At 67.1% G+C, this 55,990-nt stretch carries 56 protein-coding genes and 1 pseudogene (2 of these 57 running past the window's edge); 38 read left to right on the plus strand and 19 right to left on the minus strand.

What is annotated here, in order from left to right:
- The 3 genes and pseudogenes from dnaK to OMW55_RS03325 all read left to right on the plus strand — a co-directional run.
- A protein-coding gene (gene dnaK / locus OMW55_RS03315) for a molecular chaperone DnaK (protein WP_264880795.1) crosses the window boundary here: on the plus strand, positions 1-75 show its final stretch. 1,872 nt of this gene lie to the left of the window's left edge; only the last 75 of its 1,947 coding nucleotides appear in the window; its start codon lies off the left edge, out of view; its stop codon occupies positions 73-75.
- A 103-nt stretch (positions 76-178) separates the two neighbouring features.
- Complete coding sequence (dnaJ, locus tag OMW55_RS03320) at positions 179-1,300, plus strand: molecular chaperone DnaJ (protein ID WP_264880797.1); 1,122 nt, start codon at positions 179-181, stop codon at positions 1,298-1,300.
- Between the two features lie 138 nt (positions 1,301-1,438).
- Positions 1,439-2,389: pseudogene (locus OMW55_RS03325) on the plus strand (serine hydrolase domain-containing protein); the annotation flags it as partial.
- On the opposite strand, the gene purB reads toward OMW55_RS03325, so the two are convergent.
- From purB to radC, 3 genes are all read right to left on the minus strand, one after another.
- Complete coding sequence (gene purB, locus OMW55_RS03330) at positions 2,386-3,708, minus strand: adenylosuccinate lyase (protein WP_264880799.1); 1,323 nt, start codon at positions 3,706-3,708, stop codon at positions 2,386-2,388. The pseudogene OMW55_RS03325 and the gene purB overlap by 4 nt on opposite strands.
- Positions 3,709-3,750: 42 nt before the next feature.
- On the minus strand, positions 3,751-4,740 hold the full coding sequence (locus tag OMW55_RS03335) for an SDR family oxidoreductase (protein ID WP_264880801.1): 990 nt from the start codon (positions 4,738-4,740) through the stop codon (positions 3,751-3,753).
- 85 nt (positions 4,741-4,825) lie between these two features.
- Complete coding sequence (radC, locus tag OMW55_RS03340) at positions 4,826-5,506, minus strand: RadC family protein (protein WP_264880803.1); 681 nt, start codon at positions 5,504-5,506, stop codon at positions 4,826-4,828.
- Positions 5,507-5,617: 111 nt separating this feature from the next.
- On the opposite strand from radC, the gene OMW55_RS03345 reads away from it, so the two are divergent.
- Genes OMW55_RS03345 through OMW55_RS03355 form a run of 3 tightly spaced genes read left to right on the plus strand, consistent with a single transcriptional unit; the run spans position 5,618 to position 9,467 of the window.
- The gene (locus tag OMW55_RS03345; protein ID WP_264880805.1) at positions 5,618-8,839 is read left to right on the plus strand and encodes a YdbH domain-containing protein; all 3,222 of its coding nucleotides are present in this window, start codon (positions 5,618-5,620) and stop codon (positions 8,837-8,839) included.
- Between the two features lie 5 nt (positions 8,840-8,844).
- Complete coding sequence (locus OMW55_RS03350) at positions 8,845-9,096, plus strand: YnbE family lipoprotein (RefSeq protein ID WP_264880806.1); 252 nt, start codon at positions 8,845-8,847, stop codon at positions 9,094-9,096.
- On the plus strand, positions 9,093-9,467 hold the full coding sequence (locus tag OMW55_RS03355) for a YdbL family protein (RefSeq protein ID WP_264880808.1): 375 nt from the start codon (positions 9,093-9,095) through the stop codon (positions 9,465-9,467). The genes OMW55_RS03350 and OMW55_RS03355 overlap by 4 nt, the downstream gene beginning before the upstream one ends.
- On the opposite strand, the gene OMW55_RS03360 is transcribed toward OMW55_RS03355, so the two are convergent.
- Complete coding sequence (locus OMW55_RS03360; RefSeq protein ID WP_264880809.1) at positions 9,449-10,123, minus strand: DUF4163 domain-containing protein; 675 nt, start codon at positions 10,121-10,123, stop codon at positions 9,449-9,451. The two genes, OMW55_RS03355 and OMW55_RS03360, sit on opposite strands and share 19 nt — an antisense overlap.
- A gap of 173 nt (positions 10,124-10,296) precedes the next feature.
- On the opposite strand from OMW55_RS03360, the gene OMW55_RS03365 reads away from it, so the two are divergent.
- The 5 genes from OMW55_RS03365 to OMW55_RS03385 are packed head-to-tail and all read left to right on the plus strand — an operon-like array spanning position 10,297 to position 12,750.
- Positions 10,297-10,623, plus strand: a complete 327-nt coding sequence (locus tag OMW55_RS03365; protein WP_264880810.1) for an AtpZ/AtpI family protein — start codon at positions 10,297-10,299, stop codon at positions 10,621-10,623.
- Entirely contained in the window at positions 10,624-11,415 is a 792-nt protein-coding gene (locus tag OMW55_RS03370; RefSeq protein WP_264880812.1) for a F0F1 ATP synthase subunit A, read from the plus strand.
- A gap of 34 nt (positions 11,416-11,449) precedes the next feature.
- The gene (locus OMW55_RS03375; RefSeq protein ID WP_129383163.1) at positions 11,450-11,677 is read left to right on the plus strand and encodes a F0F1 ATP synthase subunit C; all 228 of its coding nucleotides are present in this window, start codon (positions 11,450-11,452) and stop codon (positions 11,675-11,677) included.
- A 31-nt stretch (positions 11,678-11,708) separates the two neighbouring features.
- On the plus strand, positions 11,709-12,203 hold the full coding sequence (locus OMW55_RS03380) for a F0F1 ATP synthase subunit B family protein (protein ID WP_264880814.1): 495 nt from the start codon (positions 11,709-11,711) through the stop codon (positions 12,201-12,203).
- Entirely contained in the window at positions 12,196-12,750 is a 555-nt protein-coding gene (locus OMW55_RS03385) for a F0F1 ATP synthase subunit B family protein (protein ID WP_264880816.1), read from the plus strand. Before OMW55_RS03380 ends, OMW55_RS03385 begins: the two co-directional genes overlap by 8 nt.
- A 5-nt stretch (positions 12,751-12,755) precedes the next feature.
- On the opposite strand, the gene OMW55_RS03390 is transcribed toward OMW55_RS03385, so the two are convergent.
- Entirely contained in the window at positions 12,756-13,253 is a 498-nt protein-coding gene (locus OMW55_RS03390; RefSeq protein ID WP_264880818.1) for a CBS domain-containing protein, read from the minus strand.
- Positions 13,254-13,287: 34 nt separating this feature from the next.
- Positions 13,288-15,312 (minus strand): phenylacetic acid degradation bifunctional protein PaaZ, encoded by a 2,025-nt coding sequence (gene paaZ, locus OMW55_RS03395; protein ID WP_264880820.1) that lies wholly within the window; start codon positions 15,310-15,312, stop codon positions 13,288-13,290.
- Between the two features lie 154 nt (positions 15,313-15,466).
- Between paaZ and OMW55_RS03400 the strand changes: the two genes are divergently transcribed.
- Positions 15,467-15,907: a DUF4383 domain-containing protein gene (locus OMW55_RS03400; RefSeq protein WP_264880822.1), complete on the plus strand. Its 441-nt coding sequence runs from the start codon at positions 15,467-15,469 to the stop codon at positions 15,905-15,907.
- Between the two features lie 110 nt (positions 15,908-16,017).
- Positions 16,018-16,329, plus strand: coding sequence for a PilZ domain-containing protein (locus OMW55_RS03405; protein ID WP_264880823.1), 312 nt, complete (start codon positions 16,018-16,020; stop codon positions 16,327-16,329).
- On the opposite strand, the gene paaG is transcribed toward OMW55_RS03405, so the two are convergent.
- Positions 16,326-17,105, minus strand: a complete 780-nt coding sequence (gene paaG, locus OMW55_RS03410; RefSeq protein ID WP_264880825.1) for a 2-(1,2-epoxy-1,2-dihydrophenyl)acetyl-CoA isomerase PaaG — start codon at positions 17,103-17,105, stop codon at positions 16,326-16,328. The two genes, OMW55_RS03405 and paaG, sit on opposite strands and share 4 nt — an antisense overlap.
- 45 nt (positions 17,106-17,150) lie before the next feature.
- Positions 17,151-17,900, minus strand: coding sequence for an SDR family oxidoreductase (locus OMW55_RS03415; protein ID WP_264880827.1), 750 nt, complete (start codon positions 17,898-17,900; stop codon positions 17,151-17,153).
- Positions 17,901-17,980: 80 nt separating this feature from the next.
- Here OMW55_RS03415 and paaA point away from each other — a divergent pair, with 80 nt between their 5' ends.
- From paaA to OMW55_RS03475, 12 genes are all read left to right on the plus strand, one after another.
- The gene (gene paaA, locus OMW55_RS03420) at positions 17,981-18,982 is read left to right on the plus strand and encodes a 1,2-phenylacetyl-CoA epoxidase subunit PaaA (protein WP_264880829.1); all 1,002 of its coding nucleotides are present in this window, start codon (positions 17,981-17,983) and stop codon (positions 18,980-18,982) included.
- A gap of 47 nt (positions 18,983-19,029) precedes the next feature.
- The gene (paaB, locus tag OMW55_RS03425) at positions 19,030-19,311 is read left to right on the plus strand and encodes a 1,2-phenylacetyl-CoA epoxidase subunit PaaB (protein WP_264880831.1); all 282 of its coding nucleotides are present in this window, start codon (positions 19,030-19,032) and stop codon (positions 19,309-19,311) included.
- A complete protein-coding gene (gene paaC / locus OMW55_RS03430; RefSeq protein WP_264880832.1) occupies positions 19,311-20,132 on the plus strand; it encodes a 1,2-phenylacetyl-CoA epoxidase subunit PaaC in 822 nt (273 codons plus the stop codon). Before paaB ends, paaC begins: the two co-directional genes overlap by 1 nt.
- On the plus strand, positions 20,126-21,202 hold the full coding sequence (locus tag OMW55_RS03435) for a ferredoxin--NADP reductase (RefSeq protein ID WP_264880833.1): 1,077 nt from the start codon (positions 20,126-20,128) through the stop codon (positions 21,200-21,202). The genes paaC and OMW55_RS03435 overlap by 7 nt, the downstream gene beginning before the upstream one ends.
- 18 nt (positions 21,203-21,220) lie before the next feature.
- The gene (locus OMW55_RS03440) at positions 21,221-22,414 is read left to right on the plus strand and encodes an amino acid aminotransferase (protein ID WP_264880835.1); all 1,194 of its coding nucleotides are present in this window, start codon (positions 21,221-21,223) and stop codon (positions 22,412-22,414) included.
- Positions 22,407-24,455: an alpha-ketoacid dehydrogenase subunit alpha/beta gene (locus OMW55_RS03445; protein ID WP_264880838.1), complete on the plus strand. Its 2,049-nt coding sequence runs from the start codon at positions 22,407-22,409 to the stop codon at positions 24,453-24,455. The genes OMW55_RS03440 and OMW55_RS03445 overlap by 8 nt, the downstream gene beginning before the upstream one ends.
- Positions 24,455-24,619 (plus strand): hypothetical protein, encoded by a 165-nt coding sequence (locus tag OMW55_RS03450; RefSeq protein WP_264880839.1) that lies wholly within the window; start codon positions 24,455-24,457, stop codon positions 24,617-24,619. Before OMW55_RS03445 ends, OMW55_RS03450 begins: the two co-directional genes overlap by 1 nt.
- 1 nt (position 24,620) lies before the next feature.
- The gene (locus OMW55_RS03455) at positions 24,621-25,841 is read left to right on the plus strand and encodes a dihydrolipoamide acetyltransferase family protein (RefSeq protein WP_264880841.1); all 1,221 of its coding nucleotides are present in this window, start codon (positions 24,621-24,623) and stop codon (positions 25,839-25,841) included.
- A 57-nt stretch (positions 25,842-25,898) separates the two neighbouring features.
- Positions 25,899-26,804, plus strand: coding sequence for an SRPBCC family protein (locus tag OMW55_RS03460; RefSeq protein WP_264880843.1), 906 nt, complete (start codon positions 25,899-25,901; stop codon positions 26,802-26,804).
- Between the two features lie 11 nt (positions 26,805-26,815).
- A complete protein-coding gene (locus OMW55_RS03465) occupies positions 26,816-28,042 on the plus strand; it encodes a zinc-dependent alcohol dehydrogenase (RefSeq protein ID WP_264880845.1) in 1,227 nt (408 codons plus the stop codon).
- Between the two features lie 13 nt (positions 28,043-28,055).
- Entirely contained in the window at positions 28,056-28,832 is a 777-nt protein-coding gene (locus OMW55_RS03470) for an SDR family NAD(P)-dependent oxidoreductase (protein WP_264880846.1), read from the plus strand.
- 113 nt (positions 28,833-28,945) lie between these two features.
- Complete coding sequence (locus OMW55_RS03475; protein WP_264880849.1) at positions 28,946-29,974, plus strand: AI-2E family transporter; 1,029 nt, start codon at positions 28,946-28,948, stop codon at positions 29,972-29,974.
- A gap of 23 nt (positions 29,975-29,997) precedes the next feature.
- Here the strand turns inward: OMW55_RS03475 and OMW55_RS03480 are convergent, their stop codons facing one another.
- Entirely contained in the window at positions 29,998-30,318 is a 321-nt protein-coding gene (locus OMW55_RS03480; protein ID WP_264880850.1) for an HPF/RaiA family ribosome-associated protein, read from the minus strand.
- An 82-nt stretch (positions 30,319-30,400) separates the two neighbouring features.
- Between OMW55_RS03480 and cysD the strand changes: the two genes are divergently transcribed.
- Genes cysD through OMW55_RS03495 form a run of 3 tightly spaced genes read left to right on the plus strand, consistent with a single transcriptional unit; the run spans position 30,401 to position 34,490 of the window.
- Positions 30,401-31,321 carry a sulfate adenylyltransferase subunit CysD gene (cysD, locus tag OMW55_RS03485; protein ID WP_264880851.1) on the plus strand — a complete coding sequence of 307 codons (921 nt, stop codon included), beginning with the start codon at positions 30,401-30,403 and terminating at the stop codon, positions 31,319-31,321.
- The gene (gene cysN / locus OMW55_RS03490) at positions 31,321-33,228 is read left to right on the plus strand and encodes a sulfate adenylyltransferase subunit CysN (protein WP_264880852.1); all 1,908 of its coding nucleotides are present in this window, start codon (positions 31,321-31,323) and stop codon (positions 33,226-33,228) included. Before cysD ends, cysN begins: the two co-directional genes overlap by 1 nt.
- 17 nt (positions 33,229-33,245) lie before the next feature.
- Positions 33,246-34,490, plus strand: coding sequence for an amidohydrolase family protein (locus OMW55_RS03495; RefSeq protein WP_264881990.1), 1,245 nt, complete (start codon positions 33,246-33,248; stop codon positions 34,488-34,490).
- Between the two features lie 3 nt (positions 34,491-34,493).
- Here OMW55_RS03495 and OMW55_RS03500 read toward each other — a convergent pair whose 3' ends face one another.
- Positions 34,494-36,668, minus strand: a complete 2,175-nt coding sequence (locus OMW55_RS03500; protein WP_407822093.1) for a penicillin acylase family protein — start codon at positions 36,666-36,668, stop codon at positions 34,494-34,496.
- A gap of 310 nt (positions 36,669-36,978) precedes the next feature.
- Here OMW55_RS03500 and OMW55_RS03505 point away from each other — a divergent pair, with 310 nt between their 5' ends.
- Genes OMW55_RS03505 through speD form a run of 9 tightly spaced genes read left to right on the plus strand, consistent with a single transcriptional unit; the run spans position 36,979 to position 43,864 of the window.
- Positions 36,979-37,728, plus strand: a complete 750-nt coding sequence (locus tag OMW55_RS03505; protein ID WP_264880855.1) for an SPFH domain-containing protein — start codon at positions 36,979-36,981, stop codon at positions 37,726-37,728.
- Positions 37,671-37,970 carry an SHOCT domain-containing protein gene (locus OMW55_RS03510; protein WP_264880856.1) on the plus strand — a complete coding sequence of 100 codons (300 nt, stop codon included), beginning with the start codon at positions 37,671-37,673 and terminating at the stop codon, positions 37,968-37,970. Before OMW55_RS03505 ends, OMW55_RS03510 begins: the two co-directional genes overlap by 58 nt.
- Position 37,971: 1 nt before the next feature.
- The gene (locus OMW55_RS03515) at positions 37,972-38,628 is read left to right on the plus strand and encodes a DUF4178 domain-containing protein (protein ID WP_264880858.1); all 657 of its coding nucleotides are present in this window, start codon (positions 37,972-37,974) and stop codon (positions 38,626-38,628) included.
- Complete coding sequence (locus OMW55_RS03520; protein ID WP_264880860.1) at positions 38,625-39,977, plus strand: DUF4178 domain-containing protein; 1,353 nt, start codon at positions 38,625-38,627, stop codon at positions 39,975-39,977. Before OMW55_RS03515 ends, OMW55_RS03520 begins: the two co-directional genes overlap by 4 nt.
- Before the next feature lie 16 nt (positions 39,978-39,993).
- A complete protein-coding gene (locus tag OMW55_RS03525) occupies positions 39,994-40,137 on the plus strand; it encodes a hypothetical protein (RefSeq protein ID WP_264880861.1) in 144 nt (47 codons plus the stop codon).
- A 15-nt stretch (positions 40,138-40,152) separates the two neighbouring features.
- The gene (locus OMW55_RS03530; RefSeq protein ID WP_264880864.1) at positions 40,153-40,362 is read left to right on the plus strand and encodes a DUF350 domain-containing protein; all 210 of its coding nucleotides are present in this window, start codon (positions 40,153-40,155) and stop codon (positions 40,360-40,362) included.
- Positions 40,355-41,890, plus strand: a complete 1,536-nt coding sequence (locus OMW55_RS03535; protein WP_264880866.1) for a polyamine aminopropyltransferase — start codon at positions 40,355-40,357, stop codon at positions 41,888-41,890. The genes OMW55_RS03530 and OMW55_RS03535 overlap by 8 nt, the downstream gene beginning before the upstream one ends.
- Complete coding sequence (locus OMW55_RS03540; protein ID WP_264880868.1) at positions 41,880-43,499, plus strand: FAD-dependent oxidoreductase; 1,620 nt, start codon at positions 41,880-41,882, stop codon at positions 43,497-43,499. Before OMW55_RS03535 ends, OMW55_RS03540 begins: the two co-directional genes overlap by 11 nt.
- Positions 43,496-43,864 (plus strand): adenosylmethionine decarboxylase, encoded by a 369-nt coding sequence (gene speD, locus OMW55_RS03545; RefSeq protein WP_264880869.1) that lies wholly within the window; start codon positions 43,496-43,498, stop codon positions 43,862-43,864. Before OMW55_RS03540 ends, speD begins: the two co-directional genes overlap by 4 nt.
- 165 nt (positions 43,865-44,029) lie before the next feature.
- Here speD and OMW55_RS03550 read toward each other — a convergent pair whose 3' ends face one another.
- Together OMW55_RS03550 and OMW55_RS03555 are read right to left on the minus strand one after the other, a co-directional pair.
- Entirely contained in the window at positions 44,030-45,997 is a 1,968-nt protein-coding gene (locus OMW55_RS03550; protein ID WP_264880870.1) for a TonB-dependent receptor family protein, read from the minus strand.
- A gap of 55 nt (positions 45,998-46,052) precedes the next feature.
- Positions 46,053-46,499, minus strand: a complete 447-nt coding sequence (locus OMW55_RS03555; RefSeq protein WP_264880871.1) for a hypothetical protein — start codon at positions 46,497-46,499, stop codon at positions 46,053-46,055.
- 352 nt (positions 46,500-46,851) lie between these two features.
- Here OMW55_RS03555 and OMW55_RS03560 point away from each other — a divergent pair, with 352 nt between their 5' ends.
- On the plus strand, positions 46,852-48,024 hold the full coding sequence (locus OMW55_RS03560; protein WP_264880872.1) for an AAA family ATPase: 1,173 nt from the start codon (positions 46,852-46,854) through the stop codon (positions 48,022-48,024).
- A gap of 926 nt (positions 48,025-48,950) precedes the next feature.
- On the opposite strand, the gene virB11 is transcribed toward OMW55_RS03560, so the two are convergent.
- The 7 genes in view from virB11 to OMW55_RS03595 are tightly spaced (at most 4 nt apart) and all read right to left on the minus strand, a layout consistent with a single transcriptional unit that may run on beyond the window.
- On the minus strand, positions 48,951-49,955 hold the full coding sequence (virB11, locus tag OMW55_RS03565) for a P-type DNA transfer ATPase VirB11 (RefSeq protein ID WP_264881991.1): 1,005 nt from the start codon (positions 49,953-49,955) through the stop codon (positions 48,951-48,953).
- Positions 49,955-51,151 carry a TrbI/VirB10 family protein gene (locus tag OMW55_RS03570; RefSeq protein WP_264880874.1) on the minus strand — a complete coding sequence of 399 codons (1,197 nt, stop codon included), beginning with the start codon at positions 51,149-51,151 and terminating at the stop codon, positions 49,955-49,957. Before OMW55_RS03570 ends, virB11 begins: the two co-directional genes overlap by 1 nt.
- Complete coding sequence (locus OMW55_RS03575; protein ID WP_264880875.1) at positions 51,138-51,908, minus strand: TrbG/VirB9 family P-type conjugative transfer protein; 771 nt, start codon at positions 51,906-51,908, stop codon at positions 51,138-51,140. The genes OMW55_RS03570 and OMW55_RS03575 overlap by 14 nt, the downstream gene beginning before the upstream one ends.
- Complete coding sequence (locus tag OMW55_RS03580) at positions 51,905-53,134, minus strand: type IV secretion system protein (protein ID WP_264880877.1); 1,230 nt, start codon at positions 53,132-53,134, stop codon at positions 51,905-51,907. The genes OMW55_RS03575 and OMW55_RS03580 overlap by 4 nt, the downstream gene beginning before the upstream one ends.
- Positions 53,131-55,545 carry a VirB4 family type IV secretion/conjugal transfer ATPase gene (locus OMW55_RS03585; protein WP_407822094.1) on the minus strand — a complete coding sequence of 805 codons (2,415 nt, stop codon included), beginning with the start codon at positions 55,543-55,545 and terminating at the stop codon, positions 53,131-53,133. Before OMW55_RS03585 ends, OMW55_RS03580 begins: the two co-directional genes overlap by 4 nt.
- Positions 55,542-55,826 carry a type IV secretion system protein VirB3 gene (locus tag OMW55_RS03590; protein WP_264880878.1) on the minus strand — a complete coding sequence of 95 codons (285 nt, stop codon included), beginning with the start codon at positions 55,824-55,826 and terminating at the stop codon, positions 55,542-55,544. The genes OMW55_RS03585 and OMW55_RS03590 overlap by 4 nt, the downstream gene beginning before the upstream one ends.
- Positions 55,827-55,830: 4 nt before the next feature.
- A protein-coding gene (locus OMW55_RS03595; RefSeq protein ID WP_264880881.1) for a TrbC/VirB2 family protein crosses the window boundary here: on the minus strand, positions 55,831-55,990 show its 3' portion. 140 nt of this gene lie beyond the right edge of the window; only the last 160 of its 300 coding nucleotides appear in the window; the start codon falls outside the window, past its right edge; the stop codon is at positions 55,831-55,833.

The raw sequence follows: 55,990 nt of genomic DNA on the forward strand, positions 1-55,990 counted from the left end.
GAGTCCGGCGGCGCCGAGCAGGAAGAAGTGGTCGACGCGGAGTTCTCCGAGGTCGACGACGACAAGAAGGCGTAAGGTGCAGCGAATGGCGACAAGGGCGGCCAATTCCGGGTCACGGAGGCGTAGCCCTTGTCACCGCTCGCTATCGCTTGTCCGGTGCGCGTAAGGGCGATGCGTCGTGGTTGAGACCGACTATTACGAACTCTTGGGGGTCGAACGGACCGCCGATGATCGCACGATCAAGCTGGCCTATCGCAAGATGGCGATGGAATGCCATCCTGACCGGCATGGCGGTTGCACCGAACAGGAAGCCAAATTCAAGGCGCTGAACGAGGCCTATGATTGCCTGAAGGACCCGCAGAAGCGGGCTGCCTACGACCGGTTCGGCAAGGCTGCCTTCCAGAATGGCGCCGGTGGCGGCGATCCGTTCGGGGGCGGCGCCAACTTCGACGGCGGCTTCTCCGATATCTTCTCGTCCATCTTCGGCGAGTTCATGGACCAGCGCGGCGCGCGGCAGAACGCCGCCCGCGGCGCCGACCTGCGCTACGACCTTGAACTGAGCCTCGAGGAGGCCTTCACCGGCAAGCAGGCGTCGATCGAGATTGAGACCCTGCAGGCCTGCGAACCGTGCGGGGGCGATGGCTCTCGCGGCGAGAGCAAGCCGCAGCGCTGCGGCACTTGCGGAGGCGCGGGCAAGGTGCGGGCGCAGCAGGGCTTCTTCGTGGTCGAGCGCGGGTGCCCGACCTGTTACGGCCACGGGGTCACCATCGCCGACCCCTGCCCACAGTGCGATGGCGAGGGCCGCACGCTGAAGCGCCGGCAGCTGTCGATCAACGTGCCTTCCGGCGTGGACGAAGGCACCCGCATCCGGGTGTCGGGCGAAGGCGAAGCCGGCGTCCGCGGCGCGGGACCGGGCGACCTCTACCTGTTCGTGCACCTGAAGCGGCACCCGCTGTTCAGCCGCGAGGGCACGACCCTGGTCGCGGAATGCCCGATCAGCTTCACCACGGCAGCGCTGGGCGGCTCGATCACCGTGCCGGGGATTGACGGGGCCGAGATCGAAATCAAGATCCCGGCCGGCATCCAGTCGGGCGACACGCTGCGCCAGCGCGGGGCGGGGATGAGCGTGCTCAACGGCCGCGGCCGGGGCGACCTCATCAGCCGCATCCTGGTCGAAACCCCGACCAAGCTCACGGCCAAGCAGAAGGAATTGCTCTGCCAGTTTCGCGAGACCGAGACTGGCGAGGAATGCCCGGCGAGCAAGGGTTTCTTCTCGCGCATCAAGAGCGCGATGGGCTAGGTCCCTCTCCTTAAGGGGGGCCTCTCGAATGATTACACGCCGGAGCTTCGTCGGCGGCGCCGTGGCGGCGTCGCTCGGTTCGATGGTCGCTGCTCGCGTGCCCGGCTCCGACGCCGTCCGCGATGCCGTCAATTCGCCGCCGAGCACGACTTCAGCGGGCTCGTGGCGCTTGGGCGCGGCGGACTGGTGGCGTGGCACCACCCGTCCGGCCTGGCCGACCGTGCGGCGCGCCAGCCGATCACGTCGGCCACGACCTTCCGCATCGGCTCAGTGTCTAAGTGGTTGACCAGCGTTGCCGTCCTGCGCCTGGCCGAGCGGAGGCGCCTATCGCTTGATGCGCCGATCCGCACCTGGTTGCCGGAGCTGACCGGCGAGTTCGGGGATGTGGCGCTGGTCCGGCTGCTGTCGAACAGCAGCGGGATTCCCGATCTTGTCACGCAGGCGATCGGCGACGATCCTGGCCTTCGCTCCTCTACCGCCGGCTCGGCCGAGATCCTTCGGCGGTTCGCGAGCGGCAAGCTGATCTTCGCGCCGGGCAGCAGGTTCGACTACGCCTTCCACAACTGGGTGCTGGTCCATGCGATTGTGGAGCGGACCACGGGGCAGCCGTTCGAACGGGCGCTGGAGCAGCTGGTGTTCGCTCCGGCTGGATTGCGCCGTGCGGGCTTCGTCGACAACCTCACGCCGAACGCGCCGGGTCTCGCGCTGGCCTATTCAGCGGATGGGCGGGAGAAGATCAGCCCGGTGCCCCCGTTCGGTGGCGCGAGCGGCAACATTCATCTGGACGCAGCCGGCCTGATCCGTGCCGGGCATGCGATCTTCGCCACGGACGAGTTGCTCTCGCGCGAATCGCGGGCGAACCTGACCCGGGTGCTGATGCCTGCCGATGAATATGCACTCGGCGGGCGGGTGCATGAGATCGGCGGTCGCCGGGTAGCGTGGGAAACCGGCAAGGTGCAGGGTTACCGAACGCACCTTGCGCACGACCTGGGGCAGAGCCGGTCGGTGGTGGTGCTCAACAATACGGACATGGAGCAGTCCGTCATCTCCGCCTTCGTGGAGCGGCTGATCGGCCTTAGCTGGAGCTAAGCGCGGCCGAACACGCGGCGGAAGATCGTGTCGATGTGCTTGAAATGGTAATGGAGGTCGAAGCTCGCTTCGAGCTGCTCGGGGCTTAGCGCCGCGGCGACGTCCGTGTCGGCCTTTAGCAGGTCGAGCAGCGACAGGCGGCCGTCCGACTCCCAGACCTTCATGGCGTTCCGCTGGACCAGTGCATAGGAGTCCTCGCGGCTGAGGCCGGCTTGGGTCAGCGCCAGCAGCACGCGCTGCGAGTGGACCAGGCCGCCCATGCGGTCGAGGTTCTTCTGCATGCGCTCGGGGTAGACGAGCAGCTTGTCGATGACGCCGGTCAGCCTCGCCAGCGCGAAGTCCAGCGTGATAGTTGCGTCGGGGCCGATGAAGCGTTCGACGGACGAGTGGCTGATGTCGCGCTCGTGCCAGAGAGCGACGTTCTCCAGCGCGGGGACGACGGCGCTGCGGACCAGGCGGGCCAGACCGGTCAGGTTCTCGGTCAGGACCGGGTTGCGCTTGTGGGGCATGGCCGAGCTGCCCTTCTGCCCGGGCGAGAAATACTCCTCGGCCTCCAGCACTTCGGTGCGCTGGAGATGGCGGACCTCGGTCGCCAGCCGCTCGATCGATGAGGCGATCACGCCGAGCGTAGCGAAGAACATGGCGTGCCGGTCGCGCGGGATGACCTGGGTCGAGGTCGGCTCCGGCGTGAGGCCGAGGCGCGCCGCCACATGCTCTTCAACCCGCGGGTCGATGTTGGCGAAGGTGCCGACCGCGCCGGAGATGGCGCAGGTGGCGATGTCGGCGCGGGCGGCTTCGAGCCGGGCCTTGTTGCGGGCGAACTCGGCATGTGCCTGGGCGAGCTTCAATCCGAAGGTGACCGGTTCGGCATGGATGCCGTGGCTGCGGCCAATGGTCGGCGTCAGCTTGTGCTCGAACGCGCGCCGCTCGAGCACCTTTAGCAGTTCATCCAGGTCGGCGAGCAGGATGTCCGCCGCCTGGGTCAGCTGCACGGCCAGCGCGGTGTCCAGCACGTCCGAGCTGGTCATGCCCTGGTGAAGATAGCGCTTCTCCGGCCCCAGCCGCTCACCGATCCAGGTCAGGAAGGCGATCACGTCATGCTTGGTGACCGCCTCGATCGCGTCGATGGCCGGCACGTCGACCGGATTGATGAGCCCGCGGCGGTGCGCCTCGACGATCCTGGCGGCGTCCTCGGCCGGGATCATCCCGATCTCGCCCATCGCCTCGGCGGCGAAGACCTCGATGTCCCACCAGATGCGGAAGCGGTTCTCGGACTGCCAGATGGCAGTCATGGCGGGACGGGAATAGCGTGGGACCATGGCCGCGGCCGGTAGCAGCCGCGGCCAGAAGCGGCAATTCGGTTACGGGTTGCCGGACCCGCCGTGGGCGCCGAACACAGTGCCGGTGGAGTAGCTGCTCTCGTCGGAGGCGAGGGTGACGTACAGCGAGGCCAGCTCGGCCGGCTGGCCGGCGCGGCCGAGCGGCGTATCCTGCCCGAACTCACCCATCTTGCCCGGCAGCTGCCCGCCGGCGACCTGTAGCGGCGTCCAGATCGGCCCTGGCGCGACGCCGTTCACGCGGATGCCGCGCTTGGCCATCTGCTTGGCGAGCCCCTTGGTGAAGATCAGCAGCGCGCCCTTGGTCGAGGCATAGTCGAGCAGCTCTTCGCCCGGATCATAGGAGTTCACCGACAGCGTGTTGATGATGACGGCGCCCGGCTTGAGCAGCGGGATGGCGGCCTTGCTGATGCGGAAGGTTGCATAGATATTTGTCTTGAAGGTGCGGTCGAATTGCTCGTCCGTGACGTCGAGAATGCTTTCCTCGCTCTGCTGGTAGGCGGCGTTGTTGACGACGATGTCGAGCCCGCCGAGCTGTTGCGCGGCCTGGCGTGGCAAGTTCTCGCAGAAGGCGCGCTCCTGCAGGTCCCCGGGAATCGCCACGGCCTTGCGGCCGGCCTGGCGGATCAGGTCGACGACCTCACGCGCGTCGGGCTCCTCCGTCGGGAAGTAGTTGATGGCGACGTCGGCACCCTCGCGAGCGAAGGCGATGGCGGCCGCCCGGCCGATGCCGCTGTCGCCCCCGGTTAGCAGCGCCTTGCGTCCGGCCAATCGGCCCGAGCCCTTGTAGCTGCGTTCGCCATGGTCAGGTCGCGGGTTCATGTCGCGGGCCAGCGCCGGCCAGGGCTGGCGCTGCTCGGGGAATGGCTCTGAACGGTACTTGGTCTGAGGGTCGGTCAAGGGCACGGGGCGGCCTCCGGCGGAGCGGGTCTGGGCCAAGGCTGGGGCGGCCGTGACCAGCGTTCCAACGGCGGCGGCGCCAAGGACGTCGCGGCGGGTGGTAGGAAAGGTCATGGCGGGGCACTCGGCGGGCGGAAGCTATCTGAACCGCCCGGCGGCACCCCGGTTCAAATCGTTTCGGCCCCCCCGCCGCTAGAGATTACAACAGGCCCTGGGCACGCAGGCTGACGCGGCCGCGGGCGCCGACGATCACATGGTCGTGCACGGTAACTTTCATGTGTCGTCCGGCGTCCACCAGGTCGCGGGTCAGGCGGATGTCGGCCTGACTTGGGGTCGGGTCGCCGCTCGGGTGATTGTGGACGATGATGATGGCGCTGGCGCCGAGCGTGATGGCGCGGGCCATCACCTCGCGCACATGGACCGCTGCCTCGTCAACCGAGCCACGCCACATCGCCTCGTTCGACAAGAGCATGTTCTTGCCATTGAGGAACAACACCCGGACCTGCTCGACCAATTCGTGGGCCATGGTGGCATGGAGGTAATCGCCAAGCGCGTCCCAGCTGGACAGCACGGGGCGTTCCTCCATCTTTGTTTCAAGCAGGCGTTCGGCCGTTGCCCGGGCGATCGCCAACGCGCCGACGACCGGTTCGGACAGGCCCTCGCGAAGCAGGACCTCGGGCGGGGTGCCGAGCAGCCGGCCTATCCCGCCGTAGGTCGCAAGCAGCTCCTTCGCCTTCTTCTTCGTGTCGACCCGGGGCAGCCCAGTTGTCAGCAGATATTCAACCAGCTCGTGGTCAAGCAGCGTGTCGCCGCCTCCCTGCAGCAGGCGTTCGCGGAGGCGGCCGCGGTGGCCTTGAGTGTCGTCCGGCTTGTCGCCCATGTGCCACAGGTTAGGCGGGAAGCTCCTGACTGTGCAATGAAGATCGTGCCGCTCGCGGAACGGGTGGCGGGCAGCAAGGTTCTTGAGCGACGAATGAGTGAAGCGGACTGAATGAGCGAACGTCCGGACCAGCAGGAGCGGCCGGAGGAGGTGGTGGTCGTCCGGCGTCGCCGTTGGCCGCGCCTGCTCGGCTTTGCCTTGCTTGGACTGCTTGGGTTGCTGCTGATCGCGGTTGGGGTAGTGTGGACGCAGCGGCGTCCGATTGCGTCCGACATCCTGCGGCGGGAGATGACCCGGCGTGGCGTTCAGGCGAGCTACAAGCTCGACCGCGTTGGTCTTCGGACGCAGCAGATCAGCAACCTCGTCATCGGTGATCCGCGCAGGCCGGACCTGACCGCCCGACTGGCGCAGGTACAGATGCGAATCCGGCTGAACGGTCGGGTGGAGATCTTCCGCGTGGTGGCGCGCGGGGTCCGGCTGAACGGGCGGTTCGTCAACGGCAAGGTCAGCTGGGGCCAGATCGACAAGCTGCTGCCACCGCCGTCGGGCAAGCCCTTCCAGCTACCGGACATTTCTGTGGACGTGGCGGATACGTCGATTGCGCTGGCGACCCCGTTCGGGCCGCTTGGTATAGCTCTGGAGGGCTCTGGTAACCTGACCGGCGGCTTTCGCGGACGGTTGGCGGCGGCAAGCCCGGGGCTCGATCCGGGACGTTGCACGCTGGACGGGATGCGCGCAACGGTGGCGGTGGCGGTGAACGCGCGCCGGCCGAAGGTCAGCGGCCCACTGTCGGCTACGCGCCTGTCGTGCCCGGCCAGCAACCTGGCGGTCGGCCAGCCGCGCTTCGACCTGGACGTGGCGTTCACAGAGGCGCTTGACCGGTTCATTGGCAAGTCGCGGATGAGCGCGTCCGGCATCACTGCCGGAGTCAACGCGCTGGCCGGGATCAACGGGGAAGTGAGCTTCGCGGGAAACCCGACCCGGGCGCTCGGCAAGGTGCGGCTGGCGGCGAGTGGCGCGCGGCTTGCGCAGATCACCGCTGACCGGACCCGCCTCAACGGCAGCTATCTGCTGAACGCGTCCAAAGGCGAGATCACCCTCGTGTCGGACTATGCGGCGCAAGGCGTCGCGCTGGCGCCTGCCATCACTGCCGGGCTGACCGGAGCGTTGAACGGGGCCAAGGAAACGCCAGTCGAACCGCTGGCGGCCGCCCTACGGCAGGCAGTGGGCGATGCTACCCGCAGCATGGCGGCGCAAGGATCGCTGCGGCTGGTCAATTTCGCTGGCGGGGGCGCGGTACGGGTCGAGACCGCCAATGTTCGAAGTGCCAGCGGCGCGCGCATCCAGGTCGGCGGCGGTGACGGGATCACTTATTACTGGCCGAGCGGGCGGTTGCGGATCGACGGCAACATCGCGACGGAAGGCGGCGGCCTGCCGACGGCGCGGGTGGCGCTGAGTCAGCCTCGCAACGGTGCGCCCGTGAGTGGCCGGGCGGAGATCGCACCTTACGCCGCGGGTGGCGCCCGGCTGGCGCTGGCGCCGATCCGCTTTGCGGCGCAGCGCAATGGCGGCACTGCGATCGACACGGTGGTCGTACTAGACGGGCCGCTCTCGGGCGGCGCGGTGCGCGGCCTTCGGGTACCGGTTAACGGCAGCTTCGGGCCAAACGGTGCCCTGGAGTTCGGACGAGGCTGCACGCCGGTGAGCTTCGCATCGCTGCAGCTCGGCGCACTGCAGCTTGGGCGCAACAGCATCCCCGTATGCGCGCTGGGCCGGGCGATCATCACCCGGCAGAGCAATGGCGAGATCGCCCTCCGAGCATTCGCCAATCGGCTGGCGCTAGCCGGTCGCCTCGGGAACTCGCCGTTCGCCCTGCAAGCGGCACGCGTGGCGATGACGGGGTCGCAGAACTTCGACCTCGATCAGCTGGCACTACGCATGGGTGATCCCGCCGCACCCATCCGGCTGAATGCCGCCGACCTCAAGGGTAGTTTCGGGGGCAGCGGGATCAGCGGCACCTTCGCGGGCGCAGACGGCGTGATCGGCCGAGTACCGATCCGCATGACGGAGATGGGTGGCAATTGGCTGTTCTATAAGAGCCGCCTGACGGTGAACGGCGCGCTGACCGCCAACGACATTGGGGCTGACCCGCCGCGCTTCTACGCACTGCACAGCAACGATGTGCGGTTCACCCTGGCCGACAACCTGATCACGGCTACTGGCACCCTGCGGCACCCGGGAACGGGCACGGCGGTGGCGGACGTCAACATCCGTCACCAGCTCTCGAACGGCGTTGGCGGGGCGCGGCTGGACGTGCCCGGCATCCGCTTCGCCGTCGGCGGGCTGCAGCCCGAGCAGCTGACCCGCTTGTCGGAAGGGGTGGTCGCGCTGGTCAACGGCACGGTCACGGGGCAGGGCCGAATCAACTGGAGCGGCAGCGGGCCGGTGACCTCGACCGGCGAGTTCTCGACCGACAACATGGACCTCGCGGCCGCCTTTGGCCCGGTGACTGGGCTCAAGGGCACGATCCGCTTCTCCGACCTGCTCGGGCTAGAGACCGCGCCCGGTCAGACCCTGTCGATCGCGCAGCTCAACCCGGGCATCGTGGTGGAGAATGGTACGGTCCGCTACCAGTTGCTGTCGGGCCAGTTGATCAAGATCGAGGAAGGGCGCTGGCCCTTCATGGGCGGCGAGCTGATCCTCCAGGAGACGGTGCTCAACGTCGGCCGGCCGAGCCCCAAGCGGCTGACCTTCCGCGTGGTCGGGCTTGATGCCAACCAGTTCGTGCAGAGCTTCGGGTTCAAGGAGATCGGCGCCGAGGGCGTGTTCGACGGCGTGCTGCCGATGATCTTCGATGAGAATGGCGGCCGGATCGTCGGCGGGCGGCTCGATTCGCGACTGCCCGGCGGGCGGCTGACCTACAATGGGGTGATCAACAAGGCGAACCTCGGCACGGCCGGCAACCTCGCGTTCGAGGCGCTCCGCGACCTGCGTTTCCGGTCGATGATCATCCGCCTGGACGGCGACTTGGCCGGGGAGTTCGGCACCAGGCTGACGATCGATGGCGTGGCGCTGGCGGGCACCACGCGGACCCAGCGGTTCATCCGCGGCGTGTTCAACGTGCCGCTCAAGTTCAATGTCAGCATTCGTGGGCCGTTCCGCGCGCTGATCGCCACCGCCAAGTCGATGCGCGACCCGCGATCGCTCATCTCCACCACCTTCGAGATCCCGCTCGACGGCGTGCCGGGAATCACCTCCGAGGTGCGCCGGCGGGAAGAAGACACCACCCAAACCCAGACCCCCGTCGACGAGACGGTCACCCCAGCGAGGTAGCGCCCATGAACTTGTCCCCAAGCCTGCTCGCGGCGGCCGTGCTGATCCCGGCCTGCACGGGCTGCATCAGCGTGAAGACGCCGGAGAAACCGATCGAGATCAATCTCAACGTCGCCATCCGTCAGGAAGTGCTGGTGCGGATGCAGCGCGACGTGGAGACGCTGATCAACCAGAACCCGGACGCGTTCCCGCAGGGGCAGCAGCCCGGCACACCCTCCACGACCACGCCGCCGCGAACGCCGGGTAGCAGTCGATGAGGCTGGCCGTGCTTGGGGCGGCCCTGGTGGCGGCGCCGCTGGCCGCTCAGGTCGGCCCGGCCGCGCTGCTGGAGGCGCGGGCGCAGGGCGTGGTCGGCGAGCGCTACGATGGTTATCTGGGCTATGCGCGCGAGCCGGGAAGCAATGCCGCGCGGGTCCAGACAGAGGCGGTGAACATCCGCCGCCGCGCGCTTTATTCGAGCTTCGCCAGCCGGCGCGGCGTCAGCCCGCAGGAAGTTGGGATCACGGCGGGCTGCACGCTGCTGGGGCGGGTGCAAGCGGGCGAGAGCTATATGCTGAGCGACGGAATGTGGCGGCGCCGCGCCGCGGGCGAGGAGGCGCCGGTACCGGACTATTGCACGGGCGGTTGAGGCTCGAACGACGATCGATATTCGGGCTTGAGCCGCGCCAGCATGGCGGCGGTGAGTGGCAGGCCAATCTCGTAGCTGCCCTCCGCATAGGGTCCGGCCACATAGGGGTCGGCGATGACCAGCACGCGGTCGAAGCGGCCGTTCTTGTTGCTGTCGGCCAGGACGAGGCTAACGTCTTTGAGGGGCGGGCAGTCGCCGAACAGGTCGGAGCGCTTCACAGGCTCCTGACGCCGCTTGGTGCGCTCGCGATCGAGTAGGGTGCAGAAGGGCTGGCGGATGGCGCCGTCCCACCAGCCGGAGCGCTGCAGCAGCGTGTTCAGCGTCACCTCGCGGGCGAGCCGGCGGTCCCACAGGAGCGACTTGATACCGGTGTTGCCGTGCGCGCCGCCCGTGAAGCTGTAGGTCAGCGAGGACAGCGACAGCAATCGCGTGCCCGCACCGGCGGTGGTCCAGCTCCGGTCGAAGGCATAAGGGAGCCGCGGATCCTGCCGCGCCATGACCGCGTAGCGGCGGCGCTGCTGCGCTGCATCGGTTCGAAACCGGCGGTCCAGGGCAGTCACGGCCGCGGCCTCTGTCGACCACTTGTACGAGAAGTCGAGGTACTTGTCCTTGCTCGCAATGGTGGTTGCGACGGCGGCGGCGAGCAGAAGCAGCATGACCTTCTTGTACCGGGCGATCGGTTCGGCAGCCAGTCCGCACGGTTGACCTGTGCGCCCTCGCTGCTAAAGGGGCGGCGCCTTGGCGGGCTTGTCGGCCGCCATGTTCCTTGCCTTACGCGACGTTTGCGCGACTTTTGCCGCGCCGCCGCGCACATGAGGGAGACGGGGTCATGGTGGAAGAGGAGCCCGGACAGGATCCGAAGTCGTCACCGGACGCGCGGCTGGACCGCCTCGAGGAGAGGTTGTCCAAGGTGCAGCGGCAGGAGGACGCCAGGATCGGCAAGGCACAGCCGGCGGACGCCAACGAGCAGCTTGGCCAGCGGGTGCTGGCGACGCTGATCGGAGGCATCGTCGGAGGCACGCTGATCGGGTGGGCGCTAGATCGCCTGCTGGGCACGTGGCCTTTGCTCTTCATCTCGCTGATGGTGCTCGGCACCGCCAGCGGGTTCTGGAGCATCATCAAGATGTCGAACGCGAACGGGAAGAAGGACCGCTAAGTGGCCGCCGAATCGGGCAAGATCGATCCGATGCACCAGTTCCAGGTCGAACCGCTGTTCGGCCATGACTGGACCATCGCGGGCCACTCGATCGCGTTCACCAACAGTTCGCTATGGATGCTGCTGACGCTGGCGGTCATTTGGCTGTTCATGCTGGGTGGCATGAAGCGGGAGCTCGTCCCCGGCCGCTGGCAAGTCGCCGTCGAGGGCGTCACCAACTTCGTCACGGACATGCTGGAAACGAACGTTGGCCCCAAGGGCCGCAAGTTTGTGCCCTATGTCTTCTCGCTGTTCATGTTCATCCTGGTGGCGAACGTGCTCGGCCTGCTGCCGTTCGGGATCATCCCCGGGGTGCATCCCTTCACCGTCACCAGCCACCTAACCGTCACGGCGGTGCTGGCGATCGTGTCCTTCTCGATCGTGCTGATCGTCGGCTTCGCCAAGCATGGCCTCCACTTCTTCAGCCTGTTCGTGCCGCACGGCGCGCCCTGGTGGATGATGCCGATCCTGATCCCGGTCGAATTCGTCTCCTTCATGGTGCGTCCGTTCAGCCTGGCGCTGCGACTGTTTGTGGCGATGACCGCCGGCCACATCCTGCTGAAGGTGCTGGCCGGGTTCGTGATCAACGGCCTGAACGCCGAAGCGCTGTGGGTCGCGCCGGTTGTCAGCCTTCCGTCGCTCATCCTGATGATCGGTATCAGCGCGCTGGAGCTGCTGGTTGCCGCCATCCAGGCCTACGTTTTCGCACTGCTGACGTCGCTGTACCTGAACGACGCCATCAACCTCCACTAATCACAACAAGACAAAGCAAAGGGAGTTTTTCAACATGGACGCAGAAGCCGCAAAGCTGCTCGGTGCCGGTCTGGCCGCCATCGGCGTGGGCATGGCCGCGCTGGGCGTGGGTAACGTGTTCGGCTCGTTCCTCGAGTCCGCGCTGCGTAACCCGGCCGCCGCCGACAGCCAGCAGGGTCGCCTGTTCATCGGCTTCGCCGCCGCCGAGCTGCTCGGCCTGCTGGCGTTCGTCGTGGCGATGATCCTGCTGTTCGTCGCCTAACTTTCTGACTGACACTCCTTAGGGGTCGGCCATGCCGCAGATCGCCCAAATCGGCGAAATCTACGCATCGCAGCTGTTCTGGCTGGCGATCATCTTCGGCGCGATCTTCCTGATCGTGGGTCTCGGCATGGTGCCGAAGATCCAGGGTACGGTGGACGCGCGCGATGCCCGGATCGCCGCCGACCTCAAGGAAGCGGCTTCGGCCCGCGAGAATGCGGACCGGCTGGAGGCGGGTTATCGCGAGGCGATGGACCGTAGCCGGGCCGACGCAGCGCGGCTTGCCGCCGAGGCCAAGGCAGAGGCTGCGCGGGCCACGGAGGCCCGGGTGGCCGAAGCGGACCGGTTTTCCGCCGGCAAGCTGGAGCTGGCCAGCAAGCGCATTGCCGAGGCGCGCAGCTCAGCCCAGGCCGAGATCGAAGCAGTCGCCGCTGAGGCGGCCGCCGCAATGGTGCAGCGGGTCGCTGGCCTGAGCGTCGACGAGAGCACCGCCCGTACCGCCGTTCAGCAGGAGCTCGTCCGTGGCTAATCCGCCGATCACCGAGAGCACCCACACCGAGGTGCAGGCGGGCTCCGAGCATCACGTCGACCCCAGCGCGCTGGGGTTCGATGCGACCATGCTGGTCGGGCTGGCCATGCTGGTGGTCGTGCTGCTGATGCTGTGGAAGAAGGTGCCCGGCGCCATTGGCAAGTCGCTGGACGCCAAGATCGCGACCATCCGCGCTCAGCTGGACGAAGCCGCCGAGCTGCGCCGTGAGGCGGAGGCGCTGAAGGCCGAGTACGAAGGCCGCTCGCGGGCTGCCGAGGGTGAGGCGGCGGCGATGGTCGAGCGTGCGCGGCACGAGGCCGAGGCCATTCGCGCCAAGGCCGAGACCGATGCCGCGGCGCTGGTCGAGCGGCGCACCCGGATGGCGGAAGACAAGATTGCCGCCGAGGAGCGCGCCGCGTTGCAGCAACTGCGTGCCACCGCCGCAGACGCTGCCAGCCGTGCTGCCGCCCGGATTATCGCCGAGCGGCACGACGGCGCGGCCGATAAGGCGGTCATCGACCAGGCGATTGCCGGCCTCGGCCGCTAAACCACTTAACTCGGCTGCGGGTTCACGCTGCCGCTTTCACCACCCTGCATCGCGGAGCCGCCCTCAGCGCTCTGATTGTGCTCTCCGCCCGGATCGGTCACTCCGCCGAGCGCCACGCTGGCGGCTTCGCCCTGATCGGAGCGGGAGACGTCAGCCAGGCTGACAATGCCCACCAGGCGCTCGCCGTCGTCGACGATGGCGATGCGGCGGACCTGCTCGTCGCTCATGAGGATGGCGACGGACTCGAGGTCATCGTCCTGGCGCGCTGTCACGGCACCTTCGGTCATCAGCTCGCGCACCGGTGTTTCGGGGCCGCGACCCTGGGCGACGCCGCGCACGGCGATGTCACGGTCGGTTATCATCCCGACCACCCGCTCGCCTTCGGTCACTGGAATGGCGCCGGCGTCGGCCCGGAGCATGAAGCCCGCGGCTTCCTGCGCGGTCGACTCAGGGCTGACGGTCTGGACATCGCGGCTCATCACTTCGCTGATCTTCTGCGGCATGGGATCCTCCTGGAGAGGACCTCCAACGCCTGGATCAGGGCACATTCTCCGTGAGAAGATCGTAGGTCGCGACAACTTCGTCTTTCTGGTTGAAGATCTCGACGGCCCAGCGGACGACGCCGGTCTCCTCGCTCTTGAGGCTCTTGGAGCGGACGGTCAGCTCCACGCGCATCGAATCGCCTGGGTAGAGCGGGGTCAGGAACCTGAGGTTCTCGAGCCCGGTGTTGGCGAGGACGGGGCCGGGCGCGGGGTCGACGAAGAGGCCCGCCGCGAAGCTCAGGATCAGGTAGCCATGGGCGACCCGGCCTTCGAAGATCGGCGAGGCCTTGGCCGCTTCCTCGTCCATGTGGGCGTAGAAGGTGTCGCCGGTGAAGTGAGCGAAGTGCTCGATGTCCTCCACTGACACAACGCGGCTGGCGGTCCGAAGCGTGTCGCCGATGGTCAACTCGCTCATTCGCTTGCGGAAGGGGTGGGTCTCGACGACGTGCTTGGGGCCGCCAGGGATGTACTGGTCGGTGATGGCGGCGATCATCGCGGGCGAGCCCTGGAGCGCGGTGCGCTGCATGTAGTGGGTGACGCCGCGGATGCCGCCCATCTCCTCGCCGCCGCCGGCACGGCCGGGGCCGCCGTGGGTAAGGACGGGCAGGGGCGAGCCGTGGCCCGTCGAGTCCTTGGCGTTGGTGCGGTCCAGCACCAGCATGCGGCCGTGGAAGCTGGCGGCGCCGAGAATGAACTCACGCGCAGCTTGCGGGGAGTAAGTGAACATCGAGAGGACCAAGCTGCCGCGGCCGCGGTTGGCGAGGCGGACGGCGTCGTCGAGGTCGCGGTAGGGCATCACGGTGCTGACCGGGCCGAACGGCTCCACGTCATGCGCGGCTTCGCAGGCCCAGGGATCGTCGGTGCGGAGTAGCAGCGGCGACAGGAACGCGCCGCCGTCCGGGCCGAGGCTGGCGTCGGGGTCGCCGGCCGCGACGCGGGCTCCGGCGGCGACGATCCGGCTGACGGCTTCGCGCACGCTGTCGCGCTGGGCGCGGCTGACGAGGGCGCCCATGCGGGTATCCTCGGCGCGCGGATCACCTACCTTCGTAGCAGCGAGCCGGTCGCGGATTGCGGCCTCGACCGCGTCGATGTGATCGGCCGGAGCAAGCGCGCGGCGGATGGCGGTGCACTTCTGGCCGGCCTTGACCGTCATTTCGTTGACGACTTCGCGAACGAACAGGTCGAACTCGGGCGTGCCAGGCGCAGCGTCGGGGCCGAGGACGGAGGCGTTGAGGCTGTCCTGTTCGGCAATGAACTTGACGCTCTCGCGCTGGATCGCGGGGTGGGTGCGGAGCTTGAGTGCGGTCGCGGCCGAGCCGGTAAAGCTGACCACGTCCTGGCCGGACAGGTGGTCGAACAGGTCGCCGACGCCGCCAACGATCAGCTGCACCGCGCCCGGTGGCAGGATGCCCGCTTCGATCATCACCTTGAACGCGGCTTCGGTCAGCCAAGCGGTCGCGCTGGCCGGCTTCACAATTGCGGGCACGCCGGCAAGCAGGGTAGGCGCGAGCTTCTCCAGCATGCCCCAGACCGGGAAGTTAAAGGCGTTGATGTGGACCGCGACGCCCTGCAGCGAGCTGAAGACGTGCTGACCGACGAATAGGCCCGACTTGGAGAGCGGCTCGATCTGCCCGTCCAGCAGGACGTGAGCGTCGGGCAGCTCGCGCCGGCCCTTGGACGAGAAGGACAGCAGGGTGCCCGCGCCGCCCTCGATGTCGATCCAGCCGTCCTTGCGGGTGCAGCCGGTCGCGTAGTTGAGCTCGTACAGCTCTTCCTTGCGGGCGAGGATGGCGAGCCCAAGCGCCTTCAGCATGCGAGCGCGTTCGTGAAAGGTCATGCGGCGCAGGGCGGGGCCGCCGACCTCGCGGGCGTAGGTCGCCATGGCTCCGAAATCGAGCCCGCCGGAACCAGTAAGCGCCACGGGCGAGCCGTCGATCGCGGACGGCAGCTCGGTCAGGCTGGCGGCATCGCCGGGAGTCCAGGAGTCGCGAGCATAGTTGAGCAGCTGGGGAGTCTTCATTGGTCCATCCATAGGTCGAGCGGCCGGACGGGCAAGCGGAGCCGTCACTAGCGAGCGGCGTTGTGCCAACCAATCGTCATGAGTCCACGAGCGCGCAACGATGCGGGCCGACACGGGTTCATGGCAATGCTGAGCCCGTTGGTGGAGAGTGGCCATGAGCACCCGCAACTTCGCGCTGATCTGGGGGATTGTTTTCCTGTTGATCGCGGCCACCGGGTTCATTCCCGGCCTGTTGCAGCCGCCCGGTTCGGGGCACCCCGACATGGCGGTGGATACCTTGTACGGGGATGCGCTGGGGCTGTTCCCCGTGAACGTCATCCATTCAGCACTGCATCTGTTGTACGGCGTCTGGGGCGTGGTGGCGGCGCGTAGCTGGGCTGGTGCACGCACCTACGCCCGGGTGGTGGCGGTGAGCTATGGCGCACTGGTGATCCTGGGGCTGATCCCGGGGATCAACACGCTGTTCGGGCTGGTGCCGATCTTTGGCCACGATGTGTGGCTGCATGGGTTGCTGGCGATCCCGGCGGCCTACTTCGGCTTCATGCATCGGGACAGGACCGGGCATGGGCACTCCGCAGACTTTGAGCAGCGCTGAGTTTCACCTTTTCTTGCAACTGGTAACCCGGCGCTAACCCTCGCGGCGTAAGCGAGCCATGGGCAGGGGAGCGCTGGAACGATGCGCTTCGATCGGGGTGACTACGACAGATGCGCAAGCGGCAAAGCATCAGGTGCAGCCTCAAGGGCGAAATCATCCTGCGCCGGTCGGCGGTCGCCCATTACCTCGTCGAGGTGCGCGACGTGTCGCGGCATGGCTGCCGCGTGGCCGTTGCCGACGTGCCCAAGCTGGACGAGCAGGTGATGATCCGGTTCGAAGGGCTGGAGCCGCTCCCGGCGACGGTCTGCTGGGTGCGCGCCTTTGACGTCGGAGTGGAGTTTGCCAGGCCGATCCATCCCGCCGTGTTCGACCACCTGACGCGCCAGTTCGGCGCGAGGTGCCCGGACGCGAGTTCGTACTAGCGTCCGGTGAACGTGGGGGAGCGCTTTTCAAGAAAGGCCGCGACTCCTTCCCGGTAGTCCGCGGTGAAGCCGAGGCGGCGCATCTCGTCGCGCTGAAGGTCGAGTTCCTGGTCGAGCGTGCGCTGCGAGCTGGTGCGGACGAGGTTCTTGATCGCGGCGAGGCCGAGCGGCGGGAGGCTGGCAAGCTTCTGCGCAAGCTTGTCGGTCTCGGCGTCCAGCGCGTCGTCGTCGACGCACTTCCAGATCAGGCCCCATGCGGCCGCCTGTTCGGCGGAGAGCGGCTCGCCGGTGAGGGCGAGGCCGAGGGCGCGGGCCTGGCCGACGAGGCGGGGGAGGTGCCAGCTGCCGCCGCTGTCGGGGATGAGGCCGAGCGCGGAGAAACTCTGGATGAACTTGGCGGAGCGGGCGGCGACGACCAGGTCGCAGGCCAGCGCAATGTTGGCGCCGGCGCCCGCCGCAACGCCGTTCACGCGGGCGATCACCGGCTGAGGGATGGTCGCCAGGCGGCGGACCAGCGGATTCCAGCTCTCCTCGACCGTCTCGCCGAGATCGACCGCCTCGCCCGGCGCAACGGCGCGATCGTTGAGGTCCTGACCCGCGCAGAAGCCGCGACCGGCCCCGGTGAGGACGATGACCCGCGCGTCGGCCGCCTGGTGCAGGGCGTCCGACAGCTCGCCGTGCATCTGGCGGGTGAAGCTGTTCAGCCGCTCGGGGCGGTTGAGGGTGATCCGGGCCACGTGGCCGGAATGATCGAGAAGAATGGTCTGGTAGGTCATGTCGCCATCAAGCGGGCTCGCCGACGCGCGGTCAAGCGCCGGGGGTCAGCGCGGCATGTTGGCCAGTATCTCCGCTTTCTCCTCAACCGTGCCGTCGCGCTCCGCGAAACGGAAGCCCTTGACCCGCTCGACCAGGATTTCTGACGGGGTCGGCTGCTGGGCGAACAGGCTGATCACCTCGTCGACGAATTCCGCCAGTGGCATGTAGCCGGGCCGCGTGGCCTGGCCAGGAGTGAGGTCGGTCTGCACGCCGGGCGGCACCAGTTCGATCACCTCTACCTTCCCCTTCAACCGGTTGCGGAGCGAGACGGTGTAGCTGTGCAGCGCAGCCTTGGTCGCCGAGTAGGTGGCGAACAGTGGCTGCGGCACGGTCGCGAGGCCCGAAGTGACGTTGACGATCACCGAGTCGGGCTGGGCCGAGAGATAATCGATCAGCGCGTCGATCAGGCGAATGGGGCCGAGCAGGTTGGTGGTGACGGTCGCCTCGGCGTCGCTGAGGTCGCGCCGGGACCGAGGGTCCTCCTGACGCATGATGCCGGCATTGTTGACCAGGACATTGAGCGCCGGAAAGCGATCAAGCAGGGTGGTGACGAAGGCGTCGGTCGCCGCACCGTCGGAGGCATCGAACTGGACCGGGTGGATGGACGGATTGCCCTGGGCGGTCTCCTCCAGCGCGTCGAGGCGGCGGCCGGCGATGATCACCGTGTTGCCGGCCTCTGCCCAGCGACGGGCGAGTTCGCGGCCGATGCCGCTGCCGCCACCGGTGAGGAGGATGGTGTTGCCGCTGGTCTTCATGGGTTCGCTCCCGGTCGATGGTCCGGGTCGACACATAGGGGCGCCTTCGTGCGTTTGAACCGGCGGCCCTGAAGCACTAAATGGAAATCATGTACACGACCGAACTCAGCAAGCCCGGCGCCACCGTGCAGCCGATCGCGCCACAGGAAGACCCGGAGCTGCTCGCGGCGTTCGAGGCGCGGGTCGCGGCGGACGAGTTCATCGAGCCCAAGGACTGGATGCCGGAGGCTTATCGCAAGACGCTGACGCGGCAGATCAGCCAGCATGCGCACAGCGAGATCGTCGGCATGCTGCCGGAGGGCAACTGGATCACGCGGGCGCCGAGCCTGCGGCGCAAGGCCATCCTGCTTGCCAAGGTGCAGGACGAGGCAGGCCATGGCCTGTACCTCTACTGCGCGGCCGAGACGCTGGGCACCAGCCGGGAAGAGATGATCGAGGCGCTGCATTCGGGCAAGGCGAAGTACTCGACCATCTTCAACTATCCGACTTTGACTTGGGCGGACATCGCGGCGATCGGCTGGCTGGTCGACGGCGCGGCGATCATGAATCAGGTGCCCCTGCAGCGGACCAGCTACGGGCCCTATGCACGGGCGATGGTCCGGGTGTGCAAGGAGGAGAGCTTCCACCAGCGCCAGGGCTATGAGGCGATGACGGAGCTGGCGAACGGCACGCCCGAGCAGAAGCGGATGGCGCAGGACGCGTTCAACCGCTGGTGGTGGCCTTCGCTGATGATGTTCGGGCCGCCGGACGAGAACTCGCCCAACACGGCGCAGTCCTTGCGGTGGCGGATCAAGCGCGAGACGAATGACGAGCTGCGGCAAAAGTTCGTCGACATCACCGTGCCGCAGGCGGAGTTCCTGGGGCTGACCGTGCCCGATCCCGAGCTCAAGTGGAACGAAGCCAAGGGCGGCTACGACTTCGGCGAGATCGACTGGGAGGAGTTCTACGCGGTGGTGCGAAGCGAGGGCCCGGTCGCGAGGGAGCGGATCACCGCCCGGCGCGAGGCTTGGACCCAGAACGCCTGGGTGCGCGAGGCCGCCGCGGCGCACGAGGCCAAGCGGCGGAGCCGGGCGGCGGCTTGAGCCACCGGCGGTTCGTGCCTATCGGTCGCGGCGGGTAGGAGAAAGCCGTGTCCGATTGGCCGTTGTGGGAAGTGTTCGTGCGGGCGAAGGGCGGGCTTGCCCATCGCCACGTCGGGTCGGTCCATGCGCCCGATGCCGAGCTGGCGCTGCGCCATGCGCGCGACACCTACACCCGGCGGCAGGAAGGCGTGAGCCTTTGGATCGTGCGTTCGGCCGACATCGTCGCCAGTGACCCCGACCAGGCCGGTGAGCTGTTCGAGCCGGCGGCCGACAAGGTCTACCGTCACCCGACCTTCTACGAGATCCCCGACGAAGTGAAGCATATCTGATGCCGTCGCTTCCCCCGATCAGGCCCGAGGACGAGGCGGTCGCCGAGAAGCTGCGGCCGGCGGGCGCGTTCGATGCGCCTAGCGACGCGCACGATCCGGTGCGTGCGGGTTACCTGCTGCGGTTGGGTGACGATGCGCTGATCCTCGGGCAGCGCCTGAGCGAGTGGTGCGGGCATGCGCCGAGCGTCGAGGTGGACCTGAGCCTGGCCAACCTGTCGCTGGACTTGATCGGGCAGGCGACCCTGTTCCTGGCCGAAGCGGGCGACGCGGACCGGCTGGCGTTCAAGCGCGACGTGCTGGACTTCCGCAATTGCTGGCTCGTGGAGCAGCCGAACGGCGACTTCGCGCGGACCATGGTCCGGCAGCTGCTGTTCTCAACCTGGCAGCACATGTTGTACCAGCGGCTGACGGCGAGCTCGGACGCGGCGGTCGCGGGCATCGCCGCCAAGGGCGTTAAGGAAGTGGCCTACCATCGCGAACTGGCGGCCGAGTGGGTCGTGCGGCTGGGCGACGGAACGGACGAGAGCCGGGCCCGGACGGTGGACGGGCTGGACTGGTGCTGGCGGTTCGTACCGGAACTGTTCGAGGTGGACGAGGAACTGGCGGCAGCGGTCCAGGCGGGTATCGCGGCGGATCCGCGGAGCTTCGAGGAGGAATATAGGGCGGCGGTCGGTGCGGTGTTGGCCGACGCCACGCTGCCGTTGCCCAAGGACCAGCGCGCGATCGTGGGCGGTCGGCGCGGGCACCATAGCGAGCATCTGGGGCACCTGCTGGCGATCATGCAGTATCTGCCGCGCACCTATCCGGACGCGAAATGGTGACCAAGGACTTCCACACGCTCAAGGTCGCGGAAGTGGTAGCGGAGACGGACGAGGCCCGCTCCATCCGCTTCGCCGTGCCGCCGGAGCTTGCGGACCTGTACCGTTTCCGAGCGGGCCAGCATCTGACGCTGCGGACGGTGATCGGCGGCGAGGACGTGCGGCGTAACTACTCGCTGTGCACGGCGCCGGACGACGGCGAGCTCAAGGTCACGGTGAAGCAGATCGCCGGCGGGGCGTTCAGCAACTGGGTGGCGCGGGAGTTGAAGGCTGGCGACGAGCTTGACGTCATGCCGCCGCACGGGTCGTTCACCATCGACTTCGGCGCGTCCGACGGGCGGCGATTCGTGGCGTTTGCGGGCGGATCGGGTATCACTCCGATCATGAGCCTGGTGCGCACCGCGCTGAAGGCCGAACCGAATGGCCGGTTCACCCTGTTCTACGGCAACCGGGATGCGAACTCGATCATCTTCCTGGAGCAGCTGGCGGCGCTGAAGGACCGGTACCTGGGTCGGTTCGAGCTGTTCCATCTGCTGTCGGACGAGGAGGGCGACGTCGAGCTGCTCAACGGCATGCTCGACCGGGCGACGTGTGAACGCGTTATCGAGGCGTTCGTGACTGAGCCGCAAGATGTTGACGCCTGGTTCGTCTGCGGACCCGGGCCGATGATGGAGGCGGCCGAGGCGGCGATGCTCAGCCGCGGGGTCGACGCCGACCGGATCCACATCGAGCGGTTCACGGCCGGGCGGCCGTCCGCGGCGTTGGCGGCGGAGATGGCGCAGCTGCAGCAGGCCGCCTCGGGCCTGCAGATGAGCGTCACCATTGACGGGCGGACCCGGCGGGTGCCGTTCGACGGCAGCAACATCCTGGATGCGGCGCGGGCCAGCGGGTTGCCGGCGCCGTTCGCCTGCAAGGCGGGCGTGTGCGCCACCTGCCGCGCGCGAGTAACTGCGGGTGAGGTCAGCATGGCCGCGCGCTATGGCCTGACCGACGAGGAGATCGACGCCGGTTACGTGCTGACCTGCCAGTCGGTGCCCAAAGGCGAGGGCGTGGCGGTGGATTACGACGCGTAACGGCGCTACGGCGGCCCCATGCTCACCACACCCACGCCCAAGGGCATCGCCGATCTGGAACCGGTCGTCAGCGACTCGCTGCTGGCCCTCATCGGACTGATCGCCGCCGATCCCCGGACCGACAAGATCGACGTGGGGGTTGGCGTATTCCGGGACGGGGCGGGCACGACACCTATCCCGGCCAGCGTCAAGGAAGCCGAGCGCCGGCTTGTCGCGAACCAGGAGACCAAGGCGTACCTGGGCGGGTGGGGCGACCGGGGCTTCACCGCGGCGCTGCGGCCGATCGTGCTGGGCGGCCACGCTGGCGACGCGCGGATCGCGGGCGTGCAGACGCCGGGTGGATGCGGCGCGCTGTTCCTCGCGACGCGGCTGATCAAGCTGGCGAGGCCCGAGGCGCGGGTGCTGGTGGGAACGCCGACCTGGCCGAACCATCCGCCGCTGCTGAAAGGCGCAGGGCTGGAGACGGTCGAGTACCGCCATTATGACTTCGAGGCACGACGCATCGATTTCGAGGCGCTGCGACGGGCGGCCGAGCAGGCCAACGTCGGCGACGTGCTGCTGCTGCACGGCTGCTGCCACAACCCGACCGGTGCGGACCTTGGCGAGGAGCAGTGGCGGGAAGTGGCCGCCATTGCCAGCGAGCGGCGGCTGACCCCGCTGATCGACCTTGCCTACCAAGGGTTTGGGCGCGGGCTGGACGAGGATGCCTATGGCGTCCGGGTGATGCTGGACGCGTGCGACGAGGTGCTGATCGCGCAGAGCTGCGACAAGAATTTCGGCGTTTATCGCGACCGGGTCGGCAGCATGTGGCTGAAAACCGGCAGCGAGCAGGCGACGGCTAATGCCATGGCGCACGTGCTGCAGATCGCGCGCGAGGCCTGGTCGATGCCACCTGACCATGGCGCGGCGACGGCGCGGATCGTGCTGGAGGACTCAGGCCTGCGCCAGCAGTGGCTGGGCGAAGTGGCGGCGATGCGCGACCGGATCAACGCGGTGCGCCGGCGCATCGCGGACAGCGATCCGCGGCTAGCTTACATCGCCAACGAGTTCGGCATGTTCTCCATGATGCCGCTGTCCAAGGCGCAGGTGGTGGGGCTGCGGGAGAAGCACGGCATCTACATGGCGGACAGCGGCCGGTTCAACGTGGTCGGCATGGCGGACGCGGACATCGACCGGTTCTGCGCGGCGGTGGTCGAGGCGCTCGATGGCTGACGCGGACCCCGCCTTTTGCGGGACGGAGGTCGACTGGCGCGAGGTGGCGCGGCTGGTGCTGACCAGCCGGGAGATGGACCGGATCGAGGAGGAAGAGCTCGTTCCGGCGAAGAAGGTGCTCTATCAGTTCAGCGCGCGCGGGCATGACCTGGCGCAGGTGCTGCTGGGATTGAAGCTACGCGATGGCGATGCCGCGTGCGGCTACTATCGCAGCCGTCCGCTGTTGCTGGCATTGGGCGTGCCGCTGGCCGATGCGCTGGGGTCCGGCATGGGCCGGGCCGGTGGCTATTCGGGCGGCCGGGATATCGGCGTGGTGTTCAACTACCCCAATCCGGGCGGTGCGCATGCCCTGCCGATGAGCGGCGGCGTTGGCGCGCAATATACGCCGGCGGCGGGCTGGGCGCAGGCGATCAAGTACAAGGCCGAGGTGCTGAAGGGCGAGGGCCTGGGCAACATCGCGTTGGTGCTGGGCGGGGATGCGAGCTGCGCGACCGGCGGCTTCTGGTCGGCGCTGACCATCGCGACGACCCAGCAATTGCCGCTGCTGATGTATGTCGAGGACAATGGCTACGGCATTTCCGTGCCGTCGACCTACCAGACGCCGGGTCAGGACATCGCCGCCAACCTGGCGAGCTTCAAGGGGCTGACGATCTTCAATGGCGACGGCACCAACCCGGTCGAGGCAGCGCGGCTGATCGACCAGGCGGTGGCGCATGTGCGGTCCGGTCGGCCGGCGCTGCTGCGGCTGACGGTGCCGCGGCTGGAGGGGCACAGCTACCAGGACACGCAGACCTACAAGTCGGAAGAGGTGATCGCCGCCGAGTGGGCGCGCGATCCGCTGCCGAAGCTCAAGGCGCATTGCGCCGAGCGGCAGATCGGCGACGCGGACTGGAGCGAGATCGAGCAGCGGGTCGAGTGGGAAGTCGGGCAGGCTCGGGGCGAAGCGGAAGCTCGTCCGGTGTTGCCGGTCGAGCAGGTCGCGGACGATGTGTTCTTCTCGGGCCGGCATTCGGTGGTGGGCGGACGTGCCGGGCTGGAGCTGGACGGCACGCATGACCAACCCCGGCCGGAGGGGCAGCGGATCAACATGGTCACCGCCATCCGCCGGGTGCTTGAAGGGGAGCTCAGCGCTAATCCACGCATGTGCGTTTTCGGCGAGGACGTCGGGCCCAAGGGCGGCGTTCATGCAGTGACGCTGGGGCTGCAGGAGCGGTTCGGCGTCAGCCGTGTGTTCGATACCTCGCTGAACGAGGAAGGGATCGTCGGGCGCGCGGCGGGGATGGCGATGGCCGGGCTGCTGCCAGTGCCGGAGATCCAGTTCCGCAAATATGCCGAGCCGGCGACCGAGCAGATCAACGATATCGGGACCATGCGCTGGCGCACGGCCAACCGCTTCGCGGCGCCGATGGTGCTGCGCGTGCCGGGCGGCTTCTTCAAGTGCGGCGACCCCTGGCACAGCCAGACCAACGAAGTGCAGTTCGTGCACAATCCGGGCTGGCTCGTGGCGGTGCCGAGCAACGCCGAGGACGCCGTCGGGCTGCTGCGGAGTGCGCTGCGCGGGAATGATCCGGTGCTGTTCTTCGAACATCGGGCGATGCTGGACGACAGCTGGGCGCGGCGGCCGTGGCCGGGCGACGATTACGTGCTGCCGTTCGGACGGGCGAAGAAGACGCGGGACGGCGAGCGCATCACGATCGTGACCTGGGGCGCGATGGTGCCGCGGTGCGAGGCGGCGGCGGAAGGCGTGAGCGCGGACGTGATCGACCTGCGCACGCTGATGCCGTGGGATCGGGACATGGTGCTGGACAGCGTGCGGCGCACCCGGCGTTGCCTGATCGTGCACGAGGACCTGCGAACCGGCGGGTTCGGCGCGGAGATTGCGGCGGTGGTGGCGGACGAAGCGTTCCTGGACCTGGATGCGCCGGTCGCGCGGGTGACCATGCCGGACATCCCGAGCCCGCATCATCCGAGCCTGCTGGAAGCGGCGGTGCCGAGCGTCGAACGGATTCGGGCCGAGATCGACCGACTTGTGGGTTTCTGATGCAATGGTGGCGCGCGAATGCCGGCTGGGCGACACTCGGTCTGACGTTGGCGCTCTGCATTGCCGGTTTGGCATTCGGTGTGTCGGCGATGGAAGTGCTGGGCGTGTTCCTGTTCGGCCTGGTGCTCACCACGGTGAACAGCCTGAAGCGGAAGGGCGAGTGAGTTGATCGAAGTCCGGGTTCCTGACGAGCAGGAAGGCACCAAGGCCGTTGTCCGCGCGTGGCTGAAGCAGGTGGGCGAGACCGTCGCGGAGAACGACCCGCTGGTGGAGCTCGAGACCGACAAGGTGACCCAGGAGGTGCCGGCGCCGGCGGCAGGGGTGCTGAGCGAGATACTGCTCGACACGGATGCGGAAGCGGTGCCCGGGGCGCTGCTGGGGCGGATCAGCGCTGGCGCGGAGAGCGGCGGTCTTGAAGAGGCGTCGAACGCCGGGACGGAAGAGCGCCCTTCGAGTGCGCCGCTTGTAGCGGCTCCGCTCAGGACCAGCGACGGTGGCCAGCGCGAGACGCGGCTGTCGCCATCGGTGCGGCGCGCTTTGCTGCAGCATGACATCGACCCGAGCCGCATCAAGGGCACGGGGCGCGATGGGCGGATCACCCGCGAAGACGTGGACCGGGCGGTCGGCGCGGCGACGGTCAGCCATGTCGACACGGGCGACAAGCCGATCGCGCAGCCGCGGGTGAGCGAGGCAAACTGGACGGACGTGCCGCACGACCGCATGCGCCGGACGATTGCGGAGAACATGGTGCGGGCGGTGCAGGACGCGCCGCACGTCACCGCGCTGTTCGAGGCGGATTTCAGCGCCATCACCGCGCACAAGCGGGCGCTGGCCGCGCGCGGCGTGAAGCTGAGCTACACTGCTTACCTGGTGAAGGCGGCGGCAGAGGCAATGGCGGCGGCGCCAGCGATCAACGGGCGGTGGGAAGCGGACCGCATCGCGATTGCGCCGACGGTGGACATCGGGGTCGGCACGGCGCTGGGCGAGAAGGGCCTGGTGGTGCCGGTGGTGCGCGATTGCGGCCGGTTGAGCGTGGAGGAGATCGGCGCGCGGCTGGACGACCTGACCGGGCGGGCACGCGACGGGCGGCTCGAGCGATCGGACGTGGCCGGCGGTAGCTTCACGATCTCCAACCATGGCGTGTCGGGCTCGCTGCTGGCGGCGCCGATCATTCTGCACCAGGGGCAGGCGGCGATCCTTGGCGTGGGCAAGTTGCAGAAGCGCGTGGTGGTGCGCGAAGTCGATGGAGCGGACGTGATCGCGATCCGGCCGATGGCGTACGTGACGCTGACCATCGATCACCGGGTGGTCGACGGGCACCAGACGAACGCTTGGCTTACCCGCTTCGTCGACGTGCTGGAAAGCTGGCCGAACACAGCCCCGTAACGACCGGAACGCCCCTCCTGCCTACCCGTTGGATGGCCGGAATAGGAGAGGCGTTCGATGGCCCAGGAGATCAAAGACAACGACGAGCGCGACGACGCCGTGGTTGAGAACAACCGCCGCGAGGTCGAGCGTGCGGCTAGCCAAGGCCCAGACGAAATCAGCGATCGCGAGATAGAAGCGCGTGCCAAGCGGGCGCTGGATGGCGACCGGGAGCAAGGCATACGCCGCTCTGCGGCTCGGGATCACGACGACCGCAAGTACCATGACCGCGGGGACCGCAATGGCGGCGGATCGAACCGCGCGCTGATCGGGCTTGGGCTTGGCCTGGCGACTGCCGGCGCGGCGGCGTTCTTCTTCGCCAAGAGCCGCGAGGACGATATCGGCGACGGGCCGCTGTTGAGCGACGCGCCGGACCATGTGCTGCGCGGCAAGGCGTTGCAGAAGGCGCGCAACACGGAGCCGGGCACGGCACTGGTCGGGCGCACGGTCACGGTGAACAAGCCCAAGCAGGAGTTGTACGCGGTCTGGCGCGACTTCACCCGCTTCCCCGAGTTCATGGATAACGTCCGCCAGATCACCAAGATCGACGAGCAACGGTCGGAGTGGCTGATCGAAGCGCCGGCGGGCGCGACGGTCCAGGTGAGGACACGGATCGTCGAGGACGAGCCCGGCAACACCATCGCCTGGGTCAGCGAACCCGACAGCCAGATCGAGACCGCCGGCCGGGTCGAGTTTGCCGACGCGCCCCCGGGCCGCGGGACGTACGTCCGGCTGGTGATGCGCTACACGCCGCCAGCGGGAACGTTGGGCCGGATGGTCGCCAAGGTGATGCAGCGCGAGCCGCAGGTGCAGGCGCGCCGGGACCTCAATCGCTTCAAGTCGCTGATGGAAACCGGCGAAATCGCCACCAACGCGTCCCCGTCGGGCCGCAAGTCGGAATCGCCCACCGAGGCCCGAGTCTAGGAGTTCAGACAATGCGTGCACTTACCTGGCACGGACGTCACGACGTTCGCGTGGACACCGTTCCCGATCCCGAAATCGTCAACCCGCGCGACGCCATCATCAAGGTGACGTCCACCGCCATCTGCGGGTCCGACCTCCACCTGTATGACGCCTACATCCCGACGCTCAGGGCCGGCGACGTGCTCGGCCACGAGTTCATGGGCGAGGTGGTCGAGGTCGGCTCCAAGTCGACGCTGAAGAAGGGACAGCGCGTGGTGGTGCCGTTCACCATCAGCTGCGGCCAGTGCTTCTTCTGCGAGAAGCAGCAGTTCAGCGCCTGCGACAACAGCAATCCGGCCGAGACCTCCGACGCTTCCGAAGCGCTGATGGGCCACTCCATGGGCGCGGCGTTCGGCTATGCCCACCTGACGGGCGGTTATGCCGGCGGGCAGGCGGAATATGTCCGCGTGCCCTACAGCGACGTCGGCCCGCTGGTTGTGCCGGACGGCCTCGAGGACGACCAGGTCCTGTTCCTATCGGACATCCTGCCGACCGGCTACCAAGGTGCCTTCAATGCCGACATCGAGCCGGGCGACACGGTAGCGGTGTGGGGCTGCGGTCCGGTCGGGCTGTTCGCCATCCAGAGTGCCTTTTTGCTCGGCGCGCATCGGGTGATCGCGATCGACCATTACCCGAACCGCTTGAAGCTGGCTAAGGAGAAGGGCGCCGACATCCTCGACTACCGCGAGGTTAACGTGCTCGACGCGCTCAAAGAGATGACCGGCGGCATCGGGCCCGACGCGGTGATCGACTGTGTCGGCATGGAGAGCCACGGCATGGCAATCGACAACGTCGTCGACACTGTGAAGGCGCATACGTTCCTCGGCACCGACCGGCCGCATGCGTTGCGGCAGATGATCATCGCCTGCCGCAAGGGTGGCAAGGTGTCGATCCCAGGCGTGTACGGCGGCTTTGTCGACAAGTTCCCGATCGGCGCGCTGATGGAGAAGGGCCTCCAGGTGAAGAGCGGTCAGACTCACATGCAGCGATGGATGAAGCCGCTTCTGGAGCACATCCAGAAGGGTGAGATCGATACAACCTGGTTCATTTCGCACCATGCACCGCTGGAACAGGCGGCGGAGATGTACCGTCACTGGCACGACGAACAGAACACCTACACCAAGATCGTGCTGAAGCCGGAGATGGCGAAGTCGGCGCAGAGCACGCCCAGCGCGGCGCGCGTGATCGAACCGGCTTAAGGAGACCAGAAACGTGGCAAACAAACTAGCCGTGGTGACCGGCGCTTCGTCAGGCATCGGTCTGGAACTCGCCAAATTGGCGGCGGGCGAGGGCTATGACCTCATCGTCGCCGCCGATACGCCGTTCGTGGATGCGGCGGCGGGCCTCAAGGACCTGGGCGTGAACGTCGAGCAGATCGAAGCGGATCTGGCGACCGAGCAGGGCGTCAAGCAGCTGGTGCAGAAGATCGGCGACCGGCAGGTCGACGCGCTGGCGGCAAACGCCGGGCACGGCCTGGGCCACGCCTTTCTCGACCAGCAGCCGCGCGACTGGATGCACGTCATCGAGACCAACATCACGGGCACGTTGCTGCTGATCCAGCCGCTGGCGAAGAAGATGGTGGCGCGCGGCGAGGGCAAGATCCTGATCACCGGCTCTATCGCCGGGCACCTCGCGGGCTCGTTCCAGGCGGTCTACAACGGGACCAAGGCGTTCGTCGACAGCTTCGCGGCGGCGCTCAACAACGAGCTCAAGGACACGGGCGTGACCGTCACCTGTCTGAAGCCGGGGGCCACCGAGACCGAGTTCTTCGAGCGGGCTGACCTGGAGGACACCAAGGTCGGCCAGGCCAAGAAGGACGACCCGGCCGACGTTGCCAAGACCGGCTGGGAAGCGATGAAGGACGGCAAGGAAAGCGTCGTCTACGGCCTGAAGAACAAGGCGCAGGTATGGGCCGCAGGCATCCTGCCGGAAAGCGCGACGGCCGTGTTGCACCGCCAGCAGGCGGAGCCAGGCAGCGGCAAGGATTAAGCAAGGTCGGCCGGCGGTCCACGCGAGCGCCGGCCGTCTGCTCAACAATCTAATCGTTTCCCTAGCGGAACGGATGCTGGTCCGGGCCGTTCGCTGCCCATGGATCCTGCCCGATGACCGAAGCCGTGTTCGTCCGCCGCACCCTGATCGTCATCGGGCTGATCGCACTCACCATGCTCGCATGGATGATGCGGGACGTGCTGCTGATGGTGTTCGGCGCCGTGGTAATCGCTACCCTGTTCCGGTCGCTGGCAAAGCAGTTCGAACGGCTGCGGATCCCCGCGGGATTGGCACTGGCGCTGTCGGTGCTGACAGTGTTCGCCGTAGTGGGTATCGGCATTGCCCTGTTCGGCGCGCAGGTGGTGGCTCAGGCCGAGGGCCTTAGCCAAGCGGTGCCCAAGGCATGGGCCTCATTGCAGCAACGGCTAGCGGGATACGGGCTGAGCGGCGTCGGCAAGATGAACCCGTCAGGCATGTTCGGCAGCCTGTCGTCCAACCTGGGCACCTTTGTCATGTCGTTGGGCGGCGGCATCGCCGACACCTTGCTGATCGTGGTCGGCGGCATATTCATCGCCGCGTCACCGCGTTTCTACGGGGCGGGCGCGCTGAAAATGGTGCCGGCCGAGCGGCGGCAGCTGATGAGCGATGCGATGAGCGACAGCGGCCGGGCGCTGCAGCTGTGGCTCAAGGCACAGCTGGTGGCGATGCTGGTGATCGGCGTGCTGACGGGACTTGGGCTATGGCTGCTGGGCGTACCGAGCGCGCTGGCGCTGGGGTTGCTGGCCGGACTGCTCGAGTTCGTTCCGTTCGCGGGACCGATCCTGTCAGCCATTCCGGCGGTACTGATCGCGCTGGCGCTGGATCCGCAGCTCGCGCTGTGGACGGTGCTGCTGTACGTCGGCATCCAGCACATCGAGGGCTACGCGCTGCAGCCGATCATCCAGTCGTGGGCGGTAGAAATCCCGGGCGCGGTGCTGCTGTTCGCGCTGCTAGCCTTTGGCGGCCTGTTTGGCCCACTTGGCATCATTTTCGCGGCACCGCTGACCGTCGTCGTGTTCGTGATGGTGAAGCGGCTGTACGTCCGCGAGGCGCTGGATACGGCGACGCCGATCCCGGGCGAGGACAAACCGGCCGACGCCTGAGCGCGGCCGGCTCGCCCGGCTGCTTAGTGACCCTTGCGGTCCGTACGCTTGCCGATCTGCTTGTCGAAAGCGCGCAGGACCTTGTCGGCGGCGCCGGCGGCCGCGGCCTCGATCGTGGGTCCTTCGTGATTGGCGGCGACAGCGGGCATGTGCTCGGGCCGAATCTCGATCGAGCAGCGCTTGTCACCGTCGCCCTTGCTGTTGCCGGGGTCGCCGACGTGGACCTCAACCCGGGTCAGCTGGCTGGCGATGCGGTCGAGACGTTGCAGGACGACCTCCTCTACGCGGTCGGCAAGGTCGGGGCTGCCGTCGATCTGGTTGTCCTTGTTGAACTGGAACAGCATGGGCGTTCTCCCTTGTTGGCTTCACTGGGCTGAACGCGCCTGGTGCCTTGTCGGAGGCACGATCGGTCGGCAATGTGGGGGAATGAGTGATCGGCAGGACAAAGCGCGGCTGACCCATCTGCAGCGGTTGGAGGCCGAGAGCATCCACATCATGCGCGAGGTGGTGGCCGAGGCCGAGAAGCCGGTGATGCTCTATTCGGTGGGCAAGGATTCCGCCGTCATGCTGCACCTTGCCAGGAAGGCGTTCTTTCCCGCGCCGCCGCCGTTCCCGCTGCTGCATGTCGACACGACTTGGAAGTTCAAGGCGATGTACGAGCTGCGCAACCGGGTCGCGCGCGAGGCGGGAATGGAACTCATCGTTCACCAAAACCCCGAGGCGAAGGAGCGGGGCATCAACCCGTTCGACCATGGCGCGCTGCATACGGACATGTGGAAGACGGAAGGGTTGCGCCAGGCGCTAGATGAGCACGGGTTCGACGCTGCGTTCGGCGGTGCGCGGCGGGACGAGGAGAAGAGCCGGGCCAAGGAGCGGGTATTCTCCTTCCGCTCGGCCAATCACCGGTGGGATCCGAAGAACCAGCGGCCGGAGCTGTGGCGGCTGTACAATGCGCGCAAGAACAAGGGGGAGAGCATGCGCGTCTTCCCCATCTCGAACTGGACCGAGCTGGATGTATGGCAATACATTCTGCAGGAGGGGATCGAGATCGTGCCGCTCTACTTCGCGGCCGCGCGGCCGACGGTGGAGCGCGACGGCTTGCTGTTGATGGTCGACGACGAGCGGTTCCGGCTGGAGCCGGGCGAGGTGCCGGTGGAGCGCTCGATCCGCTTCCGCACGCTCGGCTGCTATCCGCTGACCGGAGCCGTGGAAAGCGAGGCCCGGACACTGCCCGAGGTCATTCAGGAGATGCTGCTGACCACCACGTCGGAGCGGCAGGGGCGCGCGATCGACAAGGACGCTGGCGGCGCGGGCATGGAGAAGAAGAAGCAGGAGGGCTACTTCTGATGGGCGCTCCGGATTCCGCTTACCAGTCCGATGCGCTCATCGCGGAGGACATCGAGCGCTACCTCGAACTGCACGGGCGCAAGACCATGCTGCGGTTCATTACCTGCGGCAGCGTCGATGACGGCAAGTCCACGCTGATCGGGCGGCTGCTGTACGATTCCAAGATGATCTTCGAGGATCAGCTGGCGGAGCTGCACGCGGATTCGAAGCGGGTCGGCACGCAAGGGCAGGAGATCGATTTCGCCCTGCTCGTCGACGGGCTCGCGGCGGAGCGCGAGCAGGGGATCACGATCGACGTCGCCTATCGTTTCTTCGCGACGGAAAAGCGCAAGTTCATCGTCGCCGATACGCCAGGGCACGAGCAATATACGAGGAACATGGTCACCGGCGCGTCGACCGCGGACCTGGCGGTGATCCTGGTCGACGCGCGCAAGGGGGTGCTGACCCAGACGCGGCGGCACAGCTACCTCGCGCACCTGCTGGGCATCCGGAACATGGTGCTGGCGGTGAACAAGATGGACCTGGTCGGCTACGACCGGGCGGTCTTCGACGCGATCGTCACCGACTATCGCGAGTTCGCGGCAGGCATCGGCATTGAGGAGTTCGTCGCCCTGCCGATCTCCGGCTTCAAGGGCGATAACATCACAGCCCCGTCGCCGAACATGCCGTGGCATAACGGAACGACGCTGATGGCGCACCTGGAGAGCGTCGAGGTTGACACGGATCGAATGGCCAAGCGGCCGTTCCGGATGGCGGTGCAATGGGTGAACCGGCCCAACCTCGACTTCCGCGGGTTCGCCGGACTGATCGGGTCAGGCACGGTGCGGCCGGGGGACGCGGTCCGGGTCCTGCCGTCGGGGCGGACCAGCCGGGTCAAAGCGATCGTCACGGCAGATGGCGAGCTGGCGCAAGCAGTTGCGGGACAGTCGATCACGCTGACCCTGACGGACGAAGTGGATTGTTCACGCGGTGACGTAATCGCCCGGGCCGACGCGCCCCCGCAGGTAGCGGACCAGTTCGAGGCGACAATCGTCTGGATGGATGAGCAAGAGCTGTTGCCGGGCCGGTCCTACTGGCTGAAGATCGGAACGCAGACCGTGTCGGCAGTGGTCCAGCAGCTGAAATTCCAGGTCAACGTGAACAGCATGGAGCAGCTGGCGGCCAAGACCCTGGAGCTCAATGCGATTGGCGTGGGGACGGTTGCGACCGATCGACCAATCACCTTCGAACCCTACGCCGACAATCCCGACCTCGGCGGCTTCATCCTGATCGACAAGATCAGCAATGCGACGGTTGGTGCGGGCCTGCTGCACTTCGCGCTGCGGCGGGCGGAGAACATCCATTGGCAGCCGCTGGAGGTCAGCCGCGAACACCATGCGCGGCTCAAGAACCAGCGTCCCGCGGTGCTGTGGCTCACCGGCCTGTCCGGCGCGGGCAAGTCGACCATCGCCAACGTCGTTTCCCGCAAGCTGGCGCGAATGAACCGGCATACCTTCCTGCTTGATGGCGACAATGTCCGGCACGGTTTGAATCGCGACCTTGGCTTCACCGACGCCGACCGGGTGGAGAACATCCGCCGAGTTGGCGAGGTGGCCAAGCTGATGACGGACGCGGGGCTGATCGTGATCACCGCCTTCATCTCGCCGTTCCGCGCGGAGCGGGAGATGGTGCGCCAGATGATGCAGCCTGGCGAGTTCCTGGAGATACACATCGACACATCGCTGGCTGAAGCGGAGGCCCGCGACGTTAAGGGGCTCTACAAGAAAGCACGGAGCGGCGAGCTGAAGAACTTCACCGGGATCGATTCACCCTATGAGCCGCCGGAGAACCCCGAGCTGCGGATCGACACCGCGGCCATGAGTGTCGAGGAGGCGGCGGACGCGATCATCGCAAGGCTGATCCCGTGAAGCGATTGCTGGCGGCTATGATCGGGGCCCTGGCGGTTCCGGCTGGGGCAGCCGAGCCGGGCGCGGTGCTGTTGAAGCCGGATCGGGTGTTCGATGGCGTGACCCCGACAAGCCACGCCAGCTGGCAGGTGCTGGTGCGCGACGGCCGGATCGAAGCGGTCGGGCCGGGGCTGGCGGTACCGGCGAATGCGCGAGTGGTGGAGCTGCCTGGAACGACGCTGATGCCCGGCATGATCGAGGGCCACGGTCACCTGTTCCTGCACCCCTACAACGAGGCGAAGTGGGACGCGCAGGTGCTGAACGAGCCGCTGGCGCTGCGCACGGCGCGGGCAGTGGTGAGCGCGCGCGACACGCTGCTCGCGGGCTTCACAACCGAGCGTGACCTTGGCACGGAGGGAGCCGGCTTCGCGGACGTCGGACTGCGGCAGGCGATCGACGCCGGCATTGTGCCCGGACCTCACCTGCTGGTCGCAACCAAGGCGATTGTGGCGCGCGGTGCGTACGGGCCCAAGGGCTTCGAGCCCGGCGTTGCCATTCCGCAGGGCGCGGAAGAGGCCAGCGGGGTCGACGAGGTGGTGCGCGCCGTTCGCAGCCAGATTGCGGCCGGTGCGGATGTCGTAAAGCTCTATGGCGACTATCGCTGGCGGGCAGGGGAGGACAGCCGGCCGACCTTCTCGCTGGCCGAGCTGAAGGCGGCCGTGGAAGCGGCGCATGACGCTGGGCGGCCGGTAGCCGTGCATACGTCGACGCCGGAAGGAATGCGGCGGGCCGTCGCGGCCGGCGCGGACACGATCGAACATGGCTATGGCGGCACGGCTGCGATCTTCGCCAGCATGCGCAAGGCGAGCGTAGCCTATTGCCCCACGCTAGCCGCAGCCGACGCGGTGGCGCGCTACGCCGGCTGGAACGGCGCGGAGCCGGCGCCGGCGTCCGTGACGCTCAGCCGGGCGGCCTTCCGGCTGGCGCGGCAGGCGGGCGTGACCATCTGCGCTGGCGGCGACGCCGGAGTGTTCCGCCATGGCGACAATGCGCGCGAAGTCGAGTTGATGGTGTCAGCCGGGATGCCGGCGGGCGAAGCAGCCATGGCGGTGACCAGCGTCAACGCGCGTGCGTTGCACCTCAACGATCGGGGTGCGATCCGGCCAGGGCTGCACGCCGACTTGGTGGCGGTGAGCGGCGATCCGATTCGCGACGTGTCGGCGCTGCGACAAGTGCGCATGGTCATAAAGGACGGGGCGGTGATCGGCGAGGCCACCCGCTGAGCCTCACTGGCCGGGGCGATAGGTCCGCTCCGTATGATCCTTCAGCTGCCCGGGGGTGAGATAGACCGGGCGCAATGCGCCGTCGGCATAGCGCTGCGCCTGGTCGTTGAAGTGCGGCGACGATGGGTCTCCGCTCTCGCCGCCGGCCGTCACCGCGACCGCGCGCGGCTGCGGCCCGAATTCGACGACCGCCACGAAGCTGTTGCCGGATGTGCCGTACCAGTTGCGCGTCCCGGGCTTGGGTGCGGAGCCGAAGGAAGCGAGCGAGCCCCAGATTGCGGACGCGAATGAGACGGGGATGCTGGGCGCGGCGTCGCTGAACGGGTGGACGATCGCCGGCGAGAGGCGCTGGAAGCGGTTGATCCGGCCCCAGGGCACGCGCCAGTCACCGAACTCGCGGCGCAATCGGGCGACGGCATCGGCTAGGGCGTCGAGCTTCTGCGCGGGGGTAGTGCCCGAGACGAGGCGGGTGAGGGAACGATTGCGCGGCTCGCCTTCGATCGTCGGAAGCTTCGGCTGCAGCGCCTCGCCCCAGAACATCGCTAGCGACTGCGCCTCTGAGTCCGCGCTCCAGTGGTAATCCCACGAACGCAGGACCGTGATCGGAGCGGCGAGGGCTCGGCGGCGCTTGTCGCGACGGGGCAGCGTGTCGTACGCGGCGACCAATGATGGGATGAGCTCGGCAAAGCCCGGCTGATAGCTGTCGTAGGCGGCGGCGCGGAGCTTCTCCAAGGTCCAGCCGTGGCTGCCGGTCAGCAGCAGCTGCGCGTGGACGCCGCGATAGTTCTCGCCGAAACTGTCCATGTAGCGCGGAAAACGGCGCGGATCGGGGCTGGAGGAGCCGGCGGCCCGATATGGCCAGGCGTTGGTGTTCTGGACCCAGCCAGTGGCCGGGTTGATGGCGTTGGGCAGGCTAGCGACCGGGTGCAGGCCGCGCCAATCGCTCCGAGGGTCGCTGCCGTCGACCAGGCCAGTGTAGTCGAGGCTGTCATCGCGCACCGGGACAAACTGGGGATGGAGGTAAGCGATGTCGCCGCGGTCCGTTGCCAGCAATGTGTTGTTGGAGCTGTTCGCCTGCAGCCGCGCGACCTTGAGGAAGTCGGCCAAAGTGGCGGACTTGGTGCGAAGGTAGCTCTGCTTCAGTGCGGGAACGGGCTTGTCCATCATCGCAAATGCGACCCAGCGGTCGCCGGCGCTACGAACGATCGGACCACGATGCGTGCGCCATGTAGTGAAGGTGCGGGCGACAAGGGTGCCGTCCGGCTGGCGGTAGCGGAGGGTGACTGGACGCGCAGCGAGAGGTCGCCATTGCGCGCCAAACCGGTACAGCGGGCGAGCGCCGGTGTGTACCTCCATCGCGAACTCGTCGACGCTATCGACACCGCTGGACGTATGCATCCACCCCAGATGCCGATTGAATCCCTGGTAGATGAAGAATTGTCCCCAGGTCGATGCGCCGTAGGCATCGAGGCCGGCGTCGCTGGTGACCTGCTGCTCGGAGCGGAAGAAGAAGCTGGTATGCGGGTTGATAAGGAGGAGCGCGCGGCCGTTTGCGGTGAGCGCGGGAGCGATGGCGATGCCGTTGGACCCGCGGGGTTCTCGATCAGGCAGCGTGGCGACCTGAGCAGGTGCGGCGTTGCGGCCACCGCCGTAGAAGGCGGCAAGCGCCTTGAGGTCGATGCGCTCGATATCGCCGCCGATGCTGCCCTCGGTAAAGCTCAGCGCCATCCACGGTTCGAAGCGGGTGAGAACGCGCGGGCGGACGGCGGGGTGGGTGGCAAGGTAGTAGTTGAGGCCGGCCGCCCAGCCGTTCATAAGTTGCTTTAACCACAGCGGGCTGGCTGCGTAGTGCGCCTGGAGTTCGGGCTCGCTCACGAACAGGCGGGCGCGCAGGTCCTGCCAGAGCGCCTTTTCGCCCTCTGCCTCGGCGGTTCGTCCGAGGGCGGTCAAATAGTTCGCCTCGATGCGCGGGAAGTCGTCCTCGGCCTGCGCGTAGATCATCCCAAACACCGCGTCGGCGTCGCTGCGGCCATGGACATGCGCAATGCCCCAGTCGTCACGGGTGATGGTGACCCGGGCCGCCTGCCGCTGCCAACGACCTACTTCGGGCGGGGCGGCAGCGGTCAGGATCAGAAGAAGCGGGGCTAGAGGCGGGGTCAGGTGACGCATCATGAACATGCTGACACCCGGGCCGGGGCAACTGCAAGGGCAAGGTGAGGCAGGACGGCAGAATGTACATGATCACGGAGTGCCATCGCGGCAGGCTCACCGTCCGCGTCACCGCTGGTTGGCGCCTTCCGCATGTGGATTCGGCTCTCAAGAACTCTGTTGCCCAGCAACACGCTGGAACGGACGTTCGTCTTTGGCGGCGTGCCCCAGCGGCATGATTTACGGCTTTGGTGCGCGAGCGAGGATGGAGTGTCTTGCTCGGACCGACCTTCCGGTTAAAACCAACGTACGCCCGTTACTTGGGCGAGGTGAGGGTGGCATGGTCCTTAACTTCCTGCGCAAGCAGTTCATCGACGTCATTCAGTGGCAGGAGCAGCCTGGCGAACTCGCCTGGCGCGTCGATTTCCCGGATCAGGAAATCCAGAACGGAGCCCAGCTCACCGTTCGCGAAGGTCAGGCCGCAGCCTTCTTCGACGAAGGCCGACTGGTGCAGTTCTTCAAGCCCGGGCTACACACGTTGGACACCGCCAACTTCCCGTTCATCACAAACCTGCGGAATTGGGACAAGGCCTTTGAAAGTCCGCACAAATCGGACATCATCTTCTTTTCCTTGAAGGAGCAGACCGGCCTAAAGTGGGGAACCGCCCAGCCGGTCACCGTCCGTGATCCTGAATTCGGGGCGCTCCGGATCCGTGCGTTCGGAAGCTATTCCATCGCTGTCACCGACGTGGAGGAGTTCGCTTTCGGCCTGCTCGGCACGCTGCCCGGGCTAAACGTCGACACTCTCGAGCCCACCCTCCGCGGCGCGATCCAGACGGCGTTGGCCAATGGCATCGCGACAAGCGGCGTTCCCTTCCTCGACCTTGCCGCCAACCAGCAGAAGCTGTCGGAGACACTTCGGTCGGCGGTGGAGGAAAGCTTCAAGCGATGGGGCCTCAGCTGCCTCAGCTTCTCGTCGAGAGCCTGTCCCTGCCGGACGAGGTGCAGCGCCACCTCGACAAGGGCAGCTCCATGCGAGTCATCGGCGACCTCGATCGTTACGCCAAGTTCCAGTCGGCCGAGGCGCTAGAGAAAGCGGCCGGCCAGGAAGGTGGGCTCGCCGGCCTTGGCGCCGGGATGGGGGCAGCTGCGGCCATCGGCGGGACCATGGCACAGGGCCTCGGCCAAGCGTCTGGCGCAGCTTCGCCGCACGCGAATGGAGGCGATCCTTTCGAGATGATCGAGAAGCTGCACCGGCTGCTGCAGGCGGGTGCCCTCAGCCAGGAAGAATTCGACTCCAAGAAGGCCGAGTTGCTGGCGCGCTTGAAGTAGGATGACGTCCTTCACCTGCCCGGCCTGCGGTGCCGAGGTGCCGGTGCGTTCTGCTGCCATGCCTTACGTGGTGTGCGGCCACTGCCGCTCCGTGCTCCTGCGCGACGGGCAGGCGCTCAGCGACATTGGCAAGTCGGCGATGTTGCCGTTCGATGTCTCCCCAATTCAGCTCGGGACCAGCGGCGCGATCGATGGAGTGCGGTTTGACGTGGTTGGTCGGGTCCGCTGGGGCTGGGAAGACGGCTCCTGGAACGAATGGCTGCTGACATGCACGGACGGCCAGGCTCGTTGGCTAGGGGAGGCGATGGGCCAATTCATGCTGCTGTCGGAGCGCAAGGACCTTGTTTCAGACCCGCTACTGGTCGGGTTCGGCCAGGGCCAGCCGATCCGCGTGGGCGACAGGGTAGCCGAATTCATCGCCACCGATGTCAAGCAGGTCCGCTGCCTTGGCGGCGAGGGCGACTTGCCGTTTCCGACCCCCGCCGACTGGATGATGACCAGCGTCGACTTCCGGGACTCCCGGGGTCGCTCACTGAGTGTCCAGCGGGATGCTGATGGAGTGAGCGCTTACGCGGGCCGCTATGTCCGGCTTGAGGAGCTGCGGCCCCACAACCTGCGCCGCATCGAAGGCTGGACATTGCCGGCAGGGCTCCGGTGACGGCGGCACGAGTTATCAATTGTCCGAACTGCGGAGGCTCGATCGCGCTCAAGGCCGCGGGCTATTCGATCTCGGTTGCCTGCCAATATTGCGGGTCGGAACTGGACGTCGCCAATCCCGACGTACTCCTGATCACCGAGTACCATCGAGCCGCTGCCGCCAGCGACCTCCCGCTTGGTGCCCGTGGCACGGTCAAGGGCATCGAGCGGGAAGTGGTCGGCTGGCTGCAGCGCTCGGACGGCGAGGCGCGGTGGAGCGAGTATCTCCTGTTCAACCCGTATGCCGGCTATTGCTGGTTGATCCACGCTGACGGCGAATGGTCGCTCGGCACGATGCTGACGGCCGAGCCGGTGGCGCTCGGCGAAGAAACTGTCGAGCATGAGGGCGAGTGCTTTCACCGGGAATATGATCCGGTGCCGACCCGGACGGATGCGGTGGTGGGCGAATTCTACTGGCGGGTTCGTGCCGGGGATACGGTGGAAGCGACCGTCTACTCGGATGGCAACGCTTCCTTGTCGTGGGAACGCAGCGCGGACGAGGTGAACTGGACGCTGCTCGAGCCGCTGCCGAGCTGTGGCGCGGTGCCGGCCGCCTTTGTGGCCGGACAGGCACCGCGCGGCCCCTCCGGCCCTCCTGGCGGACCGCCCCAGTTCGGGCGCAAGCAGGGCAGCGTCCCGCGCGCTTCGTCGGTGCCTGCGACGGACCTTACGCCCGTGGCTCGAAGAAGCGATGCCGGTGATCTGTCGGCGATGCTCGGCATGGCGGTCGCTACCTGCTTCTTGATTGCCCTCGTCGCCATGATGTTTGGTGCCGGCGGCCGCCCCGTGTCGCAGGGCCTGACGATCTACACGGGCCAGCCGGCCCAGACCGCCACCCTTGCCACGCTCACCCTCAATCGGCCTTACCAGGCGGTGACGGTGACCGCCCGGGGCGACGCCTTCGTGAACAAGTGGGTCGACCTTGATTATAGACTGGTCGATCGTCGCACCCAGCGTTCGATCGATGCCTACGGCCTGATGGAATATTACGCGGGGCGCGATAGTGACGGACCTTGGACGGAAGGCAGCCATCAGCGGGTGACCAAGTTTGCCGCCGTGCCGGCGGGCACCTACGATCTCATGGTTGAGGCGTCGGCGCAGAATTGGTCGAATCCCAGCGTCACGTCCTATGGCTGGGGGAGCGCCAGCGGCGCAACCGGTGAGTCGGAGTCAGTCGCGCTCCGATTCGAGGTCAAGCCGGGTGGCGTGTTCCTCGGCAACATACTGCTTTTCGTGCTGCTGACCTTCGCTCCCATCACGATCTGGATCGTTCGCCGTGTACATGCCGCGGCAGGTGGGTACCGGTCGTGACGGGAAACACCCACCCATGAGCCCGCGCGTGTTCCTGTTTGGCCTTTGGTGCCTGCTCCTGCTGCTCGCGTCCGCTGCCGCCAACTACTACGCTTGGTCGCCGTTCGCCGACGGAAGCCGCCGCAGCGGTGCAACCATCTACGGCCCCACCCACAAGTAAGGAGCTCCTGAGGCCATGCTGTCCGCAACCACCATCCTCGCCACCCTGTTCTACGCTGCCATCGGCATCCTGACGTTCGTGCTGAGCTTTGTGCTCGTCGACCGGCTTACCCCCGGCGAACTCTGGCGCGAGATCATTGAGCGGCAGAACATGGCGGTGGCCATTCTCGCCGGCGCGGTCGCCATCGGAATCTCGACGATCATCGCCGCGGCGGTTCATGGCTGACGCGACAGGCGAGAAAGCGGCGGCTACGCCGCAACTCGCCCTCATCCTGCTGTTCTCTGTCTTCGTCGTCGCGACCTGCGGCCTCGTCTACGAACTGCTTGCCGGCACCCTCGCCAGCTATCTGCTGGGCGATAGCGTAACCCAATTCTCGACGGTGATCGGCACCTACCTGTTCGCCATGGGTATTGGCAGCTGGTTGTCACGCTACATCCGCGAGCAAGAACTGCTGGCGTTCGTCCGGGTCGAGTTGCTGCTCGCACTGATCGGGGGCTGGCTTCCAGCTGCCCTGTTCATCCTCTTTCCCCTGGCCAGCGACTTCCGGGTCGCGCTTTATGGGCTGGTGCTGCTGATCGGCGTGTTCGTGGGGCTGGAAATCCCGCTGCTCATCCGCATCCTTCGTCATCGGTTTGCGCTCCGCGAGTTGGTGTCGACGGTGCTGACCTATGATTATGTCGGGGCGCTGATCGCCTCACTTCTGTTCCCACTGGTCCTCGTCCCGAAGCTCGGCCTTATCCGCACCGGCTTTTTGTTCGGCTTGCTAAACGTGGCGGTCGCCATCGCGCTACTCCTCGCGCTTCGCCCCGAGCGCCGGCTGCGCGCCGAGCTGCTTGCCGCGCTGCTGATCGCCGCAACGCTGCTCGCGGGCATGGCGTGGGCGGAACGCATCCAGCGGTGGTCGGAGGTGGCCTTCTACAGCGAGCCGGTGATCTACGCCCGGTCGACGCCTTACCAGCGCATCGTCCTGACCAGGCGAGGCGGCGATCTTCGGCTTTACTTGAACGGTAACCTCCAATTCTCCTCGCGTGACGAGTACCGCTACCACGAAGCCTTGGTCTGGCCGGTTCTTGCGCGGGTCGCGCGGCCCGACCGGGTGCTGATCCTCGGCGGGGGCGACGGGCTGGCCGCCCGCGAGGTCCTGCGCGACGCCGCTGTGAGAAGCGTCACCCTCGTCGACCTCGATCCCGAGATGACCAGTCTGTTCCGGGAAACGCCCCAGCTGAAATCCCTCAACAAGGGTTCGCTTCATTCCCCGCGACTTAAGCTGATCAACGCGGATGCATTCCGCTGGGTTCGCCAGGAGCGCGGCAGTTACGACGCCATCCTGATCGACTTCCCGGATCCGACGGAGTTCGCGCTCGGAAAACTATACACCGAAAGCTTCTATCGCGAGGTCGCGCGGCTGCTCAAACCGACAGGAGTGATGACGGTCCAGAGCACGTCGCCGCTGGTCGCGCCCCGAAGCTACTGGACCGTCGCGACGACGCTTGAAGCAGCGGGGCTGAAGGCGCGCGGCTATCACGCCTACGTGCCGAGTTTTGGGGAATGGGGCTTCACTCTTGCGGCGCATGTTCAGATTGGCGCAGCTGTTCGGCTCCCCGGTCGCCTGCGCTTCCTGACTCCGGCAAGCGAACGAGCGCTGTTCGACTTTCCGCCCGACATGGCCCGGCGAGCAACGCCGGTGAACCGGCTCGACAACCAGGCGCTGGTTCGGTCCTTCGCTGAGGAATGGTCGCATTATGAAGGCTGAGCTCAGCCGCCGCGATCTGCTCGCCGCGGCCGGCGTCGGTGCGGGCGCGCTTGCCGTTGGAGCGTGCGCGACCGATGCCCGACCGATACCGGGAACGCTTGGGGGAAGCGACTTCCGGCGCGGCCATCGCGTACGCACGGGGCAGCTGCCGGAGCCGCAGGGTAAGTTAGAAGAGCTGCCTCTGCTCATCGCGGGCGGCGGAGTCGCAGGGCTTGCTGCTGCGTGGCGCCTGGTGGAAGCCGGGTTCCGCCAGTTCCGGCTCATCGAGCTGGAGGACGAGACGGGCGGCAACGCCCGGGGCGGCCGAAATCAAGTGTCCGCCTATCCGCTGGGCGCGCACTACCTTCCGGTTCCGAACCGCGAGGCCGGTGCCCTCCGCCACATGCTCAGACAATTCGGGATGATTACCGGCGAGCAGGATGGCGCGCCGGTTTACGATCCTTACCAATTGTGTGCCGACCTCGAGGAACGCCTGTTCTGGCGCGGCGAATGGCAGGAAGGCCTTTACCCGGTTGCAGGCCTGAGCGCAGTTGATCGCGCCGACCGCGATGCCTTTCGCAGAACCATGTCGGACTACTCCCGCGCAACGGGTAAGGATGGGCGTCCAGCGTTCGCCGTGCCGAGCGCTTATTCTTCCCGCGATCCCGAGTTTCTCGCGCTTGATCGCCTGAGCTTCTCGCAGTGGCTCGAGCAGCGTGGCTGGCGGTCGCCGCCACTGCGCGCCTACGTCCGCTACTGCTGCCGGGACGATTATGGGACCGAGCCGGAGGGGGTGTCGGCCTGGGCCGGAATTCATTACTTCGCAGCGCGGCGAGGCTGGGCAGCGAACGGCGACGGCGACCGGGAACTCACCTGGCCCGAGGGCAACCAGCGCCTGGTGCGATTGATGGCGCAACAAGTCGCCGGGCAGGTTGCGACCGCAAAGAGCTTGGTTCGCGCGACCGCGGACAACGACGGCGTGATCGCTGATGTTCTCGACCACCGGTCCGAGACGACGCACCGCGTCCGCACGAAAGCAGCGATCTTGGCGATGCCGCGCTTCGTTGCCGCCCGCGTAGCGCCCGCAAGGGTGCCGGCGGACGCCTCCGGCTATGCTCCTTGGATTGTCGCCAACGTCACAGTGGCACGACCGCCGGCGGGAAAGGGAACGCCGCTGGCTTGGGATAATGTCTCAACCGCCAGCAACTCGCTTGGCTATGTCGTTGCTACCCACCAGTCGGACAGTGCATCCGGCGGGCCCACCGTGCTCACATGGTACCTTCCGCTGTCGATGGAGACTCCGGCGGCGGCTCGTCACCTGTTGCTCCAAAGGCCGCTGGAAAGCTGGCAGGCTCTGGTCCGCGACGATCTGCTTCAGCTGCACCCCGAACTTGCCGGTGCGATCACCCGCATCGACGTCTGGCGCTGGGGTCACGCCATGATCCGTCCTGCTCCTGGCCTGATGGCGCAGGCCGCCGATCGGCTTGAGGACGCGGTCCGACCGCCCTTGCTGCTCGCCCACTCGGATCTCTCCGGGCTCTCCCTGTTCGAGGAAGCCCATTATGCTGGGGTCGCCGCGGCCGAGGCGGCGCTGCGCCATCTTGGACACCCGGTGGAGAGCCTGCTGTGAGCGGGCATGTGCCTTGGAACAGCGTTCACCTGATTGCAGACCTGACCGGTTGCGAGGGGCTCTGCGACGCCGGGCTGATCGAGACTGTGCTGCGCAAGGCGGCGGCCGCCGCTGGCGCGACCGTGCTGGACGTGAAGCTGCATGGCTTCGGCGAGGGTCAGGGCGTTACCGGTGTCGCGCTCTTGGCGGAGTCGCACATATCCATCCACAGCTGGCCGGAAGAGGACTTCGCGGCGGTGGATATCTTCGTCTGCGGGAGCCGCTGCGATCCTCATGCAGCGCTCAACGTGATCGTCGATGGCCTACGGGCGCAGTCAAGCCAGGCGCAGATCGTAAGGCGGGGCGTGCGAGGCCATTGCTCCTGAGCGATTGCGCAGCGCGCAAGAAGGAGCCCTTCTGCTCTTCGCCTCGCCAAACCTTGTGTCTGGCTTGCTCAGATTGTGCCCGCCCAGCACGGCCAACCAGGCAAGGAAGGTTGGACCATTGAGGGCGCGGAAGTGCCAGCGCGAGAAGCAATCATTGGTCGGTGCTCATGGGGTGCCTCCACCAAAGCGCGAACGCACACCGACTGAAAAGGCGCGGCGCTCGGCGGGATAGAAGATGGCACTGGTCGGGCTCCATGCGATCACCGCGCTGACATCACCCGCCGCCTTCTTGTTGGTGAGGTTTCGAAGATCGGCGAAGAGCTCGGTGCGGCGGTCGACGGCCATGGAACCGATCAGGCCGAGCATGGCATAGCCGCTGGTTCGGAACGTATTACGATAATCCGCCCATGCGCCCTGCGGCACCCACTCGACGGATGGCGCAATGCTCCAAGCCTCGGCTCCGAACCGCACTTCGGTGCGCAACAGGTGCTTGGGAATGACAGGCAGGCGATTGTCGCCGTATAACCGATCGCGCTCGAAGCGGAAGTCGTTGAATTGGTACGTGGCGCGGAGCCGTGCCCAGGGAGCAAGCGGGGCTTGCAGTCCGGCCTCGATCCCCTGATGCAAGGTCCTGTCCGCATTGAAGGTGGAGGCTGGGATATCGCTGCTGACGGTGAACTGCAGCAGCTCGTTGCGGACCTTCGCCCGGTAGAAGCTCACGTCCAGCTGCACCTTACCGATCGACCCACGAGCACCGATCTCACCGGTCCACGCATGCTGCGCCTTGACAGGCACGAAGGCCGCGACCTGCGCCAGCTCGATAAAGCCCGGCAGTTCGTGGCTGCGGCTGACGTTGGCATAGAACTGCATGCGGTCGCTTGCGTCCCAGAGCAGGCCCAAGCGGGGGGAGAACTGATCGAAGCTCGCCGACCCTGTAATCGCTACTGGGAAAGTCTGCTCCTGACGGCGCTTGCCGCTGGTGTAGACTCCGCCGGCAATCGCAGTGATGCCTGCCGCAACCCCTAGCCGCGCCTCGCCGTAGACGTCGATGGTGCGTGCGGTCTGGTCCGCTTCGAACGTCTGGGCTCCACGCCTGCCGTTGAGGTTCACAGAGCGCTTGGCGTCAACGGTGCCGAAGCGAGCGGTTATGCCACTCAGCAGCTGGAGATTGCCAACGGTCCAGCCGATCCGGCCGAAGAAGCCGCGATCGACCGAGTCTTGGTCCACGACCTCGAAGATCGGATGATGGAGGCTTTTCCAGTTGGCGAACGCGCCGCCTTCCAGGTCCACGCCACCGAGCTGGAGGTTGGTGCGGTTCTGGATTCGTAGCGAGTCGATGTCGCGCGCCTGGTCGCCAACATAGCTGCCCGACTTGGGACGCGTGGTCACGGTGCTGTAGGTCAGAGCGCCGGGCAGCTCCTGCCGCAAGCGGTTGCCCGTCAGGTAGAAGCGGGTCTGCACATTGCGCGAGGGCTGCCAGCCAACGTTGCCGTTCATGCGCAGGCCCGAGCGATAGGCGTGATCGCGGTCGCCATCGCTGCGGTCTCCGTTCACCGCCAGCCATCCGTCCAGCTCGTCGGCGGCGAGGCCCACGGACGCGAGCCCCCTGACAGTATCAAATGAGCCCCCGTCGGCGCGCACCCGGACGCCAGGCGAGGTGCGACCAGTTGGGGTCACGCCATTGATTGCGCCGCCCAGTGTCGTACCACCAAAGCGGAAGGCGTTGGCGCCGCGATAGACCTCCAGGCGGTCGAGGATTGTCGGATCGAGCTCCTGGAAGTCGCCGTTGTCATCGGCGAGGTTGATGGGAATGCCGTCCTGCAGCAACGTCAGGCCCCGCATGTGGTAGCCGCGGCTGATGCCCGAGCCTCGGATGGACAGCCGCACCTCCTGCCCGAAGCGGGGCTGGGCATAGACGCCCGGAGAGAAGGCCAGCGCGTCGCGCAGGGAGACCGCAGCCTTGTTCTTGAACTGGTCGGCGGCGACGAGGTCAGTGCCGCCAGGGCGGCCTTTCACTTCGGCCGCCCCCGCCGGCAGGCGGGAGCCGGTGACGACGATAGTATCGGGCTGCGTTTCCTTCACGGACGCGCCGGTGGCCGACGCCGCAGCGCCAGCCAAAAGGGTGATGAGCATTGATTGTTCCTGACTGAAAAGATGAGGCCGGCGCGCCACACGGCCGGCGAAGAGGTCAGGAGATCGACGGTGGTCCAGTGCTGGGCGGAGGCGGAGCGGCAAGCCCCTGACCCATGCGCACGAGGCTGAAGGCACTCGCCACAACCTTGATGACCAGCAGGTCGAGGAGCGCTGCCGGCACCGGCGGAAGCGGAACGTTCAGTGCAGATGCGGCGAAGGTGCAGGGTGCCGTACGGTCCGACTTCTTGCCCTGCTCGCCCTTGCCATGGCCGCCCCCGTGACCGGCGACCATCTGATGACCTTCGCCGGAGCGGTGATGACCCGGTTCGTACGACGGGGAGGGAGCAGTCTCCTGCAAGCCCGAGCAGAGGACTAGGCGAATGCCGTCCGGAGCGACGATCGGCATCCATCCGGCAGGAACAAGGGCGCGAACTAGCAGGCCAAGGCCGAGCAGCAGCAGCCAGAGCCGCCTCAGATCGCCAAGACTAGCCGATCGAATCACGGGACCGCCCTAACTCTCACCGGGATCAATCGCCACTGCTCGAACCCGCGTTTTTCTGACGGAAGCTCACGAGAAGGAAAGCCATTAGCGGCTACGTGCCCATGCTCCGGCCGACGTGACCCTGCACCGCCTCTAATGCCTGATGACGAGGCTTGCTGGCGGACCGACGCTCGAAACCATGCGGCTCATCCTAGCCTCTATATAGCGTCTGCGACCTACGGCGCGCTGAGGAGTCGCTTTGAACCTCTCGGCGTCGATGAAGCTTGCTCAGAGGCGAACACTGCCGCCGGCTGCTGAGGGTCGTAGCGAACAAGGCGTCGGAGCGCTCTAGCGCGATTGCTCACGAGATCACGTGGTGCTCAGAACGCTAAACGGAATGGCGCACCCAAGAGGGGTGCCACAAGCTAAGCATGACAATGACTTAGACTGGCAAACGGGCATAAACCACGCCCAACAAGATCAATCGGTTACGGCTGCAATGGCTAACCGAAAGAGCAGCACGGTAGTAGCCTTTCCCAAGGCCGGCATCTCGGCCCGCGACCTCATGAGCAAGGCGTTCGCGCCTATTAAGTTCGTGGTGCCGGGGTACCTCGTAGAAGGGCTAACTGTGTTCGCCGGTGCGCCTAAGCTTGGTAAGAGCTGGGCTGTGCTGGACTGGGCTGTGGCCGTCGCAAGCGGGGGGCTCGCGTTTGGCTCCGTCGGCTGCATCCAAGGCGATGTTCTGTACCTCGCGCTTGAGGATAATGAACGCCGGCTGCAATCTCGGCTGCAACACATGCGCGTCACCGATGCGCCCGATACTCTTACTTTCGCAACAGAGTGGTCTGACCTCGATGGTGATTGCATCGCCCGGCTGGAGGAGTGGCTCACGGGCTCCGCCAACCCCCGCCTGATTGCTATCGATGTATTCGCCAAGGTGCGTGGAGCCTCCGTGGGGCGGGATGCTCGGTACGATCAGGATTACAAGTTCGCCTCCAAGCTGCAGAAATTGGCGATCGACTACGGCGTGGCGATCGTTCTCGTGCACCATACCCGCAAGCAGGAAGCCGACGACCCCTTTGATGCGGTGAGCGGGACGCACGGGCTTACCGGCGCCGCAGATTCAGTGCTCGTACTTCGGAAGGACGCAGGCTCGCAGCAGCCTATTCTTTACGGCCGAGGCCGGGACTTGCCCGAGATTGAAACTGTGCTGGAGTTCCAGGCGGATTGCTGCCGCTGGCGGATCATGCCCGGTGGCACCGCAGTAATCGCTAATACGCCGGAGCGCCGTGAGATCCTTTCCTTGCTCAGCAGCGAGGCGGAGCCGATGAGCCCGACCGAGCTAGCCGCTGCTCTCGGCAAAGGGCGCTCGACCGTGAACCATGCCCTGACCAAGCTCTTCCAAGAGGGCAAGGTCGATAAGCATGCGGGCGGCCGATACACCCTCATGTCCCCCATTCACTCTGTTCACTCCCTTCACTCGAATGATGACAGAGTGAATGAAGTGAAGAGAGTGAATGGGGGACACAGGGCGCCCGCAGCCTAATGCGCCCGAACGAAAAACCTCCAGTTAGCGATAACAGCGAGGTCCACCACCGCTGTCCCGACCAGGGGGCTTCAAGATCTCGACACCCCCTCCCACGGACAGCCGCTGCGAACGAAAACTCGCACGTCCACAGTTGGGATTACGACCCCCCACATTGCGAGCGGTGTGGTCTACCCTTCGAGGACCACCGCAAGCACGCTGCACGGCACTCAAGCATGCCAGGCAAGCGCTATTGCTCGGAGCTGTGTCGCAAGGCCGCTGAGGTGGCGCGGTATCGCGAGCGCATGGCTTCGGCCGGATCAGCAGGCAGGCAGTCACCCTCCTTCGACAAGGATGGGAGGGGGTGAGCCAATCTCTTCGATCGGCAAAGCGGACAGCGCCGCTGAACCGTGACGATATCGCTAATACAGTTTTTCGCCCGCGTGGGCACGCGCACGCGCACGCGCACGAGGGCCGCAATGCCCTGCTGCCCTCAACCCAAGTGCAGAGCGTCAGCAGGGGGTCAAACATTATAAGATCACCAACCTGAAAATCTCACGTCTGATAAGCGCGGTTGAGTACGGTGCTGATCGCGGCCGCTAAGCGCCCACTTCGGTCGTCACGGTGCGTCTCGCCGGCACCCGTAAGCGGACTTTCGTTCAGCTAGACCAATCCGCTATCAACGAGTTCGGGAATCAACTCGGCAACACCGCGCTGCACGACAACTGGCCGTTGACGTTGAGGCCCGAAGCTGGCCCGCACCGCCGGCACCGTTGCCCGCACGTACGTTCCCGCCGATGTTTATGAAGGCCCAATTGCCGACCATTGGACCGGTCGTATTTAAGTCGGAGGTTGAAGGCGCCCCTATCAGCAGATCACAAGGCTGCATCGATCACATCCCCTACAATGCCGCTCGCTTCGTACGGCCGAGAGTCTTCCGGCTCAACTTAGCTCTTATCCGCCTCACGTAAGTCGAGGATGTTCGTGACGGTTCGCCTTCCCTCCCGCCGGTCGAGCTGCACGACGACGTCGATCACCGATTTGGCGTAGGTCAGCGTGTCGGTGCGAGTGAGGCCGAGACCGGCCTGCATCACCATCAGGCCAAGCTGCTCAAGCGCGCCCGATGGGGTGTTCGCGTGGATCGTGCTGAACGAACCTGGGTGGCCGGTGTTGATCGCGCGCAAGAAGCTGACCGCTTCGGGGCCCCTCAGTTCGCCGACGACCAGCCGGTCGGGCCGCAGGCGTAGCGATGCCTGGAGCAGGTCGTCGACGCTGACACGAGCTTCACCCAATTCGCCCTTCACTGCGACGAGGCCGAGGCTGGCTGCGCTTTGCAGGCGGATTTCGGGCGTGTCCTCGATCAGGATCACGCGCTCGGCCGCGGGCACTTCGCGCAGCAGGGCATTGAGGAAGGTGGTCTTGCCCGACGACGTTCCGCCGCTGACGAGAATAGTCCGGCGATCCGCGACCGCCTGCCGCAAATAGCCGAGGGGGTCGACGTCCGGATCAATCGGCGCTGACTGGGTGGGCGGGTTCAGGGGGCCGGACGCATAGGCGGACAGCGGGAGGTCGACCAGCCGGTGCCGGCGGATGGCCATGGCCCAACCCTGCCTGGTGGCCGGCGGCGACACGAATTGGACCCGCGCGCCGTCGGGAAGGGTGGCCGAAAGCAGTGGGCGTTCCCGGCTGACCCCCTGATGGGTCGTGCGCGCCACCTGCTCCGCGAGGCGCCTGACCAGGAGATCGTCGACCTCCGGCGCATCCACTCGAGTCAGGCGCATCTCGCCAGCGGCCTCGATCCACACCTCGCCGCAGCCGTTGACGATGATTTCGGAAATGTCGTCGCGCTCGAGCCAGCGCCGGAACGGGCGCAGGTAGGCGGCAAGGTAGACCCCGCCGGTGCCACCAAGCGCGACGAGCTCAGGAGCCGGTGCATCCGCTGGAGCTGCGATCACGGCTGCCCTGCTGAGCCGACTCTGGAGAAGTCGAGGTCACGGGCCGTGAAGACCCGGATCGGCTGGCCCTGCCGGACCCGCACGGTGGGCGGAATGGAGCCGTTCTGCTGGGCCGCGACGCCGGCCGCGCTGGCACCGCCGCCCGACCCGAGCATGGACCCGCCGCCGGTCCCGATTGCGCTGGCGGCGCCGACCACGGACAGCAGCAGGGCCGACCCAAAGCGCTTGAAAAAATGCGAATCAACTTCACCGGCCAGCCCGCTCTGCCCGGCCTCGTCGGTGCCCGGCGAGGCAATGGCGACGGACACGCCATCCGGGCGGATGAGGCGCGACCACAGGACGTAGGCGCGGCTTTGACCAGCAGCGAGGCCGCTCTTGTACTGGCCAACCAGCCGCGACGAGCGCGGGATCAGGACCCGGCTGCCATCGAAGCTGCGCACGTCCTGGCTGACGACCGCGCGGACGTAGCCGGGCAGGTCGCTGTTGATCGCCGTTTCCAGCACCGCCGGGATGAGCGTGCCTTGGCTGACGGTGCTCGCCGGATCCACCATTGGCCGGGCGGTTGCAGTGTCGGAGGCCGATGCATCGGCCCGCGCCGCGAAGTCGTCGCCCACCGGACCTGGGCGGGTGCGCGCTTGCGTGGTCGGCGAAGACGCGGCGGGCGCGTCGGTGGCGGCCGGGAGCACCGGACCGGATTCGTCGAACACCAGGGCAGGCGAGCGCAGGCGTTCGGCGATGCCGTTCGACGCCGCGCCCGGCGGGGTGACGGCGCTGATCTGCGGGTACGAAGTCGGCGGCGATGAGAACACCAAGGATCCGGTGGGATGGGTGGCGCCGTTCATCGCGGCAAGCTGCTCGGGCGAAGGTGGCGGAACCGCGACGGGCGTGGCCGGGGCGGCGGCGGGAGCCTGCGGCGGAGCGGCCGTCGCCGGTCGCGTGTCGCGCCCGCTGCTCAGCCCAAGGAAGGTCGCCACGCCGAGGAGCACGGCGGCCGCCCCGCCGGCGGCCAGGCCAAAGCCTTCCTTGCGGGATGGCTTGGCCGCCACCGCCGGGTAGGCGACGCGACTGGCCTCGACCAGCGCGCCTTCGTCCATGTCGCGGCGCGGGTCGAACGGCACCAGCTGACCGCTGAGCCCGATCGGCGCGTCGGTCACGTTCCGCCGCAGGGTTGATCCATTGTCAGCGGCGTTCACGACGATCCTCCGATCTTGCGGTCTGCACCGCGATGGTGCGGCGGCGATCGGCGGTGACGATCGCCTGTTCCCGTCCCTTGCGGACGATGATCTGCTGGGGAAGGCCGTCGAGCACGATATAGCCGCCCTCCAGCTTGTAGTTAACCGGGCTTTCCGTCCCGTCAGGCGCCGGCACCAGGACCGCGGGCAGGGCGACGTTTTCCGGCCAGCGCAGGTAGACCGCGCTCGCATCGTCGAACACGCGCAACGGCCGCAGCGACTTGGCACCCCGGGTCTGCCAGCCGAAGTTGAGGTTAAGCGGCTTGGGGGGAGTGGCGGCCGCGACGGCGACCGGGACCGAGGACGGCGGCGGGGCCGGCGGCGGCGGTACCGAGCCAGGCGCCGGGTAGTCGGGGTAGCGGAAGCTCAGGGCATAGACGGGCTGGGCCGTACGCGATGCTTCGAGATCGAACAGATAGGTCCGCCGGTCCGTCACCACCATCAGGTTGCTACGCGCATTGGCGATCATTGGTTTGATGAACAGGTGGTCGCCGCGCTTGTTGGGCGTGACCTGCCAGGCGGCGCTGTCACCCACCGCGATATTCTCGATCCGCTCATCGGGGGCGAAGCGGACGGAACTCTGGTAGCCGGGCTTGCCGACCAGCCGGATCACCTTGTCGGGAGTGAACAGGATCGAGCGCACCCGGGTGTCGGGCGGCGCGGCGAACAGCGGACTGGCGAGCAGGAGCAGCGCGAAGGCTAGGGGGATAGATCTCATGGTTTCGGGCGTCCCGGAACAGGCGCGGATGAGGGCCGGAAGCGGGCGCCCACCCCGCGCAGCCGCTGGTCGCGCGGGGGGCTGGGAGCCGCCGTGTAGCCGTCGTCGGACGAACTTCGGCCCGCCGCAGTGACGATCGCGGTCCGGCGGTCGGCCGCAGCCGGGCCGCCGCGATCGTTCGCGGGCCCGCGAGTAGCGTCCACGATCGCCCGCACCCGGTCTGAAGTATTGGTCGACGCCGCAGCGCCGTTACCGCCGGCCACCGTGCCCACCTCGCCAAGCGATGCACCGCTGGCGGCCAGCGTCACGACCTGCGCGGTGCGGGTGCCCCCGGTCTCCACCGGATCGCGCCCGCCGATGCGCCAGCCGGACACGATGGTCCCGCTGACCCGGAGCACCAGCACCATCAGCGCGACATAGACCGCCGCGCCCAGGAACATGGTCACTGCCGCGCGCATGGTGATCGCGCCGCCCTTCAGTTCGGCGACCACGGGTGCCAGCAGGACCAGTGCCGCCCCACCGATCAGGACGGTGAACAGCGGCACCACGGCGAACATGACCGCGCCTTTCAGCCAGCCGACGAATAGCCCATGGGTGCCGCGAAACAGGGCCAGCACAATGAACACCGGCCCGACCGCAAGCAGTGCGGCCAGTGCGATCCGGGCGACCAGCAGCACGCCCACCGTTCCGAGCAGCAGCAGCATCGCCGCCAGCCACAGCACGTCGCCGGCCGTCCAGCCCGCCGCCTGCGCGGGTGCGGGCGTGACTCCGGTGGCCGTCATCGGGGCCGGCGTGCTTGCCGCTTCGGCGGCACTGGCAACGGCGGTGAACAGGTCGTCGAGGCGGCTGGCGAAGGCGGCGGTTGCCGAGCCCCCCTGACCGGTGATGACGGAGGCGATCTGGTCGGGAGCGCCGGTCAGCAGGTTCCAGACGACGCTCTGATACGCCATCCAGCTGGTCGCGAAGGTCAGCACCAGGCCAAAGGCCAGCATGCGTGGCGTCAGCATGTTGAGGCCGAGGCGTGAGCGGCCGCTCAGGAGGTTGACCGCAAGCAGCCCGACGTACAGCGTCAGCAGCAGGGTCAGCGCCGTGCCCAGTCCACCATCGGGGCCGAACAGCCGTCCGAAGGCGCTGGCGGTGGCGTTGGCGGAAGCGCAGTCGACCACCCGTAGCGCGTCGGCCACGCCCGCCGTGCCGTCGGGTGTGAGGGTCGGGCAATCGCTCATTCGGCGGCCTGGCGGTAGTGGGGATCGCCAAGGTGGCCGGGCCAGTCCTCCCCGGTCAGGTGCGGATACCAGCCAGCCGGATCGTCGCCATGAACGGCCCGCAGCGCGTCGAGACGGCGGACGCTGGTTTCGCGCCCGGACAGCACGGTCAGCACCTCAGGCAGGCCGGCCAGGTCGAGCCTGACTACCACCGAGTGGTTGGCATGTCTGACGAGGAAGCAGCGGCTGTGCGCCGGCAGCGCGCGAATGAGGTCGAGCTCATGTTCCGACAAGCCGAAGCCGGCGCAATAATCCTCCGAGCGGGCCTTGGCGTTGGGCATGAAGATGCCGGTCGCGGTCTGCTCGACGATGGCGCTGCTGATGCTGCTTTCAAGCGCGTCGCGGGCCGACTGGGTACCGAAACCGACCAGTGCATTGCGCTTGCGAAGGGTCTTGAGCCAATCGCGGATGCGGCCGGCGAACACCGGGTCGTCCAGCGCCTTCCAGCCTTCGTCGATCAGGATCAGCGCCGGTTCGCCGCTCAACCGTTCGTCGATCCGGTGGAACAGGTACAGCATGGTCGGCGTGCGCAGCCGCGGGTTGTCGAGCAGCGCCGTCATGTCGAAGCCGACGAGCTTGCGGCTGAGGTCGAGCTGGTCGTCTTGATGGTCGAACAGCCAAGCATGCTCGCCCGAACCGATCCACGGCCCCAGGCGCGACACGAGGTCGCCCTCCTGCGGACGGCGGCTCCCCGCCAAGAGCTCGCGAAAGTGGCGCAGTCGGCGGAAGGACGGATCGTGCTCGTAACAGGCCTCGACCGCTTCCGCGACGACCCGCAGTTCCTCGCCGGAGTCCGCTTGCAGCAGCGTCCCAACCCAGTCGCGCAGGAACGCGCGGTTAGCCGGCGAGTCCGGCAGCTGCAGCGGGTTGAAGCTGGTCGGCTGGCCGGCGGACAGGCGGGCATAATGCCCGTCCATCGCCCGCACGAAGATCTCGGCGCCACGGTCCTTGTCGAAGATCACCGTGCGCGGCGCGAAGCGTTGCGCCTGCGCCGCTAGGAAGTTCAGCACCACCGTCTTACCCGACCCCGACGGGCCGATCACGGTGAAGTTGCCCAGGTCGTTCTCGTGAAAGTTGAAGTAATAAGGCGTTGCGCTGGTGGTCTCGAACAAGGCCGCGGCATCGCCCCACTGATTGCCCTCGGCCCGGCCGAGCGGGAAACCGTGCAGCGACAGGAAGCCGGCCGCATTGGCGGTGGAGATCAGTGCCCGGCGCACGACGTAGGTCTCGTTGCCCGGGAACTGGCCCCAGAACGCCGGTTCCAGGTTGACGTCCTCGCGCACCGCCACGGCGCCGATGTCGGCCAGCGCTGCGCCGGCCTCGGCCAGGGCCTCGTCGAGCTGGGCAAGCTCCGACACCCGGACGGTGAGCGTCAGGTGGTGGTCGCCAAACGCCGACTGGCCGGCCGACAGCACGTCCTTGGCGCCCAGCATCTCGCGCCGCTCTGTGGTCGCTTCCTCGTCGGTAGCGCGCAGGCGACGGATGGCGAGGTCCATCCGTTCCTTGGCGATCTGGCGGTCGGCCGGAGCGAAGCTTTCGGTCAGCACCAGCGAGTGCGGCAGCCGCAGCAGATTGTCGACCAGTCCGGGCCGGGTCGCTGCGGGATATTCCTTGATCCCCAGCGTACCGCAGAAGCTGCGGCTGGTGGGTCCGCGGGTCTCGAACGCGTCGACGCCGAAACTCACGCGCGAGTAGGGCAGGTGGTGGCCAAGGTCGACGCCCGGACCCGGATCGAGCACCGGGCGGAGATCGCCGTTGAACAGCGCGGACAGGAGTTCCAGCGGCTCGGAGCATCGTCCGCCGGGGCCATCGTAGCCGCCAAGCACGCGGGCGCCATATTCCTGCAGGCCGGCGACCAGCGCGGTCACCGCGGCGTCGAGGTCACGCGACACCTTGGGGTCGTGCTCGGCCGTCTTGCTTCGTGCCAGCTTGCGCACCAGCCGCTCGGGCCAGCCGGTCTTGCCGCGCGCGGGCCGGCGCACGAGGGTAAGGAACTGGTCGTTGACGAACAGCCGCCGGCTGCCGAGGCGCTCGCGCCACAACGCGTCGAGGTGGGCGGCGAACGCCGGCTGCTCAACACCCGGCAGGCTGGCGGAGACCGGACGGCGCACGATATGGCGGTAGAGGACGAAGCGCGCATCGAGCGTGCTCCGCAACAGCATTTCGCGTACGCCATGGGCGTGGTTCAGCTCGTCAGCGTCCGCGGTCTCGAACGCCATTCCGGGCACGTGGATGGAGCGCATCAGCGACCCGTCGCGAAGCTCGATCGTGCGCTCGTCCAGCAGGCGTCGGTACGGCAGCCGGTCACCGGCGCGCTGCTCTTTGCGGGCCCAGCGGGCCATCGAGGCCGATCCGGACGAATGGGCGGTCATGGCGCGTAGCTGTTGCAACCCCACTGCTTCCAGTTGCGGACGCGGGGACAGCGGCTGACCTTGGTCAGCCACAGGTCGAACACGCGCGGTTCGCGCAGGCACGCGACATAGCCCGCACCGTGCACCAGCAGCGCCACCGGCAGGGCCAGGAAGGAACCGGTAATGAGAAACGCCTCGGTGGTGATGGCGGCGTTGAGCACGAAGAAGCTATAGGTGACGCCCGCGAACATCTGCGGGCGGGTCAGGGCGCGAAACACCGGATGGCTGTTGAGCGGCGCCACGACCCTACCCCGAAATCGCTGCCGTGGACCGGATGCCCGACACGATCGCCGCCGACCCGAACAAAACGAAGCAGCCGACGATCACGGTTGCGCCGAACCGCCAGTTCAACCGACCGGTCAGCATCATGAAGCCGACCATCGCCACGGCGATCACGGCGACGGCG

Source organism: Sphingomonas arvum (assembly GCF_026013565.1).
In the GTDB taxonomy this organism is placed as follows: Bacteria; Pseudomonadota; Alphaproteobacteria; order Sphingomonadales; family Sphingomonadaceae; genus Sphingomicrobium; species Sphingomicrobium arvum.

Bases quoted from the DNA above. Each gene is read 5' to 3' on its own strand.
- OMW55_RS03400 (WP_264880822.1), top strand. From the start codon at position 15,467: ATGAGCACCCGCAACTTCGCGCTGATCTGGGGGATTGTTTTCCTGTTG.
- OMW55_RS03540 (WP_264880868.1), top strand. From the start codon at position 41,880: ATGAAGGCTGAGCTCAGCCGCCGCGATCTGCTCGCCGCGGCCGGCGTC.
- OMW55_RS03365 (WP_264880810.1), top strand. From the start codon at position 10,297: ATGGTGGAAGAGGAGCCCGGACAGGATCCGAAGTCGTCACCGGACGCG.
- paaG (WP_264880825.1), bottom strand. From the start codon at position 17,105: ATGACCTACCAGACCATTCTTCTCGATCATTCCGGCCACGTGGCCCGG.
- paaZ (WP_264880820.1), bottom strand. From the start codon at position 15,312: ATGAAGACTCCCCAGCTGCTCAACTATGCTCGCGACTCCTGGACTCCC.
- OMW55_RS03575 (WP_264880875.1), bottom strand. From the start codon at position 51,908: ATGAGATCTATCCCCCTAGCCTTCGCGCTGCTCCTGCTCGCCAGTCCG.
- OMW55_RS03475 (WP_264880849.1), top strand. From the start codon at position 28,946: ATGACCGAAGCCGTGTTCGTCCGCCGCACCCTGATCGTCATCGGGCTG.
- OMW55_RS03515 (WP_264880858.1), top strand. From the start codon at position 37,972: ATGACGTCCTTCACCTGCCCGGCCTGCGGTGCCGAGGTGCCGGTGCGT.
- cysN (WP_264880852.1), top strand. From the start codon at position 31,321: ATGGGCGCTCCGGATTCCGCTTACCAGTCCGATGCGCTCATCGCGGAG.
- OMW55_RS03460 (WP_264880843.1), top strand. From the start codon at position 25,899: ATGGCCCAGGAGATCAAAGACAACGACGAGCGCGACGACGCCGTGGTT.
- OMW55_RS03445 (WP_264880838.1), top strand. From the start codon at position 22,407: ATGGCTGACGCGGACCCCGCCTTTTGCGGGACGGAGGTCGACTGGCGC.
- paaC (WP_264880832.1), top strand. From the start codon at position 19,311: ATGCCGTCGCTTCCCCCGATCAGGCCCGAGGACGAGGCGGTCGCCGAG.
- OMW55_RS03550 (WP_264880870.1), bottom strand. From the start codon at position 45,997: ATGCTCATCACCCTTTTGGCTGGCGCTGCGGCGTCGGCCACCGGCGCG.
- OMW55_RS03415 (WP_264880827.1), bottom strand. From the start codon at position 17,900: ATGAAGACCAGCGGCAACACCATCCTCCTCACCGGTGGCGGCAGCGGC.
- OMW55_RS03440 (WP_264880835.1), top strand. From the start codon at position 21,221: ATGCTCACCACACCCACGCCCAAGGGCATCGCCGATCTGGAACCGGTC.
- OMW55_RS03380 (WP_264880814.1), top strand. From the start codon at position 11,709: ATGCCGCAGATCGCCCAAATCGGCGAAATCTACGCATCGCAGCTGTTC.
- purB (WP_264880799.1), bottom strand. From the start codon at position 3,708: ATGGTCCCACGCTATTCCCGTCCCGCCATGACTGCCATCTGGCAGTCC.
- OMW55_RS03405 (WP_264880823.1), top strand. From the start codon at position 16,018: ATGCGCAAGCGGCAAAGCATCAGGTGCAGCCTCAAGGGCGAAATCATC.
- OMW55_RS03345 (WP_264880805.1), top strand. From the start codon at position 5,618: ATGAGCGAACGTCCGGACCAGCAGGAGCGGCCGGAGGAGGTGGTGGTC.
- radC (WP_264880803.1), bottom strand. From the start codon at position 5,506: ATGGGCGACAAGCCGGACGACACTCAAGGCCACCGCGGCCGCCTCCGC.
- OMW55_RS03465 (WP_264880845.1), top strand. From the start codon at position 26,816: ATGCGTGCACTTACCTGGCACGGACGTCACGACGTTCGCGTGGACACC.
- OMW55_RS03480 (WP_264880850.1), bottom strand. From the start codon at position 30,318: ATGCTGTTCCAGTTCAACAAGGACAACCAGATCGACGGCAGCCCCGAC.
- OMW55_RS03525 (WP_264880861.1), top strand. From the start codon at position 39,994: ATGAGCCCGCGCGTGTTCCTGTTTGGCCTTTGGTGCCTGCTCCTGCTG.
- OMW55_RS03450 (WP_264880839.1), top strand. From the start codon at position 24,455: ATGCAATGGTGGCGCGCGAATGCCGGCTGGGCGACACTCGGTCTGACG.
- OMW55_RS03335 (WP_264880801.1), bottom strand. From the start codon at position 4,740: ATGACCTTTCCTACCACCCGCCGCGACGTCCTTGGCGCCGCCGCCGTT.
- OMW55_RS03505 (WP_264880855.1), top strand. From the start codon at position 36,979: ATGGTCCTTAACTTCCTGCGCAAGCAGTTCATCGACGTCATTCAGTGG.
- OMW55_RS03355 (WP_264880808.1), top strand. From the start codon at position 9,093: ATGAGGCTGGCCGTGCTTGGGGCGGCCCTGGTGGCGGCGCCGCTGGCC.
- OMW55_RS03510 (WP_264880856.1), top strand. From the start codon at position 37,671: ATGCGAGTCATCGGCGACCTCGATCGTTACGCCAAGTTCCAGTCGGCC.
- OMW55_RS03585 (WP_407822094.1), bottom strand. From the start codon at position 55,545: ATGACCGCCCATTCGTCCGGATCGGCCTCGATGGCCCGCTGGGCCCGC.
- OMW55_RS03495 (WP_264881990.1), top strand. From the start codon at position 33,246: ATGATCGGGGCCCTGGCGGTTCCGGCTGGGGCAGCCGAGCCGGGCGCG.
- OMW55_RS03360 (WP_264880809.1), bottom strand. From the start codon at position 10,123: ATGCTGCTTCTGCTCGCCGCCGCCGTCGCAACCACCATTGCGAGCAAG.
- paaA (WP_264880829.1), top strand. From the start codon at position 17,981: ATGGAAATCATGTACACGACCGAACTCAGCAAGCCCGGCGCCACCGTG.
- cysD (WP_264880851.1), top strand. From the start codon at position 30,401: ATGAGTGATCGGCAGGACAAAGCGCGGCTGACCCATCTGCAGCGGTTG.
- OMW55_RS03435 (WP_264880833.1), top strand. From the start codon at position 20,126: ATGGTGACCAAGGACTTCCACACGCTCAAGGTCGCGGAAGTGGTAGCG.
- OMW55_RS03375 (WP_129383163.1), top strand. From the start codon at position 11,450: ATGGACGCAGAAGCCGCAAAGCTGCTCGGTGCCGGTCTGGCCGCCATC.
- OMW55_RS03500 (WP_407822093.1), bottom strand. From the start codon at position 36,668: ATGTTCATGATGCGTCACCTGACCCCGCCTCTAGCCCCGCTTCTTCTG.
- OMW55_RS03390 (WP_264880818.1), bottom strand. From the start codon at position 13,253: ATGCCGCAGAAGATCAGCGAAGTGATGAGCCGCGATGTCCAGACCGTC.
- OMW55_RS03530 (WP_264880864.1), top strand. From the start codon at position 40,153: ATGCTGTCCGCAACCACCATCCTCGCCACCCTGTTCTACGCTGCCATC.
- OMW55_RS03535 (WP_264880866.1), top strand. From the start codon at position 40,355: ATGGCTGACGCGACAGGCGAGAAAGCGGCGGCTACGCCGCAACTCGCC.
- OMW55_RS03350 (WP_264880806.1), top strand. From the start codon at position 8,845: ATGAACTTGTCCCCAAGCCTGCTCGCGGCGGCCGTGCTGATCCCGGCC.
- OMW55_RS03580 (WP_264880877.1), bottom strand. From the start codon at position 53,134: ATGAGCGATTGCCCGACCCTCACACCCGACGGCACGGCGGGCGTGGCC.